The 57048-nt window shown below is 61.2% G+C and carries 53 protein-coding genes (1 of these 53 running past the window's edge); 20 read left to right on the top strand and 33 right to left on the bottom strand.

Annotation, left to right across the window (positions count from 1 at the left end; genetic code table 11):
• Positions 1 to 225 precede the first annotated feature (225 nt).
• The gene (locus tag AC3WVQ_RS14320) at positions 226 to 2193 is read left to right on the top strand and encodes a M23 family metallopeptidase (RefSeq protein WP_034797679.1); all 1968 of its coding nucleotides are present in this window, start codon (positions 226 to 228) and stop codon (positions 2191 to 2193) included.
• An 83-nt stretch (positions 2194 to 2276) separates the two neighbouring features.
• On the opposite strand, the gene clpB is transcribed toward AC3WVQ_RS14320, so the two are convergent.
• Both clpB and AC3WVQ_RS14330 read right to left on the bottom strand, forming a co-directional pair.
• Positions 2277 to 4883, bottom strand: a complete 2607-nt coding sequence (gene clpB, locus AC3WVQ_RS14325; RefSeq protein WP_492382806.1) for an ATP-dependent chaperone ClpB — start codon at positions 4881 to 4883, stop codon at positions 2277 to 2279.
• Between the two features lie 240 nt (positions 4884 to 5123).
• A complete protein-coding gene (locus AC3WVQ_RS14330; RefSeq protein WP_090299854.1) occupies positions 5124 to 6143 on the bottom strand; it encodes an SDR family oxidoreductase in 1020 nt (339 codons plus the stop codon).
• Between the two features lie 130 nt (positions 6144 to 6273).
• Between AC3WVQ_RS14330 and AC3WVQ_RS14335 the strand changes: the two genes are divergently transcribed.
• Positions 6274 to 6858 (top strand): TetR/AcrR family transcriptional regulator, encoded by a 585-nt coding sequence (locus tag AC3WVQ_RS14335; RefSeq protein ID WP_090299856.1) that lies wholly within the window; start codon positions 6274 to 6276, stop codon positions 6856 to 6858.
• A gap of 105 nt (positions 6859 to 6963) precedes the next feature.
• Here the strand turns inward: AC3WVQ_RS14335 and AC3WVQ_RS14340 are convergent, their stop codons facing one another.
• From AC3WVQ_RS14340 to AC3WVQ_RS14360, 5 genes are all read right to left on the bottom strand, one after another.
• Positions 6964 to 7626 (bottom strand): DUF4167 domain-containing protein, encoded by a 663-nt coding sequence (locus tag AC3WVQ_RS14340; protein WP_034797687.1) that lies wholly within the window; start codon positions 7624 to 7626, stop codon positions 6964 to 6966.
• Positions 7627 to 7953: 327 nt separating this feature from the next.
• On the bottom strand, positions 7954 to 8823 hold the full coding sequence (prmC, locus tag AC3WVQ_RS14345) for a peptide chain release factor N(5)-glutamine methyltransferase (protein ID WP_034797690.1): 870 nt from the start codon (positions 8821 to 8823) through the stop codon (positions 7954 to 7956).
• A 3-nt stretch (positions 8824 to 8826) separates the two neighbouring features.
• Complete coding sequence (prfA, locus tag AC3WVQ_RS14350) at positions 8827 to 9909, bottom strand: peptide chain release factor 1 (protein WP_060518361.1); 1083 nt, start codon at positions 9907 to 9909, stop codon at positions 8827 to 8829.
• A gap of 69 nt (positions 9910 to 9978) precedes the next feature.
• Positions 9979 to 12246, bottom strand: a complete 2268-nt coding sequence (gene ptsP / locus AC3WVQ_RS14355; protein ID WP_034797694.1) for a phosphoenolpyruvate--protein phosphotransferase — start codon at positions 12244 to 12246, stop codon at positions 9979 to 9981.
• Between the two features lie 87 nt (positions 12247 to 12333).
• Positions 12334 to 13608, bottom strand: a complete 1275-nt coding sequence (locus AC3WVQ_RS14360; RefSeq protein ID WP_034797696.1) for an aspartate kinase — start codon at positions 13606 to 13608, stop codon at positions 12334 to 12336.
• A 326-nt stretch (positions 13609 to 13934) separates the two neighbouring features.
• Between AC3WVQ_RS14360 and AC3WVQ_RS14365 the strand changes: the two genes are divergently transcribed.
• The 3 genes from AC3WVQ_RS14365 to AC3WVQ_RS14375 all read left to right on the top strand — a co-directional run bounded on the left by AC3WVQ_RS14365 (position 13935) and on the right by AC3WVQ_RS14375 (position 17810).
• Positions 13935 to 14735: a hypothetical protein gene (locus AC3WVQ_RS14365; protein WP_060584467.1), complete on the top strand. Its 801-nt coding sequence runs from the start codon at positions 13935 to 13937 to the stop codon at positions 14733 to 14735.
• A gap of 136 nt (positions 14736 to 14871) precedes the next feature.
• Entirely contained in the window at positions 14872 to 15888 is a 1017-nt protein-coding gene (locus AC3WVQ_RS14370; protein WP_371590114.1) for a linear amide C-N hydrolase, read from the top strand.
• Positions 15889 to 16277: 389 nt separating this feature from the next.
• Positions 16278 to 17810 (top strand): ABC-F family ATP-binding cassette domain-containing protein, encoded by a 1533-nt coding sequence (locus AC3WVQ_RS14375; protein WP_110819222.1) that lies wholly within the window; start codon positions 16278 to 16280, stop codon positions 17808 to 17810.
• A gap of 63 nt (positions 17811 to 17873) precedes the next feature.
• On the opposite strand, the gene AC3WVQ_RS14380 is transcribed toward AC3WVQ_RS14375, so the two are convergent.
• Entirely contained in the window at positions 17874 to 18536 is a 663-nt protein-coding gene (locus AC3WVQ_RS14380) for an SAM-dependent methyltransferase (protein WP_146243019.1), read from the bottom strand.
• Between AC3WVQ_RS14380 and AC3WVQ_RS14385 the strand changes: the two genes are divergently transcribed.
• Together AC3WVQ_RS14385 and ubiG are read left to right on the top strand one after the other, a co-directional pair.
• Entirely contained in the window at positions 18536 to 19084 is a 549-nt protein-coding gene (locus AC3WVQ_RS14385; RefSeq protein WP_060518369.1) for a dihydrofolate reductase family protein, read from the top strand. The two genes, AC3WVQ_RS14380 and AC3WVQ_RS14385, sit on opposite strands and share 1 nt — an antisense overlap.
• 211 nt (positions 19085 to 19295) lie before the next feature.
• Complete coding sequence (gene ubiG, locus AC3WVQ_RS14390) at positions 19296 to 20042, top strand: bifunctional 2-polyprenyl-6-hydroxyphenol methylase/3-demethylubiquinol 3-O-methyltransferase UbiG (RefSeq protein ID WP_090299864.1); 747 nt, start codon at positions 19296 to 19298, stop codon at positions 20040 to 20042.
• A gap of 16 nt (positions 20043 to 20058) precedes the next feature.
• On the opposite strand, the gene AC3WVQ_RS14395 is transcribed toward ubiG, so the two are convergent.
• The 5 genes from AC3WVQ_RS14395 to AC3WVQ_RS14415 all read right to left on the bottom strand — a co-directional run bounded on the left by AC3WVQ_RS14395 (position 20059) and on the right by AC3WVQ_RS14415 (position 23114).
• Positions 20059 to 20625, bottom strand: a complete 567-nt coding sequence (locus AC3WVQ_RS14395) for a GNAT family N-acetyltransferase (RefSeq protein ID WP_492382807.1) — start codon at positions 20623 to 20625, stop codon at positions 20059 to 20061.
• 103 nt (positions 20626 to 20728) lie between these two features.
• Complete coding sequence (locus AC3WVQ_RS14400; protein ID WP_034797716.1) at positions 20729 to 21157, bottom strand: DUF1178 family protein; 429 nt, start codon at positions 21155 to 21157, stop codon at positions 20729 to 20731.
• Positions 21154 to 22011: a carbon-nitrogen hydrolase family protein gene (locus AC3WVQ_RS14405; RefSeq protein ID WP_090299866.1), complete on the bottom strand. Its 858-nt coding sequence runs from the start codon at positions 22009 to 22011 to the stop codon at positions 21154 to 21156. Before AC3WVQ_RS14405 ends, AC3WVQ_RS14400 begins: the two co-directional genes overlap by 4 nt.
• Positions 22012 to 22077: 66 nt before the next feature.
• Positions 22078 to 22335 (bottom strand): glutaredoxin 3, encoded by a 258-nt coding sequence (gene grxC, locus AC3WVQ_RS14410; protein ID WP_034797718.1) that lies wholly within the window; start codon positions 22333 to 22335, stop codon positions 22078 to 22080.
• A 47-nt stretch (positions 22336 to 22382) separates the two neighbouring features.
• Positions 22383 to 23114, bottom strand: a complete 732-nt coding sequence (locus tag AC3WVQ_RS14415) for a ComF family protein (RefSeq protein WP_234824480.1) — start codon at positions 23112 to 23114, stop codon at positions 22383 to 22385.
• A gap of 101 nt (positions 23115 to 23215) precedes the next feature.
• Between AC3WVQ_RS14415 and AC3WVQ_RS14420 the strand changes: the two genes are divergently transcribed.
• Entirely contained in the window at positions 23216 to 24094 is an 879-nt protein-coding gene (locus AC3WVQ_RS14420; protein ID WP_090299873.1) for a methyltransferase domain-containing protein, read from the top strand.
• Between the two features lie 32 nt (positions 24095 to 24126).
• Here the strand turns inward: AC3WVQ_RS14420 and AC3WVQ_RS14425 are convergent, their stop codons facing one another.
• The 6 genes from AC3WVQ_RS14425 to AC3WVQ_RS14450 form a co-directional block, all read right to left on the bottom strand.
• The gene (locus tag AC3WVQ_RS14425) at positions 24127 to 24294 is read right to left on the bottom strand and encodes a Flp family type IVb pilin (protein ID WP_082566310.1); all 168 of its coding nucleotides are present in this window, start codon (positions 24292 to 24294) and stop codon (positions 24127 to 24129) included.
• A gap of 69 nt (positions 24295 to 24363) precedes the next feature.
• A complete protein-coding gene (locus AC3WVQ_RS14430; RefSeq protein WP_034797725.1) occupies positions 24364 to 24684 on the bottom strand; it encodes a hypothetical protein in 321 nt (106 codons plus the stop codon).
• Positions 24685 to 24863: 179 nt separating this feature from the next.
• Positions 24864 to 25277: an 8-oxo-dGTP diphosphatase MutT gene (gene mutT, locus AC3WVQ_RS14435; protein ID WP_060518377.1), complete on the bottom strand. Its 414-nt coding sequence runs from the start codon at positions 25275 to 25277 to the stop codon at positions 24864 to 24866.
• 4 nt (positions 25278 to 25281) lie between these two features.
• The gene (locus AC3WVQ_RS14440) at positions 25282 to 26100 is read right to left on the bottom strand and encodes a GNAT family N-acetyltransferase (protein ID WP_060518378.1); all 819 of its coding nucleotides are present in this window, start codon (positions 26098 to 26100) and stop codon (positions 25282 to 25284) included.
• A 56-nt stretch (positions 26101 to 26156) separates the two neighbouring features.
• Complete coding sequence (argJ, locus tag AC3WVQ_RS14445; protein ID WP_110819221.1) at positions 26157 to 27398, bottom strand: bifunctional glutamate N-acetyltransferase/amino-acid acetyltransferase ArgJ; 1242 nt, start codon at positions 27396 to 27398, stop codon at positions 26157 to 26159.
• A 211-nt stretch (positions 27399 to 27609) separates the two neighbouring features.
• A complete protein-coding gene (locus AC3WVQ_RS14450; RefSeq protein ID WP_034797733.1) occupies positions 27610 to 28476 on the bottom strand; it encodes a peptidylprolyl isomerase in 867 nt (288 codons plus the stop codon).
• A gap of 243 nt (positions 28477 to 28719) precedes the next feature.
• On the opposite strand from AC3WVQ_RS14450, the gene secA reads away from it, so the two are divergent.
• Positions 28720 to 31428, top strand: a complete 2709-nt coding sequence (secA, locus tag AC3WVQ_RS14455; RefSeq protein WP_060518382.1) for a preprotein translocase subunit SecA — start codon at positions 28720 to 28722, stop codon at positions 31426 to 31428.
• A gap of 41 nt (positions 31429 to 31469) precedes the next feature.
• Here the strand turns inward: secA and AC3WVQ_RS14460 are convergent, their stop codons facing one another.
• Complete coding sequence (locus AC3WVQ_RS14460; RefSeq protein ID WP_034797737.1) at positions 31470 to 31688, bottom strand: hypothetical protein; 219 nt, start codon at positions 31686 to 31688, stop codon at positions 31470 to 31472.
• 186 nt (positions 31689 to 31874) lie between these two features.
• On the opposite strand from AC3WVQ_RS14460, the gene AC3WVQ_RS14465 reads away from it, so the two are divergent.
• Both AC3WVQ_RS14465 and AC3WVQ_RS14470 read left to right on the top strand, forming a co-directional pair.
• A complete protein-coding gene (locus AC3WVQ_RS14465) occupies positions 31875 to 33266 on the top strand; it encodes a lipopolysaccharide biosynthesis protein (RefSeq protein ID WP_051659382.1) in 1392 nt (463 codons plus the stop codon).
• A complete protein-coding gene (locus AC3WVQ_RS14470; protein ID WP_034797746.1) occupies positions 33263 to 34537 on the top strand; it encodes a GNAT family N-acetyltransferase in 1275 nt (424 codons plus the stop codon). Before AC3WVQ_RS14465 ends, AC3WVQ_RS14470 begins: the two co-directional genes overlap by 4 nt.
• An 84-nt stretch (positions 34538 to 34621) precedes the next feature.
• Here AC3WVQ_RS14470 and AC3WVQ_RS14475 read toward each other — a convergent pair whose 3' ends face one another.
• Positions 34622 to 36283: an AMP-binding protein gene (locus AC3WVQ_RS14475; protein WP_090299920.1), complete on the bottom strand. Its 1662-nt coding sequence runs from the start codon at positions 36281 to 36283 to the stop codon at positions 34622 to 34624.
• A 1214-nt stretch (positions 36284 to 37497) separates the two neighbouring features.
• Between AC3WVQ_RS14475 and AC3WVQ_RS14480 the strand changes: the two genes are divergently transcribed.
• The 7 genes from AC3WVQ_RS14480 to AC3WVQ_RS14510 all read left to right on the top strand — a co-directional run bounded on the left by AC3WVQ_RS14480 (position 37498) and on the right by AC3WVQ_RS14510 (position 45462).
• Entirely contained in the window at positions 37498 to 37875 is a 378-nt protein-coding gene (locus tag AC3WVQ_RS14480; RefSeq protein WP_247960750.1) for a hypothetical protein, read from the top strand.
• Positions 37876 to 38320: 445 nt separating this feature from the next.
• Positions 38321 to 39319, top strand: coding sequence for a ParA family protein (locus tag AC3WVQ_RS14485; protein WP_247960749.1), 999 nt, complete (start codon positions 38321 to 38323; stop codon positions 39317 to 39319).
• A gap of 166 nt (positions 39320 to 39485) precedes the next feature.
• Positions 39486 to 39689, top strand: coding sequence for a hypothetical protein (locus tag AC3WVQ_RS14490; protein ID WP_492382808.1), 204 nt, complete (start codon positions 39486 to 39488; stop codon positions 39687 to 39689).
• A 163-nt stretch (positions 39690 to 39852) separates the two neighbouring features.
• Positions 39853 to 40347, top strand: coding sequence for a hypothetical protein (locus tag AC3WVQ_RS14495; RefSeq protein ID WP_492382809.1), 495 nt, complete (start codon positions 39853 to 39855; stop codon positions 40345 to 40347).
• A gap of 384 nt (positions 40348 to 40731) precedes the next feature.
• Positions 40732 to 42549, top strand: coding sequence for a site-specific DNA-methyltransferase (locus AC3WVQ_RS14500; RefSeq protein WP_492382810.1), 1818 nt, complete (start codon positions 40732 to 40734; stop codon positions 42547 to 42549).
• Positions 42546 to 45083: a DEAD/DEAH box helicase family protein gene (locus AC3WVQ_RS14505; RefSeq protein ID WP_492382811.1), complete on the top strand. Its 2538-nt coding sequence runs from the start codon at positions 42546 to 42548 to the stop codon at positions 45081 to 45083. Before AC3WVQ_RS14500 ends, AC3WVQ_RS14505 begins: the two co-directional genes overlap by 4 nt.
• 55 nt (positions 45084 to 45138) lie before the next feature.
• Positions 45139 to 45462 carry a YybH family protein gene (locus AC3WVQ_RS14510; protein ID WP_492382928.1) on the top strand — a complete coding sequence of 108 codons (324 nt, stop codon included), beginning with the start codon at positions 45139 to 45141 and terminating at the stop codon, positions 45460 to 45462.
• Positions 45463 to 45702: 240 nt separating this feature from the next.
• Here the strand turns inward: AC3WVQ_RS14510 and AC3WVQ_RS14515 are convergent, their stop codons facing one another.
• The 5 genes from AC3WVQ_RS14515 to AC3WVQ_RS14535 all read right to left on the bottom strand — a co-directional run bounded on the left by AC3WVQ_RS14515 (position 45703) and on the right by AC3WVQ_RS14535 (position 48092).
• Entirely contained in the window at positions 45703 to 46089 is a 387-nt protein-coding gene (locus AC3WVQ_RS14515; RefSeq protein ID WP_492382812.1) for a hypothetical protein, read from the bottom strand.
• A complete protein-coding gene (locus tag AC3WVQ_RS14520) occupies positions 46055 to 46570 on the bottom strand; it encodes a Panacea domain-containing protein (RefSeq protein ID WP_492382813.1) in 516 nt (171 codons plus the stop codon). Before AC3WVQ_RS14520 ends, AC3WVQ_RS14515 begins: the two co-directional genes overlap by 35 nt.
• Positions 46571 to 46700: 130 nt before the next feature.
• The gene (locus AC3WVQ_RS14525; RefSeq protein ID WP_492382814.1) at positions 46701 to 47075 is read right to left on the bottom strand and encodes a DUF1515 family protein; all 375 of its coding nucleotides are present in this window, start codon (positions 47073 to 47075) and stop codon (positions 46701 to 46703) included.
• 3 nt (positions 47076 to 47078) lie between these two features.
• Complete coding sequence (locus AC3WVQ_RS14530) at positions 47079 to 47318, bottom strand: hypothetical protein (RefSeq protein ID WP_492382815.1); 240 nt, start codon at positions 47316 to 47318, stop codon at positions 47079 to 47081.
• Positions 47319 to 47435: 117 nt separating this feature from the next.
• On the bottom strand, positions 47436 to 48092 hold the full coding sequence (locus AC3WVQ_RS14535) for a lysozyme (protein ID WP_492382816.1): 657 nt from the start codon (positions 48090 to 48092) through the stop codon (positions 47436 to 47438).
• 96 nt (positions 48093 to 48188) lie between these two features.
• Between AC3WVQ_RS14535 and AC3WVQ_RS14540 the strand changes: the two genes are divergently transcribed.
• A complete protein-coding gene (locus tag AC3WVQ_RS14540) occupies positions 48189 to 48668 on the top strand; it encodes a hypothetical protein (RefSeq protein WP_492382817.1) in 480 nt (159 codons plus the stop codon).
• A gap of 38 nt (positions 48669 to 48706) precedes the next feature.
• On the opposite strand, the gene AC3WVQ_RS14545 is transcribed toward AC3WVQ_RS14540, so the two are convergent.
• From AC3WVQ_RS14545 to AC3WVQ_RS14560, 4 genes are read right to left on the bottom strand one after another with little or no spacing between them, the layout of a single operon-like run.
• Positions 48707 to 50494 carry a pyocin knob domain-containing S74 family peptidase gene (locus tag AC3WVQ_RS14545; RefSeq protein WP_492382818.1) on the bottom strand — a complete coding sequence of 596 codons (1788 nt, stop codon included), beginning with the start codon at positions 50492 to 50494 and terminating at the stop codon, positions 48707 to 48709.
• 12 nt (positions 50495 to 50506) lie between these two features.
• Complete coding sequence (locus AC3WVQ_RS14550) at positions 50507 to 52045, bottom strand: hypothetical protein (protein WP_492382819.1); 1539 nt, start codon at positions 52043 to 52045, stop codon at positions 50507 to 50509.
• Positions 52045 to 54666 carry a phage tail tip fiber protein gene (locus tag AC3WVQ_RS14555; RefSeq protein WP_492382820.1) on the bottom strand — a complete coding sequence of 874 codons (2622 nt, stop codon included), beginning with the start codon at positions 54664 to 54666 and terminating at the stop codon, positions 52045 to 52047. The genes AC3WVQ_RS14550 and AC3WVQ_RS14555 overlap by 1 nt, the downstream gene beginning before the upstream one ends.
• Positions 54667 to 54675: 9 nt before the next feature.
• Positions 54676 to 55080 carry a DUF6950 family protein gene (locus AC3WVQ_RS14560; RefSeq protein WP_492382821.1) on the bottom strand — a complete coding sequence of 135 codons (405 nt, stop codon included), beginning with the start codon at positions 55078 to 55080 and terminating at the stop codon, positions 54676 to 54678.
• 81 nt (positions 55081 to 55161) lie between these two features.
• Here AC3WVQ_RS14560 and AC3WVQ_RS14565 point away from each other — a divergent pair, with 81 nt between their 5' ends.
• The gene (locus AC3WVQ_RS14565) at positions 55162 to 55599 is read left to right on the top strand and encodes a hypothetical protein (protein WP_492382822.1); all 438 of its coding nucleotides are present in this window, start codon (positions 55162 to 55164) and stop codon (positions 55597 to 55599) included.
• Positions 55600 to 55656: 57 nt separating this feature from the next.
• On the opposite strand, the gene AC3WVQ_RS14570 is transcribed toward AC3WVQ_RS14565, so the two are convergent.
• The 3 genes in view from AC3WVQ_RS14570 to AC3WVQ_RS14580 are tightly spaced (each overlapping or abutting the next) and all read right to left on the bottom strand, a layout consistent with a single transcriptional unit that may run on beyond the window.
• The gene (locus AC3WVQ_RS14570) at positions 55657 to 56250 is read right to left on the bottom strand and encodes a DUF2163 domain-containing protein (RefSeq protein WP_113294419.1); all 594 of its coding nucleotides are present in this window, start codon (positions 56248 to 56250) and stop codon (positions 55657 to 55659) included.
• Positions 56247 to 56900, bottom strand: a complete 654-nt coding sequence (locus AC3WVQ_RS14575; RefSeq protein WP_492382823.1) for a hypothetical protein — start codon at positions 56898 to 56900, stop codon at positions 56247 to 56249. The genes AC3WVQ_RS14570 and AC3WVQ_RS14575 overlap by 4 nt, the downstream gene beginning before the upstream one ends.
• On the bottom strand, positions 56900 to 57048 hold the final stretch of the coding sequence (locus AC3WVQ_RS14580; protein ID WP_492382824.1) for a phage tail tape measure protein. The gene runs 1702 nt beyond the window's last position; 149 of the gene's 1851 nt are visible here — the last part of the coding sequence; its start codon lies off the right edge, out of view; it ends in the stop codon at positions 56900 to 56902. The genes AC3WVQ_RS14575 and AC3WVQ_RS14580 overlap by 1 nt, the downstream gene beginning before the upstream one ends.

Here is a 57048-nt window from a genome sequence, read left to right on the forward strand (position 1 = left end):
CCTGTGGGGACACAATTTGGCCCTACCTTTTTCACAATCGGCCTATCTAAGCGAAAATGAAGATGCGTCGCGGATACGGGCGCGCGGACAAGCTTGGGATATATAGGATATCGCCCTTACAGCGCCGCGCGTGATTTGACTCCGCCGCGTGAAAGATGCACACCTTCGCGCAACGTATCGCAGGCAAGAATACGGTTTAGAGAAATCGGGGACCCTCAGTTCGGCATGATCACCGACAAGAACATGGTCAGGTCGCTTGGCGACCAGCCACCGATCCTGGCGCATGGCCGGCGCGCGCCCGACAGGCGCGAGATTTCGCTGCGCTGGCTGTCGGGCACCTTCCTGACGGGGATCACCTCGAGCCTCCTGATGGGTGTCGCGCTCTTTGCAGCGCTTGACGGACGCCAGCAGCTGGCAATCCCGGCCGAAGCCTATGCCGCACTCGATGCCGGTTCGAATGGCGACGAGCAAGCGATCGCCGTTCGCGGCGGCCGCATCCTGTCGCCGAAGCTCGTTGCCAAGCCGGCCGACAAGACGATCATGGAAGTCTCGACGATGACCCATGACGGCGAGAAGGAAGTGGTGCGCAAACAGCCCTTCGTTCACGTGAAGATGGCGCTCGCCGCCAATCATCAGGCCTCGGAAAGCTATCCGGACTTCGATCCTCTGGCGATCTTCTCGACGGAAGAGGCAGACGAGGAATCCCCCGTTTCGCGAACCGGGACGCTTTACGGCTCTAACGTCGATTCCGAAGTGGCGCTGAAAACCGTCGACTTCCCGCTGCGCGGCGGCCCCACCTTCGACAGTTCGATGTCGCTGGAAGAGGTCGAGGAAAATGTCCGCACCAACGGCTCTGTCCTGACCGAGGGCAGCACCCAGGTCGCCTCGCTCTACTATGTCGATCCGCAGCGCTTCGCCTCGGAGAGTGACGGGCTCGATCTTCTCCAGGGCCTGACCGCGCGCATCGTCGAGCAGAACAAGAGTGACGCCGCCTACGAGACGATCGACGAAGAAACCACCGAATACGCCGATGACATCATTCCGGTGCGGCGCCAGACCGACATCGCGACAGTCATGAGCAGTGCCGGCTACACCAAGGCGCAGGCCGAGGACGCCGCCAGCTATCTCGGCCAGGCGCTCGGCGCCAGCGAGCTTTCCGAAGGCGATGTCCTGCGCATCGGCATCATCCAGAACGGCGAGACGCAGAAGGGCCAGGACGCACGCATCGTGCGGGCCACGATCTATTCGCGCAACCGGCATGTGCTGACGATGGCGGTCGATGACAAGGGCCGCTTCGTCCCCGGCGCCGAGCCACCGAGGCTCGACGCGGTCGCCACCGCCTTCGACGACAACGGCGCGCCGGTCATGACCAGCAGCCACGACCTGCCGCGGGTCTATGACGGCATCTACCGGGCGGCACTTTCCTACGGCATGAACGCCGACATGGTCGGCCTCGTCGTCAAGCTGCTCGCCAGCAATGTCGATTTCCAGGCGCAGCTGAAGCCGACGGATTCGCTTGAAGCCTTCTTCTCCGTGACCGACGAACGCGGCATGGCGACGGAGGAATCCGAGCTCCTCTATGTTCGCGCCAAATTCGGCGATGCCGTTACCGCCTTCTACCGGTTCCAGGATCCGAGCGACAACACGATCGACTATTTCGACCAGGACGGCAAAAGCATCCGCCAGTTCCTGCTGCGCAATCCCGTGCCGAATGGCCATTTCCGTTCGGGCTTCGGCATGCGCCGGCACCCGATCCTCGGTTTCTCGCGCATGCACACCGGCGTCGACTGGGCAGCCCCGCGCGGCACACCGATCATCGCCGCCGGCGGCGGTGTCGTCGAAAAGGCCGGCTGGGATTCCGGCGGCTATGGCAATCAGACGCTGATCCGCCATGCCAACGGCTACGTGTCCTCCTACAACCACCAGAGCGCGATCGCCAAAAACGTCAAGGTGGGCAACAAGGTCGTCCAGGGCCAGGTGATCGGCTGGGTCGGAACGACCGGCCTTTCGACCGGACCGCACCTGCACTACGAGCTGATCGTCAACGGCAACAAGGTCGACCCCTTGCGCATCCGACTGCCCGGCGGCAAGTCGCTTTCGGGCGACGCGCTGGCGAAGTTCGAGAAGGAACGCGACCGCATCGACGAATTGCTGAACAAGGACGGCACGGGCGCAGAGGTCGCGAGCAACTAACCGCTCCCCTCCCCTGCTCGAAAATCAGCACAAACAGAAAGGCCGCCCCGAAGGGCGGCCTCTTGATTTGTGCGCTGCTGGACTTACGCGGCTTCCTTGTCCGGCCCCGCCCCGCGCTTGAAGTTGAGGCGGTCCGAGCCCGACAGCACCTTGACGGTCGAACCATCAGGGAACTCGCCCTGCAGGATCTTCTCGGCGAGCGGATCCTGCACGAACGTCTGGATCGCCCGCTTCAGCGGACGGGCACCATAGGCCGGGTCGTAGCCCTTGTCGGCCAGGAACGCGCGGGCATCGTCGTCGAGTTCCAGCGTGATCTTGCGCTCGGCAAGCAGCTTGCGCAGCCTTTCGAGCTGGATATCGACGATCGCCCCCATCTCCGACCGACGCAGCCGGTGGAACAGGATGATCTCGTCGACGCGGTTCAGGAACTCCGGCCGGAAGGCGGACTTCACCACCTCCATCACCTGGTCGCGAACCGCATCACTGTCCTCATTTTCGCCAAGCCCGACCAGATACTCCGCGCCGAGGTTCGAGGTCATGATGATCATCGTGTTGCGGAAGTCGACGGTGCGACCCTGACCATCGGTCAGGCGGCCGTCGTCGAGCACCTGCAGCAGCACGTTGAAGACATCCGGATGCGCCTTCTCGATCTCGTCGAACAGCACGACCTGATAGGGCCGGCGCCGAACAGCTTCGGTCAACGCACCGCCTTCCTCGTAGCCGACATAGCCCGGAGGCGCACCGATCAGCCGGGCGACGGAGTGCTTCTCCATGTATTCCGACATGTCGACACGCAGCAACGCGGTCTCGTCGTCGAAGAGGAACCGGGCAAGCGCCTTGGTCAGCTCCGTCTTGCCGACGCCGGTCGGGCCCAGGAAGATGAACGAGCCGATCGGCCGGTTCGGATCCTGGAGACCCGCACGGGCACGCCGGACGGCACGGGAAACTGCCTGCACGGCGTCACCCTGGCCGACGACCCACTTCGCCAATTCGTCTTCCATGCGAAGCAGCTTGTCGCGTTCGCCTTCCAGCATCTTGTCGACCGGAATGCCCGTCCAGCGAGACACCACATGCGCGATGTTGTCGGGGGTCACGACCTCCTGCACCATCGGGTTGGCATTGGCGTTCTCCTGGCTTTCGGCGTCCGAGAGCTCCTTTTCGAGCTTCGGAATGACACCGTAGGTCAGTTCGCCGGCTCGCTGGAACTCGCCCTTGCGCTGGACGATCGCCAGTTCGTTGCGGGCTTCGTCGAGCTGCTTCTTGAGATCGGCGGCACGCCCGAGCTTCTGCTTTTCCGCCTGCCAGCGAGCCGTCAGCGCGGATGCCTGCTCTTCGAGCGAAGCAAGATCAAGTTCGAGCTTCTCGAGCCGATCCTTCGACGAGACATCGGTTTCCTTCTTCAGGGCCTCGCGCTCGATCTTCAGCTGGATGATGCGACGATCGAGCTCGTCGAGCTCCTCGGGCTTGGAATCCACCTGCATGCGCAGCCGCGACGCGGCTTCGTCCATCAGGTCGATCGCCTTGTCCGGCAGGAACCGGTCGGTGATGTAGCGGTTCGAAAGGGTCGCGGCGGCAACCAGCGCCGAATCCGAAATCCGGACCTTGTGGTGCTGCTCGTACTTTTCCTTCAGACCGCGCAGGATCGAGATCGTGTCTTCGACCGTCGGCTCCTCGACCATGACCGGCTGGAAGCGACGGGCAAGGGCCGCGTCCTTTTCGACATGCTTGCGGTACTCGTCGAGCGTGGTCGCGCCAACGCAATGCAGTTCGCCGCGCGCAAGCGCCGGCTTCAACAGGTTGGAGGCGTCCATGGCGCCATCGGCCTTGCCGGCCCCGACCAGCGTGTGCATCTCGTCGATGAACAGGATGATCTCGCCGTTTTCGGCCTGCACCTCGTTGAGCACGGCCTTCAGCCGCTCCTCGAACTCGCCGCGGAACTTCGCACCGGCAATCAGCGCGCCCAGGTCGAGCGCCATCAGCCGCTTGTCCTTGAGGCTTTCCGGCACGTCGCCATTGACGATGCGCAGTGCCAGGCCCTCGGCGATCGCGGTCTTGCCGACGCCGGGCTCACCGATCAGAACCGGATTGTTCTTGGTGCGGCGCGACAGCACCTGGATGGTGCGGCGGATCTCGTCGTCGCGGCCGATGACCGGGTCGAGCTTGCCTTCTCGCGCGTCGGCCGTCAGGTCGCGCGCGTATTTCTTCAGGCTGTCGAAGCCCTGTTCGGCAGTGGCGCTGTCGGCGGTGCGGCCCTTGCGGATGTCGTTGATCACCTGGTTGAGCTTGGTCGGCGTGACGCCGGCCTTCTTCAGCACATCTGCGGTGGCAGCCGAGCTTTCGATCGCCAGCGCCAGCAACAGGCGCTCGACGGTGACGAAGCTGTCGCCGGCCTTCTTGGCTGCGTCTTCGGCGCTCGAAAACACCCGCGCAAGCGGCTGCGACAGATAGACGGAACCGTTGCCGCCGGAAACCTTCGGAAGCTTTGCAAGCGCTGCGTCATTGCCGGCGCGCGCTTCGCGGGCATCACCACCGGCCCGCTCGATCAGCGAGGCGGCCATGCCCTGGTCGTCATCGAGCAGTACCTTCAGCACATGCTCCGGCGTGAACTGCTGGTGTCCTTGCGCCAGCGCATAGGTCTGCGCCGACTGTAGAAAACCGCGCACGCGCTCGGAATATTTTTCGATGTTCATACTCTACCTCCATAGCCCGGCAGGCCCATCATGGCACCCGTCGGTGTTTCAGGATCAGGCTCCCGCATTCGGCAAGCCTGTCAGTGTGACGCGATCCCCGCTTTGCGTCGGATCAACGCGTCCGAAGCGAATATGGGGCAGCGATTTTGGAAATTAAAGAGCCTCCCGACGCTCCTGAGACGGAAATCTGCAACCGCGAGGCGGCCGCGCACCGAAAGGGTAACGCGGCCGCGGGATCGTCTATGCCGCGGGGGTCCGCTCGGCGAAGGACGCGCCGAATTCCTTCATCCGCCGCACATAGTAGGCCGGCTCGATCAGGACCTCCGGCAGATAGAGGCCCGGCGCCGGGGCGGCCCCTCCTTCAAGGCCGAGCATGCGCTCGACCGCAAGGGCGACGCCAAGCGCCGTCAGTGGGGCCTGGCCCTGAGGGTGCACGATCTCATAGCGACGGTCGACCAGTTCGCCGTGTTTGTCGCGGCCCTTGATATCGATGGCGATCTCCGTCGAGAACGGTTCGCCGCGCCGCCTGCTCGCGGACACGCTATAGGCAAGATCCAGGCGGATATTGCTGGCGTTGGTACGGGCCGAAAGCGCCATGACGTCGAAGGGCGAATAGGCGGTCGCTTCGAGTTCGACGCCGTCAACGCTTCTGAAGCGCGCCTTGGAATCCTCGCCGCCGGCCCAGTGGAACTTGCCATCCGCGACGGTCAAAGCGGCGGGCGCAAGGCCGGTGATGCGGTTGTAGTCCGCAAGTGCTGCCGGCCCACCCATGTCCTCTTCGTCGAGCAAGACGCCGATGCGGATCGTGTCGATCGCTTCATAGGCTTTGGCAAAGTCGAGGATTGGGAAGATCGCGGCGCCGGCGAGCCAGTGGCTGGCGAGCAGGATCGGCGCACTGTCCGGCGCGTGGATATACTGCGCCATCTCCGGACCGACCTCGAAGGTGCCGCTCGATAGGCTGATATAGGGAATGCCGTGGCGCTGGGCGTAACGCATCGAACTCAGCTTTTCGTCTTTCAGGAAGATGACGACGGCGCTGAAGCGGGGCGCATCGCCAAGGCCGAGATCCGGGCGACTGAGGTCGACGCTGACCCCGACCGCGCCGCCAACCTCACGTGCGACCGCCTCGGCCCTGCCAAGATCGCGGCCACCGATCGCGATCGGCAGCGTCGGGTGCAGACGACGAATGATCCTTGCGGCCTGCGACCCGACGACACCGGAACCACCGACAATCAAAACGGGCTGAAACTTGCTCGACATCTTCCTATCTCCTAAACGAGAGGTAAGCGGCACCTACCGAACTTACCATTAGTAACTTACTATTGGTAAGTAGGATGCCGAATACCACTTTCAAGAGGCATGAGCCGACGCGAAAAGAGGATTGTGATCGATGAGCCGGACGAAAGGCCGAAAGCTTGCGAAGCCCGAGCGGCGCGCCCAGCTGCTCGAGACCGCCAGGGAGATCCTGCGCGAACGGGGCGCCGACGCCCTGACGCTTGGCCATCTCGCCGAAAGCGCTGGCGTCAGCAAGCCGATCGCCTATGAACATTTCGGCACGCGCGAGGGGCTCTTGATCGCGCTCTCCCAGGAAATCGAAGACCGGCACACGGAAAAACTGAAGGTCGCGCTGAAGGGTGCATTAAATCGGCTCGAAGCGGTCGCCGATATCATCAGTTCCGTCTACATCAACTGTGCTGTCGAAAGCGGCGAGGAATGGCAGGCGATCTCCGGCGCGCTGCGCGGCAATGCGGACATGATCGCCACGCAACAACAGCAGGCTGACGATTACGTCGCCATGATCAAGGCAGCCCTCTCCCCCTTCTCGGAAGTCCCCGAGGACGATCTGAGGCTTCGATGCACGGGTATCGCCGGCGCGGCCGAGGCGATCGGCCGCGAACTGATCCGCGGGCGCACAAACGAGGCCTCTGCGAGCAGCAACCTAACTGCGCTCATCATCGACAGTGCCAAAAGCTAACCAGTGAAACTGGCTGATCAGCGTTTGCCGTACAAAGAAAAACCCGGCCGCGATGGGCCGGGTTTTTGATGCCTGCACCGGGCAGGCTGACTATTGCGACTTCGCTTACTCGGAAGCAGCCAGAGCCGGCGCTTCCGGAGCGTCATCACCCGACGGCTGAGCTTCGTCGGCAGCACCTTCCTGGGCGCTGCGGCGCGGACGGCGCGGACGCGGCGCGTTGCGGCGGCGCGTTGCGGCACGGCCGGAAGCGGCAGGAGCTTCTTCTTCCATCGCAACTTCGGCCGGCGTGCCTTCGATCACCGGCTGCGGGCCGGTACCATCGATGACAACGGGCTGCGGCTCGGCAACAGGCGTTACGGCTGCGGCACCCGAAGCCGGCATGTCGTCGGCGTAGCCCTGATCCAGATCGTCCTGGTCCTGGTCGGCTGCGTCGTGGCCGCGGAAGTCCTGACGGTCGTCACGCTGGAAACGATCCTGCATCTGCGCCTGCGCGGCAGCAATGATGCGGTTGTAGTGTTCGGCGTGCTGCAGGTAATTTTCCGCCATGACCCGGTCGCCGGAGCTCTGGGCGTCGCGAGCAAGTGCAGAGTACTTCTCGGCGATGTGCTGGGCCGTACCGCGAATCTTCACATCCGGGCCGGAGCTGTCGTAGGTCCGCGTCAGCGGATTCGAGCCCTTGCGGTTGTGATTGTTGTTGCTTCCATTGTTGTTGTTATTGTTGTTGTTATTTCGCCCGCGGCCGCGCTTGTTTTGCTGTCCTGGCCTCATAGTACATTCACCCGAATTCTCTTGATAATGATGATCATGTGGTTTCGTCTTCCGGCCGGATCCGCCCGACAGAGCACGCACCGTTGCGCTCGCACAATGGCGGCTTCGGCGCCGACTGACGTCAAATTAACAGGTACCCGCACAAGGCACGTGTTGAACCCTAGCAACTCTTTCTTGAGAGCAATCCCCGTGGCCAGGTCATACCGGAACGAATCTTAGGTCCATGACCTTCTGCCCAGTGCGCGGGCAAACTAGCCCGCTTCCTCTGGGATTCCAAGCCCTTTCTTTGCCTCTGCAAGAAAGAAGATGCGCCAGTGCAGCATTTTTTCAACGGTTTGTGTCGCGTTCGAAGATCAGGACGCGGTCATTGCCGCCGAGATCCTTCGCCTCTTCACGCAGACGGAATTTTTCGGCGTAAAACAACGCCGTTACCGCCTCTTTCTGGTCGAAACCGATTTCCAAGCCTATCACGCCGTTTGTCTCAAGATGATGACCCGCTTGAGAAGCGATGGCGCGATAGGCATCTAGCCCATCTTCTCCGCCATCAAGCGCTGCGGCCGGGTCGTGAAGTCTCACCTCCGGCTCAAGCTCTTCGACCACACTGGACCGGATATACGGCGGATTTGAGACGATAACGTCGTAACGACCGTCCACCTTTTCGTACCAGTTGCTGAGCAACGGCCGAAAGCGATCCGCAAGTCCGAGAGCGACGGCATTTGCCGTCGCCGTTGCCAGCGCGTCTCCGGATATATCGGTAGCCGTGCCTCTGGCTTCAAGAACCTCAGACAGAAGCGCGAGACAAATCGCGCCCGTGCCGGTCCCGAGATCCATGATCTCGCAACCTCCCTTTCGCGCGACCACCGCGCGCAGATAGGGGATCATGCGGTCGACCAAGGTCTCGGTGTCCGGGCGCGGCTCCAGGGTTTCCTTCGACAGCCTCAGCGGCAGACCGAAAAACTCGCGTTCACCGAGGATGCGATAGACCGGCTCGCGCGCCAGCCGGCGCGCAACCGCCGCCCGGATCCGCTGGGCATCCTCATCCGAAACCGGGTCCCTGCCCCGCGACACGACCGCGCTCAGCGACAGGTCGAGCAGGCCCGAGATCAGGTGCCGGACGTCGAGCGCCGCATGCTCGATGCCGCCCGCCTGCAGGCGATCGCGACTTTCGGCAACCAGGCTCGCGAGCGTCTCGGCCATCTCTTAGCCCCGCTGCTCGCCGAGCTGCGCCAGCTGGCTCGCCTGGTAGTCGGCAAGCAGCGCATCGACGACTTCGTCGATCTCGCCCATCATCATCCGGTCGAGCTTGTAGAGCGTCAGGTTGATGCGGTGGTCGGTAAGGCGTCCCTGCGGGAAATTGTAGGTGCGGATGCGTTCGGAGCGGTCGCCCGATCCCACCTGGCTCTTGCGGTCGGCCGAGCGTTCGCTGTCGGCGCGCTGGCGCTCCATGTCGTAGAGGCGCGAGCGCAGCACCTGCATCGCTTTCGCACGATTCTGGTGCTGCGACTTTTCCGAGCTGGTGACGACGAGCCCGGTCGGCAGGTGGGTGATGCGCACGGCCGAGTCCGTCGTGTTGACGTGCTGTCCGCCGGCGCCCGACGAGCGCATCGTGTCGATGCGGATATCCTCGGGCCGGATCTCGATATCGATGTCTTCGGCCTCGGGCAGCACTGCGACGGTTGCCGCCGAGGTGTGAATGCGACCGCTCGCCTCCGTCTCCGGCACGCGCTGTACGCGGTGCACACCAGATTCGAACTTCAGCCGCGCGAACACGCCGCGCCCGGAAACTGTAGCGATGATTTCCTTGAAACCGCCGGCTTCGCCTTCGCTCGACGACAGCACTTCGACCTTCCACCCCTTGCCCGCCGCATAACGCTCGTACATCCGGAACAGGTCGCCGGCAAACAGCGCCGCCTCGGAACCACCGGTTCCGGCGCGGATTTCAAGGATCGCGCTCTTTTCGTCGGCCGCATCCTTCGGCAGGAGCAGGATCTGGATCTCCTGTTCCAGCTGTTCGATCGCGTCGACGACCTCGGGCTTTTCCATTTCGGCGAGATCACGCATCTCGCGGTCGGTCGATTTGTCGGCGAGCATGGCGGTGATGTCGGCAAGCTCCGCCGTCGCCTTTTCGTAGGCGCGGATCTTCGTCACCACCGGCTGCAGTTCGGAATACTCCGAGGCGAGCTTGACGTAGACGTCCGCGGCCGGGCCGGCGGACATGCGCGCCTCGATTTCACCGAACCGCCGTTCCAGTTCGCGCATCTTTTCAACGGGAAGCTTTGCCAAGTCTCACTCCAATGCGTCTCGCCCCGGCCGGATCAGCTCCGGACGAGGGTTGCGACGCGTCACTTCAATCTAAACCGGAATGCCGTTTTCCGCGGCGAAATCCACCAGCATCTGGCGAACGGGCGTCTGATCTCGCGTGTCGTCCAGTGCAGCGTTGAGCAGTGCGCCGAGCTTGGACGCGTCAAGCGCCAGAAGCATCGCCTTGATCGGTCCGACGGCCGTCGGCGACATCGACACCGAACGGAAGCCAAGACCCAGCAGCGCCATGGCCGAGAGCGGCTTGCTCGCCATCTCGCCGCAGAGCGTCACCGGCGTATCGTGCCGGTCGCCGGCGCGCACGATATCACGCAGGATCCTGAGGAACGGGCGCCCGAGCACGTCGAAACGATCGGACACGCGGGCATTGCCGCGGTCGACGGCCATCGCGAACTGGAAGAGGTCGTTGGAGCCGACCGAGACGAAGTCCACCTCGGTCATCAGCTCGTCGAGCTGCCAGAGCAGCGCCGGCACTTCCAGCATGGCGCCGAATTGCAGCTTGCGCGGCAACTGTTCGCCGAGCTTCGACTGCCGCTCGATTTCCTTCTGCAGGAGGTCGCGCGCGATCCTGAGTTCGGAAACCTCGGTGACCATCGGCAGCATCAGCTTCAGCTCGGCACCGGCCGCCGCCCGCAGCATCGCGCGGAGCTGGGTGCGCAGCAGACCCGGCCGGTCGAGCGAAAGCCGGATGGCGCGCCAGCCGAGCGCCGGGTTTTCCTCTTCCGCAGCGCGGAAATAGGGAACCACCTTGTCGCCGCCAATATCGAGTGTGCGGAAGGTTACGGGCTTGCCGCCCGTCTGCTTCAGCACGCTGCGGTAGAAGGCTTCCTGTTCCTCCGCCTTCGGCATGGTCGAGGCGATCATGAACTGGAGTTCGGTGCGGAAGAGGCCGATACCTTCGGCACCCGCCTCGTTCAGATGCGGAAGGTCGACCAATAGGCCGGCATTCATCTGCAACGTGATACGCGTGCCGTCCCGGGTCAGCGGTTCGACGTCCTTCAGCGCGCGGAACTGTGCCTGACGCCGCGCCCGGAAGCGAACCTTTTCCTCATAGGCACGCTGCAGGTCGGCGAGCGGCCGCAGATGCACCTTGGCGTCATCGCCATCGATGATGATCGCGTCGCGGTTTTCCGCAAGCGCCACGGCACCGGTCGCCTGGCCGATCACAGGAATGCCCATGGCGCGGGCAACGATCACCACGTGGCTGGTGACGGCACCCTCTTCGAGCACCAGGCCGCGCACATTTTCGCGCGGATAGTCGAGCAGCTCGGCAGCGCCCATGGCGCGCGCGACGATCACCGCATCGTTCGGGAAGTCGCTCGCCGAAAGCTTGGCGCCGTAGCCCGAGAGCTGGCGCAGCAAGCGGTTGGCGAGATCGTCAAAATCATGCATGCGCTCGCGCAGATAAGGGTCCGTCAGGCGGATCATGCGCGCTTTGGTTTCGCTCTGCACACGCTCGACGGCGGCTTCCGCCGTCAGGCCGTTGCGGATCGCTTCTTCGAGCTTGCGCACCCAGCCGCGGTCATGCGCGAACATGCGGTAGGTCTCGAGCACTGCCCGATGCTCGCCCTCCATCGACACCTCGCGGCGCGACAACATGTCGTCGATCGAGATCCGCAGCGACCCGAGCGCCTCTGCAAGCCGCTGCAACTCCTGGTCGGTATCCTCGTTGAGAAGATTGGTGACGACGATCCTTGGTTCGTGCAGGACGACATAGCCAAGGCCGATGCCTTCGCCGTAGCTGTTGCCGTCGATCGAGACGGGACGCGAGAGATCGAGTTCGAGCCCTGGCTTGGTGATCTTCTTGAGCTCGCCGGTTGCCACCATCTCGGCGAGAACCATGGCGGTCGTCTCGAGCGCCTCGACCTCGTCCTCGCGATAGTTGCGCATCGCCTTGTTCTGGACGACGAGAACGCCGAGCGCGCGCCCTGTGCGCAGGATCGGCACGCCGAGGAAGGAATGATAGATCTCTTCGCCGGTCTCCGGCAGGTAGGTAAAGGCCGGGTGAGACTGGGCGTCGGACAGATTGAGCGGCCGGGCCGAAGCGGCGATGGTACCGACGAGGCCCTGCCCCATCTTCAACTGCGCCAGGTGAACGGCGGCCTTGTTCAGACCTTCGGTCGCATAGAGTTCGAGCACGCCGTCGGAGCGCAGCACGTAGACCGAACACACTTCCGCGACCATATTCTGCGCGATCTGGCGCACGATACGGTCAAGGCGCTCCTGCGGCTCCAGCGGTTCCGCCATCAACTCGCGCAACCGCTTGAGGAGAACGCGCGGACCTGCGGAAAGGTCTCTCATCGCGTGGGGTCTCCCGAAATAGAGGGGACGGCAGCAAAGGGGATGCGCGGCCAAGTCGCCGCGAATCCCAAATCGGTCGTCTGTCGATTAACTCTTATCGAGACCGTAAGCGGAATGCAAAGTGCGAACCGCCAATTCCGCATAGGGTCCATCGATCAGGATCGAAATCTTGATCTCGGAAGTGGTGATCGCCTTGATGTTGATGCCCTTGTCGGCAAGCGCACGGAAGGCCGACGCTGCAACACCGGCGTGGCTGCGCATGCCGATACCGATGACCGATACCTTGACGAGGCCGGCTTCGGACTGGACAACGTCGTAACCGATCTTGTCCTTGTTGTCGCCGAGCACCTTCAGTGCCTTGTCGACATCGCCGGAGGGAACCGTGAAGGTCATGTCGGTTTTCGAACCGTCCTCGGAGATGTTCTGGACAATCATATCGACGTTGATATGGGCTTCAGCCAGCGGGCCGAAAATCGCGGCGGAGACGCCCGGCCGGTCGGCGAGACGGCGCAGCGAAATCTGGGCTTCATCCTTGGCATAGGCAATGCCGGTTACGACTTCCTGTTCCACGATCTCATCCTCATCACAAATCAGCGTACCGGGCGGATTGAGAAGGTCACCCATGCCCGGCGCATCGGGATCTTCGAAAGACGAACGCACGAAGGTGCGGACCTTGTGCACCATGGCAAGCTCCACCGAGCGCACCTGCAGCACCTTGGCGCCGAGCGATGCCATTTCCAGCATTTCCTCGAACGCGATCTTCTTCAGACGCCGCGCCTTCGGCTCGATGCGCGGGTCGGTGGTGTAGACGCCATCGACGTCGGTGTAGATGTCGCAGCGATCAGCCTTGACGCCGGCGGCAATCGCAACGGCCGAGGTGTCGGAGCCGCCGCGGCCGAGGGTGGCGACGCGGTTGTCAGGCCCAAGTCCCTGGAAGCCGGCGATGACGGCGACCTGGCCCTCGCCCATGCGGCGGATGAGCTCGGCACCGTCGATGTCGAGAATGCGGGCAGCGCCGTGGGCGTTGTCGGTACGGATCGGGACCTGCCAGCCCTGCCACGAGCGGGCGTTGATGCCCATCGACTGCAGCGCGATGGCGAGAAGACCGGAGGTCACCTGTTCGCCGGACGCGACGATCGCGTCGTATTCGCGCGCATCGTAGAAGGGCGAGTTGGCGCCGGTTGCCTTCGGCATGTTCTGCACCCAGCCGACCAGCTCATTGGTCTTGCCGGACATCGCGGAAACGACGACGGCAACTTCGTGGCCGGCATCGACCTCGCGTTTCACATGGCGGGCAACATTGTGGATGCGTTCCAAATCAGCGACGGACGTCCCGCCGAATTTCATCACGATGCGTGCCATGTGCCTCTACCGGTACCCAAATTGCGCGCGCTTGCGCGCGTGACAGGAAAGCCCCCGCCGGCGCCCGACGGTCAAAAAGCTTGGGAGACTTCTCGCACATCGGCAGTCACCGCTTCGGGGAGCGGAAAGTCGCGGCGTCTCTTAGCGGATCAGGGGCCTGCGCGCAATGGCAGGGCGGCAGGAATAAGGCTCCATACGCACGGTGGGGAAACGTGCGCGGTCGCGGTTTGCGCCACTTGAAATTGCGGCAGCGCCGGCTAGGCTGCCAACGGACGCTTGAGGGGGCAGACATGCAAGCACATCGCATACCCGCAACCGCACGAATGATGGCCCGCTGTGCCGTCGCGCTTTCCGTGACGCTCTTGTGTTCGACACTGTCGAACGCCGCCGATTTCGACCAGGCGCGCATGGCGCCGCAAGGCGACTGGACGGTGATCGTCAGCCCCTATGTCTGGGCGGCGAGCCTCAAGGGGGACGCATCGCTTGCCGGCTTCGACACCGACGTCGACGTGCCCTTCAAAGACACGCTCGACCATCTCGACTTGGCGCTGATGGGCAACATCGAGCTGACCAACGGCCAATGGGGTGTCTATTTCGACGGCCAATACGTCCGTACCAGCCAGGATGAGGAGCTGCTCAGCCATGAGATCGGCCTCGACATCAAGATGACGACGCTGGCCTTCGGCGCGTTCTATCAGGTCTATGAGCAGGAACTCGGCGGCAACACCGTCTTCGGCAAGCCCCGGACGCTGTCGATCGAGCCGACGATCGGTCTGCGCTGGACGAAGCTCGAGGCGGACGTGTCCGTGGCCGGTTTCAACACGAGCAAGAGCGCCGACTGGACCGACCCCTTCGTCGGCCTGCGGCTCAACGCCGATCTCAGCGAGCGCTGGAACCTCGTCGCCGAGGCCGATGTCGGCGGCTTCGATGTCGGCTCAAAGCTCAGCGTCAACGCCCAGGCCTATCTCGGATACCGGACCGAAATGCTTGGCCAGCCGACAATTTTGCGCGCCGGGTACCGGTTGCTCTATCAGGATTACGAAAGCGACGACTTCACGGGCGCGAACAAGTTCCGCTGGGACGTGAACCAGCACGGCCCGGTGATCGGCTTTTCCATGTTGTTTTAGAACCTGGGCCTGCTTCAACGCTCAAGGACCGTCTGGCGGATACCCAGCATACGCTTTGCCCGCGAAGGAGAATGGTATGACGTTCATCGTAAAGCCGGCCGTCCGATCGGTCACATCCGCACTTGCCGCCCTTCTCATGCTCGGTCAGACGACGGCGGAAGCCTGCACCCGCCTCGTCTATCTCGGCCCCGATGACAATATCATCACTGCCCGATCGATGGACTGGAAGAGCGACGTCGCGACCAACCTCTGGGTCCTGCCGCGCGGCATCGAGCGCAACGGTCAGGCAGGGCCGAACTCATTCAAATGGACGGCGAAGTATGGAAGCGTCGTGGCCACCGGCTATGATGTCTCGACCACCGACGGCGTCAACGAGGCCGGCCTCAATGCCAATCTCCTGTGGCTGGTCGAATCCGAGTACCCTGACTTCAATGACAAATCGAAACCGGGCCTGACGATCGCCGCCTGGGCGCAATATGTGCTCGACAGCTTCGCCACTGTCGAGGACGCGGTGAAGGCGCTTGAGAAAGAACCGTTCACGATCGTCACCGACAACGTACCGGGTGAGAACCGGCTGACGACGCTGCACCTTTCGATCTCGGACAAGACCGGCGACAGCGCAATCGTCGAGTATATCGCCGGCAAGCAGGTGATCCATCACGGTCGCCCGTATCAGGTGATGACCAATTCGCCTGTCTTCGACCAGCAACTGGCCCTGAACGCCTACTGGAAGCAGATCGGCGGCACCGTGATGCTGCCGGGCACGAACCGCGCGGCCGATCGTTTCGCGCGCGCCTCGTTCTACGTCAACGCCATTCCGAAGGACGAGAACCCCGACCGTGCGCTGGCCAGCGTCTTCAGCGTCATTCGCAATGTCTCGGTTCCCTATGGGCTCAACACGCCGGAGGAACCGAACATTTCCTCGACCCGCTGGCGCACCGTGGTCGATCACAAGCGCAAGCTCTATTTCTTCGAGTCGGCGCTGACCCCGAACACCTTCTGGGTCGACCTGAAGAAGATCGATTTTACTAAGGAGACCGGCAAGGTGATGAAGCTCGATCTCGGCGAAAACCAGGATCACACCTATTCGGGCGACGCGACCGGCGACTTCAAGCAGGCCGAACCGTTCAAGTTCCTCGGGTTGCAGATATGAGCACACCGGCTCGGGGCCGGCGCGAAGCCATTGAAAATTGCGCGCGACGGTGTTATTGACGCTGCCGCAAGTTCAAATTCGAGAAAGGGGGGCTGCACGTGATGACATTTTTCCGGCACCACCGCCAGCGTGGCCCCGTCCAAGCCCTGCAGATGCGTTTGCAGGGCTGACCAGACATCCTTCCGCGAAGATCGCGAGCCTATTCCTGGTCTGCCCAGAGTGATGCAGTGCGGAACCGTTTCGGTTTGAACGACTGCATCGTCTTCCAATACCGAGCCGATGCGGCCCGAGCACAGCATGTCTGTGTTGCGGGCTCGACCATCCGAAACCCCGGCCTGAAGTGCCGCCCCGGATGATCCGCCGTCGCTCGTGCAGTCCAGAGAACGACCATGGCCTTGATCAATATCCGCAACCTCGGCGTCAGCCTGAGCGCACCGCTTTTCTCCAGTCTTAGCCTGTCCGTCGCATCCGGTGATCGTATCGGCATCGTCGCTGCCAACGGCCGCGGCAAGTCGACCCTGCTGAGATCAATCGCCGGCAACTTTGATCCGACCGCCGGTGAAATTACCCGCTCGCGCGGGCTGACGGTCGGTCACGTCGAGCAGAACGTGCCTGCGTCGCTTTTACCTCTCTCCTTCCACGACGCCGTTCTTTCGGCCCTCCCGGCCGACCAGGCGGAAAACGAAAGCTGGCGCGTCGATATCGTGCTCGATGCCCTCGATGTGCCGGAGGTTCTGCGGGCTCGCGCCGTGTCGGAGTTGAGCGGCGGCTGGCAGCGGCTGATGCTGCTTGCCCGCGTCTGGGTCAGCGAGCCAGACGCGCTGCTGCTGGACGAGCCGACCAACCATCTCGATCTCGCCAAGATCGGCCGGCTGGAGGCCTGGCTGAATGCGCTGCCACGCGACGTGCCGGTGCTGGTTGCCAGCCACGACCGCGCCTTCCTGGACGCAACCACCAACCGCACGCTGTTCCTGAGGCCAGAGCAATCGCCGATCTTCGCGCTCCCCTATTCGCGGGCGCGCGCCGCTCTCGATGAGGTGGACGCATCGGAGGAGCGGCGTTACCAGCGCGACATGAAGGTGGCGCAGCAACTGCGTCGGCAGGCCGCCAAGCTCAACAATATCGGCATCAACTCCGGAAGCGACCTGCTCACGATAAAAACGAAGCAACTGAAGCAGCGCGCGGAACGGCTGGAGGATGCGGCAAAGCCCGCGCATCAGGAACGTTCCGCCGGCGCGATCCGGCTCGCCAATCGAGGCACCCATGCCAAGATCCTGGTGACGCTCGACGACGTCCAGGTCGAAACGCCCGACGGCACCCCGCTTTTCCGCACCGGCAAGCGCTGGATCTGCCAGGGCGACCGCATCGTGCTGCTTGGCGAAAACGGCGCCGGCAAGACCCGGCTCGTCAACCTGATCCGCACGGCGATCGAGGAGCCCTCCCGCGCGCCGGAGACGCTGAGGGCAACACCCTCGCTGGTGCTCGGCTACAGCGACCAGGCGCTTGCCGGCCTGTCGGACGAGGAGACGCCGCTTGCCGCGCTGTCCCGCCGCTTCTCGCTCGGCGACCAGCGCGCCCGTAGCCTGCTCGTCGGTGTCGGCGTCGGCATCGACATGCAGGAAAAGGCGATCGGCCGGCTGTCGGGCGGCCAGAAGGCGCGTCTTGCCATGCTGGTGCTGCGCTTGAAGGAGCCCAATTTCTACCTGCTCGACGAACCGACCAACCACCTGGACATCGAGGGCCAGGAAGCGCTCGAAACGGAGTTGTTGAGAAACGAGACGAGCTGCCTGCTCGTCTCCCACGACCGCAGCTTCGTGCGCAATGTCGGCGACCGCTTCTGGCTGATCGAGAAGCGCCGCCTCGTCGAAGTCGAGGACCCGGAGGACTTCTTCGCCTCGGCGGCGGCAGGCGACGTCGGCTGACATAAAGCGCAATCATCGCATTTGTGACGCCCGCAACAAGCGGCGTCACAAATGCCAACATCATCAGGCGGGCGGCCGCGCAATCAGGCATGCGACTTCGCCGCTGTCAAATATCTGCGCCGACAGTGCCTCGACCAGCAAGCGGTGGCGAAGGGCCGCCGCCGCGAGCCGCGCGCCAACGTCGTCCGCCCCCGTGGACGGCTCGTCATGAAAAAGAAAAAGACGTCCCTCAGGCTTCAACAGCTGCGCCAGCGCCGCAAACTCTCGAGCGGGATCGCCCCGCGTGAACACGCCGACGCGCATGGCGAACGCCTTGTCGAAGCGACGGCCACCGAGATCGAACGAGCGAAGCTCCGCAACCCGCAAGGTCGCCCGGCCTGCAGCAACATGTTCAGCATTTCTGCGTGCTGCCGCCGCGATCATCACAGCCGAGCGATCGATGGCGACAATCTCCCCTTCGTCGAGCCGATCGCAAACCTTCGTCACGGCAATGCCATGGCCGCATCCGACTTCGAGCAGATGATCGGACGGCTGCGGCGCGATGACGCCGACCGCCCAGTCGATCCTGTTCAAGCCCATGTGGATTCCCCCCTCGCCGGCGCAGAAACTAGCACGCGGAAGAGCCATAGCGCCAACCAATCCGATGCAAAAATAAAACCACTTGCAAAACAATATCAGATTTGCCACCCTTTCCGTGACAGGCATGCCGCAACGGGAGAGATACAATGCGCAAGGTCATCATGTGGGACATGGTTAGCGTCGACGGATTCTTCGAAGCACCGGGGCACGACATCGAGTGGTTCGTCTTCGAGGACGAACTCGCCGCCTATATCGGCGAAACGCAGCTCGAGGCCGACACCCTGCTTTTCGGTCGCGTGACCTATGAAATGATGGCGGGCTACTGGCCATCTGCCGAAGGCGACATCGCGACCTTCATGAACGGCGTCGAGAAATTCGTCTTCTCGCGCACGCTGACCTCCGCCGATTGGGCCGGCACGACGCTCGTGACCGGCGATGCTGCAAGCGAAGTCGAACGACTGAAGGCGCTGGATGGCGGCACGATCTTCGTTTTCGGCAGCGCCGACTTCGCGAGCGAACTGATCGAGAAGGGCCTCGTCGACGAATACCGCCTCGGCATCAATCCGGTGCTTCTCGGCGAGGGTGTGCCGCTGTTCAAACCAGGGCTGAAGCGGACGAAACTCAAACTGACCCACACACGCCCTCTGACATCCGGCGTGGTTATCCTGCACTACCAGCCAGAAGCGGACGCGTAGCAGGACGGGCGCCACGCACGCGTGTGCGCCGATCTGGCCCAGCGCCGCCTCTTGACTTCCTTGTCCGATCGTCCGACTTCACTGCTGCACAAGTCCCTAAATCGGGATCGATTTAAGGATAGAATTGTGCAGCACTTTAAAGTGCTACAGCGTCCTTAGCGCGCCTTGAAAGACGCGCGGCGCTGTCGGGACGATGCAAGGAGACGGCGACATGAGCGAGACCGCACGCACGACGATTGACCAGAGCGAGGTTGACCGCTTTTCCGCCATGGCCGCGGAGTGGTGGGATCCGACCGGCAAGTTCCGGCCACTGCACAAGTTCAATCCCGTTCGCCTCGCCTATATCCGCGACAAGGTGGCCGAGCATTTCGGCCGTGATCCAAGGAGCCCGCAGCCGCTCAAAGGTCTGCGGCTGCTCGATATCGGTTGCGGCGGCGGCCTCCTGTCGGAGCCGATGGCACGCATGGGCGCCGATGTTCTCGGCGCCGACGCCTCCGAAAAGAACATCGGCATCGCCAAGACGCACGCGGCCGGAAGCGGTGTGGCGGTCGACTATCGCGCCGTGACCGCCGAAGCCCTTGCCGAAGCCGGCGAGAGCTTCGACATCGTGCTCAACATGGAAGTGGTCGAGCATGTCGCCGATGTCGATTTCTTCATGACCACCTGCGCCCATATGGTTCGCCCCGGCGGTCTGATGTTCGTCGCCACCATCAACCGCACCATGAAGGCAGCGGCGCTTGCCATCTTCGCAGCCGAGAACGTCTTGCGCTGGCTGCCGCGCGGTACGCACCAGTATGAAAAACTGGTGCGCCCGGAGGAACTGGAAAAGCCGCTCGTGGCCAACGGCCTCGAAGTGACCGAGCGGACCGGCGTCTTCTTCAATCCGCTTTCCAATCAGTGGAACCTGTCCAAGGACATGGACGTCAACTACATGATCGTCGCCAAGCGGCCGCTATGAGCAGCTGTCGGCGGCCTCAGCCAGCCTGCCGACGCTCCTGCCACTCGCGCTTCAGCAGCGCATAGACGTATTCGTCGCCCCAGACATCGTTGAAACGGTCGTTCTCGATCAGATGCGCTTCGCGGCGCATGCCGAGACGCTCGACGACGCCGACGGACCCCTTGTTGAGGGCATCAAGCCGGGCAAAGATCCGGTGAAACTTCAGCGTCGAAAAGCCGAGATCAAGCAACGCCCGCATCGCTTCCGTAGCGTAGCCCTTGCCGGCAAAGTCGGGATTGAAGATGTAGCCGGTCTCCGCCTGTTCCGCCGCACTGCTTGCGAGCTTCAGCAGGACTTCGCCGATCAGTACACCATCCTCGCGGCGCTCGACGGCAAACACCGCGACGTCCCCATCGTCAACGAGCTTTGGCGCCGAAGCCTTGGCGAATTTTGTCCGCGCTGCCGTTTCGTCGAGCGGGTCCTGATAGAGATAATGGTAGACCTTCGGCAGGCGGTGATAGGCAAAGAATGCCGGAAAATCGCCAGGCGCGAAGGGCCGGATAACGAGGCGATCAGTGGAAATGTGAACATCGGACAATGCCATTGGCTGGAAAACTCCCATTGCAAAGCTGCGAGATGGGAGCCAAGGCATTGTATTTAAAGGGCGGGAACCAAAGTTTAGACGGCAGATGCGAAAGTGCCCCGCGTCAGTTGACCTCGTCGGGCAAGATCGGCAGCGGCGCGACCGCGATCCCTTCTTCGAGCAACGCCACGGCCTCTTCCGCCGTCGCCTTGCCGATCAGCCCGCGCTCTTCCGCCTCGCCGTAGTGGATCTTGCGGGCTTCCTCGGGAAAGCGCTCGCCGACATCCTCGGCGTTCTCGCGTACGGACTTCACCAGCTCGCGGATCTTGGCGACCGTTTCCTTCTGCGCCTGGTCCATGATCACCGCCCGCGTCGCCTCCTTCTTGCGCGCGGTCGCAACCGAGGGCGCCATCAGTTGCTTGGCAACGGAGGTCGAGTTGCAGCTCGGACAGGAGACCAGTTTGCGCTCGACCTGGCGGTCGAAATCGTCACTCGACGAGAACCAGCCCTCGAAATCGTGGCCGTTGTCGCAGGAAAGGGTGTAGCGGATCAAGCGGCAACGCCTCCCTTCCCGGTCGGCGCCACTTCATCGAGCACGAAGCTACGGGCATTCTTCAAGTTCGGTATCTTGGCGCGCGCCGCGTGCACGGCCGCGACATCGATGTCGGCAAGCACAACCGCCTCGCCCGTAGGGCCAGCCGAAGCGAGCACGCGCCCCCAGGGATCGACGATCATAGAATGGCCGAACGTCTCACGCCCATCCTCATGCGTGCCCCCTTGCGCGGCGGCAATGACGAAGAGGCCGTTCTCGATCGCGCGGGCGCGAAGCAGGATTTCCCAGTGCGCCTCGCCCGTCTGCCGCGTGAAGGCGGCGGGCACCGACATGACCTCGGCGCCGGCAACGGCCTGTTGCCGGAAAAGCTCCGGGAAGCGCACGTCGTAGCAAATGGAAAAGCCAAGTTTGCCGAAGTCGAGTTCGGCCAGGCGCGCAATGCTGCCCGGCTGATAGGCGGCACTTTCCCGCCAGCTCTCGCCGTTCTCGAGATCGACGTCGAACATATGGATCTTGTCATAGTCACAGATCTTTTGGCCATTCGGGCCAAACAGCAGGCCGCGATTGGCGATCTTACCGTCGGCAAGCGCGATCGGCGTCGAGCCGACATGGAGGTAGACGCCAAGTTCGCCGGCAAGCTGAGCTGCCGACGCGGCAATAAGATCGTTGGCCTCGTCCTTCAGGATCGCGCGCAGAGCCGCCCGGTCCCGCTGCAGCGCCCCGGTCATTTCCGGAGTCTGGATATAGGTCGCGCCGTGGGCTGCCGCTTCGCGCGCGAGCCGCACCATCGTCTCCGCATTCTTGCGCGGATCGACGCCGGAACACATCTGAATGGCTGCGGCCTTGAAAGTCATTACGTCCAACTCCTAAGCGCTCACCGCTGATAAACGGGACGTCGCCTCATGCAAGGGTACGGTGCCTCAGGCAGCCAGCATCGCGTCGAGTTTGCCGGCGCGTTCCAGCGCGTGCAGGTCGTCGCAGCCACCGACATGAATGTCATTGATGAAGATCTGCGGGAACGTCGTCCCGCCGTGCGACTTGTCGATCATCACCTGCCGAACGTTCGGATCATAGGTGGCATCGTGCTCGAGGAAGGAAACGCCCTTGGTTTCCAGGAGTTTCTTTGCGGCCGAGCAATAGCCGCAGAACTGACGCGTATAAATGACCACCGAAGCCATGATCCTGAACCGCTCCTTTGCCGGCGACCGTGCCGGACATCTGATTGTCATATAAGACCGGATACGGCTCTTGCAAAGGTCAAAACCGTGACCGACCCGGCCCCCGCCCGCTTCAGCGCACGGGTCGCTGCGGCAACGGTTGCGCCGGTCGTATATACATCGTCGACGAGAACCACGCTTTTCCCACTGAGACCCGCCCTGCCGCTTTCCGAGACGGCGAAGGCGCCGCGGACGTTCTCCTCGCGGGCGCGCAACCCCAGGCGAACCTGCGGGCTCGTGCGCCGGACGCGCTTCAAGATGTCGGGCTGATACGGACGACCGGAGAGCTGCGCAATGGCTCGCGCCAACTCCGCCGACTGGTTGAACCGCCGCTTCCACAGCCGGAAGGCGTGCAGCGGCACGGGGATGATCGCGTCGGCGGAAGCGACGGCACCGTCGCTCGCCCGGATCATCCATGTCGCCATCATCGGCGCGAGATCCGTGCGGTCGCGATATTTCAGCCCGTGGACCAGATCGCGGGCAACACCTTCATGGATCGCCACCGACCTTAACCGATCGAATGCAGGCGGGTTGGCGATCGCCTCCGGTGACACCGCTCCGGCGCCGTGATCGACCGAAAACGGCATGCCGAGAATATCGCAATAGGGCCGTTCGATCAGCGGCAGTGTCGCCCAGCAGGAGGCGCAGACCGCGCGATGATCGCCGACCAGCCGGCCGCAACCGCAACAGACAGGCGGAAAGACGAGATCGACGAGCCCCAGTCCGAATCGTTTCAGCATGCCCGCGCGCCACGCCTGCGGAATACGCAACCTCTCCCATGCCATGCGGTTGACTTTGTGCCTCCGAAGGTCTCTTTGCTGCCCATCGCGGAGAGACTATCGTGGAAAAAATCTTTGACCAGAGCCTCGTCGAGGCGCACCGGGCAAGGGCGCTCAGAAACGCCGATCCGAAGGCCGGTTTCCTTCTCGACATCGTTGCCGAAGAGCTCGCCGAGCGTGTCGGCGTGGTCGAGCGTCATTTTGATCGCGCACTCGAACTGCACGGCTATACCGGAGAAACGGCCCGCCAACTGATGGCGACCGGCAAGATCGACGCCATCGAGCGCGTCGAGACCGACGCCCGCTTCAGCTCGACCGAGGCGCCGGTGACGATCGCCTCGCTCGAGGAAGTTCCGGTCGAACCGGAAAGCGTCAACCTGATCGTCTCGCCGCTGTCCCTGCATCTGACCAACGATACACCGGGCGCCTTCATCCAGGTGCGGCGGGCGCTAAAGCCCGATGGGTTGTTCCTCGCCGCCATCCCGGGCAGCGGCACGCTGCAGGAGCTGCGCGAAGCGCTTCTGGCTGCAGAGGCCGAGCTGACCGGCGGCGCCAGCCCGCGCGTCATTCCCTTCGCCGATGTCCGTGACGTCGGCGCTCTGCTCCAACGCGCCGGCTTCGCACTGCCGGTCACCGACACTGAAACCTACACGGTGCGCTACGATTCGCTGTTCGCGCTGATCCGCGACCTGCGCGCCATGGGTATGACCAGCCCGCTTTCGGCGCGCAGCCGCACGCCCGTTTCCAGGCGGTTCTTCCTCAGGGCTGCGGAAATTTACGCGGAGCGCTTCTCCGATCCGGACGGCCGCGTTCGCGCTACCTTCTCCATCATCTATCTGTCCGGCTGGGCGCCGCACGAAAGCCAGCAGAAGCCGCTGAAGCCGGGTTCAGCAAAGCAACGGCTTTCGGTAGCGCTTGGCACGAAGGAGCAGCCGCTCTAAGGCGGCATCCACCCCAGATCCGGTTTTAGTGCTTATGCGCTCGGGAACGCTGCGGCGAGCGAGTCGTAGACGTAGGTCAGGGCGTTGCCGATCTGGTTGGCCCCGAAGATTAAGCTGAGGGAGACGAGGGCGGCGATCAGCGCATACTCGATGGCGATGCCGCCGTCCGTGCCACCAAACAAGCGTCTAAGCGTTTCCATGCGTCCCCAGCCAGATTTGTGTTCAATCCGAATCGGACGCCAGCGCCAAACGGGCCGATGGCGTTCGCCTCAGCAGCCGCTCTTGCGGCCGTCGGCATCGATAATGCAAACCGCTCCGGGCATTTCCTGAAGGACGCTGCGCCGAACCGTGTAGCGCTTGGTGGTCCCCTTCGAAGGGATGGAGCCGGTGGAAATGTTGTCGTAATCGACGGGCGTGTTCGCCATGATGCGCTTGTCGGTCTTGGATGACAGCATGGGCGTCAGGATCAGCGTCAGCGCGATCACCGCCGTTCCGAACAACAGCGACAGATTGAGCACACCTGTCCGGCGGGACTGATTATTCATCAGATCCTTTTCCTGAACCGTGTTCCAGAAATCGTCGTCCACCATCCCAGCCTCACAAACGCGCAAAATACGGCGAACGCAAGCGCCCTTCCCAAGCTTGGTTCCACCGCACTGCCTGAAATCGATACGCCGTTGCCAACGATACGTACCAAAACTGAATTGGAGCTATCTTTGCGCCAGGGAGATAAACGATCGATTAATAATCAATCAGATTTCGGGTAGGTTCAGAGCAAATCCATAAGAAACGGGATAAGCGGTTCGTCTGCCGGCGGCATCGGAAAATCGCGCAGGGCCTTTGGCCGGACCCACTTGATCGCCTGGCCTTCCCGCCCGATCGCAACCCCTTCATAGCGGCGGCAGACATAGAGCGGCATCAGCAGATGGAAGTCGTCATAGGTGTGGCTGGCGAAGGTGAGCGGCGCCAGGCATGCGACCTTGGTGCGGATGCCGAGTTCTTCCTCAAGCTCGCGGATCAGGGTTTCCTCCGGCGTCTCGCCGGCTTCAACCTTGCCGCCCGGAAACTCCCATAGGCCGGCAAGCGATTTTCCTTCCGGCCGCTGCGCGAGCAGGATGCGACCATCGGAATCGACAAGCGCGCAGGCCGCGACAAGCACGATCTTCTTTCCGTTGGCATCCATGGCCTCAAGCTCCCGGCGTTCGATAGATGTAGCTGTAAACCTCGGAGAAACCGGCGCCGCGATAAAGCGCCATAGCCGCGCTGTTATCCGCTTCCACCTGCAGCCAGGCCTTCTTGGCTCCGCGCAGACGCGCCCAGCGCAGGCAGACGTCGAGCATCGCCTTGCCGACGCCCCGGCCACGGACCCGCTCGTCCACGGCAAACTGCATGATGCCGGCAAGATCGTTGTCCTGGACGACGAGCGCCACGGCCGTCGGCCCCATCTCGGCATCCTCGAACAGGAAGAGGCCACTCTCCGGCTTGATCGCGTTGATGATTTCGGCCAGCGCCGCCTTGCGCTTCGGATCGCTCTTCGCAATCCCGATGCACGCATCGACGAACCGGCCGACATCCTTGATCGGCAGATGATCGATGCCGTCACCGAACTCGCGCTCGACCAGGTCGACGCTCATGACCAGGCTGCGGCTGAACGCATTCCAGCCCTCGGCATCCATATGGGCGACAAGCTGCGGCGGCGTCAGCGGCGTCTGGCGCACAGTCAGCGGCCGGCCGTAGTCGGCAAAGCGCCGGGCAGCCTTTTCGAGACGGACCGGGATGTCGCGATAGTCGGACGGATCAAGCGGATTGACGGAATTCAGCCGCTTGGAATCATGGCCTGCATTGAGCCGGATCAGCCAGCTGCCATCATATTGCACGGACGCTGCCGGCCAGGCGCGGAAACCCACGGCCTCGAGACGGCGCACGTTTGGAAGATCCACCATTGCCACTTCCCCAGCTTCGGCCTGTGCCTTGCCCGCCACGGGCCGAATATCATTCGATGTCATCTTGCTACCTCTACGGCCTGGCGCGCTAGGCCGCTCACCATCACATAACCGGCGCCTCAGCTCCGGTAATCGCCGTTGATCTCGACATATTCCTTCGTCAGGTCGCAGGTATAGACAGTGGCCCGACCGGAACCGAGGCCGATTTCGACGCGGATCGTGATGTCCTCTTCCTTCATCACGGCCGTGGCCGCAGCTTCAGAATAGGTGGGATCGCGCTCCCCCTCGACGGCGACGCGCACGTCGCCGAACCAGATCGCCAGCCGGTCGCGCTCGGCCATTTCTCCGGACTTGCCGACGGCCATGACCACGCGGCCCCAGTTGGCGTCTTCACCGGCGACCGCCGTCTTGACGAGCGGCGAATTGGCGATCGAAAGCGCGATGCGCTTGGCGGCCGCATCATTCTCGGCGCCTTCGACAGTCACCTCGACCATCTTGCGAGCGCCTTCGCCGTCGCGCACGACCTGGAGCGCGAGATCGCGCAAAAGGTCGTTCAGTGCGGCGCGGAAGGCATTAAGACGCGGGTCGGTCGCATCGGAGATTGCCGGCTGGCCGTCGGCCGATGCCGCGCCCGTAGCGAACAGCATCAGCGTATCGGACGTCGAAGTGTCGCTGTCGACCGTGACCGAGTTGAAGGTCGGGCCGACGCCGGCCGAAAGCAGGGCCTGCAGCGCCGAAGGCGCAATGTCGGCATCTGTGACCACGAAGGAGAGCATCGTCGCCATGTCGGGCGCGATCATGCCGGCGCCCTTGGAGATGCCGTTGATCGTCACCTTGACGCCGTCGATTTCGGCGCTGCGTGTCGCTACCTTCGGATAGGTATCCGTCGTCATGATCGCCTTGGCGGCTTCGAACCAGAAGTCCTCCTTGCCGGCAACAGCCAGATCGTCGAGCACGCCGGCAAACTTGGTCGCGTCCAAAGGCTCGCCGATGACGCCGGTCGACGCCAGGAAGACTTCGCTCTCCGCGCAGCCGACAGCCTTTGCCGCCGACTTTGCCGTCAGTTCCGTCGCCTCGCGGCCCTTCTTGCCGGTGAAGGCATTGGCGTTGCCGGAGTTGACGACGACAGCGCGCGCAACACCGCCGGCAAGGTTCTTGCGGCAGAAATCGACAGGGGCCGAAGAGCACTTGGAACGGGTGAAGACACCGGCCACGACGGCCGGCCGGTCGAACACCATCATCAGCACGTCGGTGCGGTTCTTGTACTTGATGCCGGCGGCTGCGGTCGCCATGCGGACGCCGCGCACGGAGGGCATTTCGGCAAAGGTTTTCGGAGCGAGCGGAGAAACGGAGCCGGACATGGGAAACCTGCTGTGACGTGTTGGAGCCAAAGCACTTCCAAAAGAGCCTGGCGGCCTTCAGGAAATGCCTAAGAACAAGGATCCGGAGCGGTCTACAACCGAAACGGCTCCAGATCCATCTTGCGACAAATGCCCGAACGGTTTTCACCGCCGGGCATCGACAAAAAGCGGTGACGACAGGCCCCGCCAGTGGCAGGGCCCGCCGATCGAATTACTTGGCTTGTTGCGCTTCCTGCGCCTTGTTGGCCTCGTCATAGGCCTGCTTCAGCGCCGGGTCGGAAATTTCGACGCCTGCATCCTTCTTGGCGGCGGCAAGCAGCTCGACATACTTGTCACGCATGACAAGCTGACGAACCTGCTGCTCGACCTGCTCGAGCGGCGGCGGGGCCTGCGGGCGCTTGTCTTCGACCAGGATTACGTGGAAGCCGAACTGCGTCTTGACCGGGGTCTTGGTGTAGGCGCCCTTCTCGAGAGCGAAGGCAGCCGTTTCGAATTCCGGCACCATGCGGCCCTTGGTGAAGTAACCGAGGTCGCCGCCGTCGTTCTTGTTCGGATCGGTGGACTTCGCCTTGGCAAGCTCGACGAAGCTCTTGCCAGCGTCGAGTTCCTTGATGATTTCCTTGGCTTCGTCTTCCGTCTTGACCAGGATATGGCGGGCCTTCACTTCATCCTGAACCGGAATGGCCGCGACTTCCTTGTCGTAGCGTGCCTTCACCTCTTCCTTGGTGATGGCGTCGACGACATGCTTCTTGAAGTAGGCGTTGTGAAGTTCGCGCTCGGTGAGGTACGCGACGCGCTGCTTGAAAGTGGCGTCGTCCTGCAGGCCTTCCTTCTCGGCCGTGGCGGAAAGAAGCTTAACGTCGATGATCGCCGACAGTGCTGCGGCGCGCTTCTGTTCTTCCGGCATCTGCTGCAGCTGCGGGTCGAGACCACCCAGAGCAAGATTGAGTTCGGACTGACGCACGTCCTCGCCGCCAACCTTGGCGACCACCGGATCGGCGTCTTCCGCCCGCGCGCCACCATGTACGGCCATCGCCGCAACCAGTGCCACGGCGGCCAGGGTTTTCAACTTGGTCATGCTCACTAACCTTTCACATTGGCCTTCGGCGCAATTGCCTGCAGCTTGTAGCGGCTGCACAACACCAGAATGTGGCGGTTCTGTAGCCGTCCGGCAGTGCAATTGCGTTGACATAATTCGACCCCCCTCTTATCTGTCACGCAACCTCGCGTCCAGAACAGTTTCCGGGCGTTTCACGGCATTGCGCGGTTTTCGCGGCGCGGCCATGAGACCCAAGGCAACAAAAATGAAAGGACCATTCGTATGGTCAGTCTCGGCGGCCTAGCCCGCAAGTTGTTTGGCTCCTCCAACGATCGCCGCGTGCGTGGCTACAAGGCACGGGTGGACGCCATCAACGCACTTGAAGCCGACATGAAGGCTTTGTCGGATGAGGCGCTCGCCGGCAAGACGGTGGAATTCCGCAAGCAGCTGGAAGAAGGCAAGACGCTCGACGACCTTCTGGTTCCGGCCTTTGCGGTCGCCCGCGAGGCCGCCCGCCGCGTGCTCGGCCTGCGCCCGTTCGACGTCCAGCTCATCGGCGGCATGATCCTGCACGAACGCGCCATCGCCGAAATGAAGACCGGTGAAGGCAAGACCCTCGTCGCGACGCTTCCGGTCTACCTCAACGCGCTTGCGAGCAAGGGCGTGCACGTCGTTACCGTCAACGACTACCTCGCCCAGCGCGACGCCGGCACCATGGACCGCATCTATAGCTTCCTCGGCATGACCACGGGCGTCATCGTCCACGGCCTGACCGACGAGCAGCGCAAAGCCGCCTATGCCTGCGACATCACTTATGCCACCAACAACGAGCTCGGCTTCGACTATCTGCGCGACAACATGAAGTACGAGCGCGGACAGATGGTCCAGCGCGGCCACTTCTTCGCCATCGTCGACGAAGTGGACTCGATCCTCGTCGACGAAGCGCGCACGCCGCTGATCATCTCCGGCCCGCTCGACGACCGCTCGGATCTCTACAACACAATCAACGAATTCATTCCGCTGCTTTCGGCTGAGGACTACGAGATCGACGAGAAGCAGCGCTCGGCCAACTTCTCCGAAGAAGGCACCGAGAAGCTCGAAAACCTGCTGCGCGAGGCGGGCCTGCTCAAGGGTGAATCGCTCTACGACATCGAAAACGTCGCGATCGTCCACCACGTCAACAATGCGCTCAAGGCCCACAAGCTGTTCCAGCGCGACAAGGACTACATCGTTCGCAACGGCGAGATCGTCATCATCGACGAATTCACCGGCCGCATGATGCCGGGCCGCCGTTATTCGGAAGGCCAGCACCAGGCGCTCGAAGCCAAGGAAAAGGTGCAGATCCAGCCAGAGAACCAGACGCTCGCATCGATCACCTTCCAGAACTACTTCCGCATGTACTCCAAGCTCGGCGGCATGACCGGTACGGCCTCCACCGAAGCGGAAGAATTCGGCAACATCTACGGCCTGGAAGTCGTTGAAGTTCCGACCAATCTGCCGATCAAGCGTATCGACGAGGATGACGAGGTCTACCGTACGCAGGGCGAAAAGCTGAACGCCATCATCGACGAGATCAAGTCGGCACACGAGCGCGGCCAGCCGATGCTGGTCGGCACGACGTCGATCGAAAAGTCCGAGCAGTTGGCCGACCTTCTAAAGAAGTCCGGCTTTGCCAACTTCCAGGTTCTCAACGCCCGCTACCACGAGCAGGAAGCCTTCATCGTCGCCCAGGCCGGCGTGCCCGGCGCCGTCACGATCGCCACCAACATGGCCGGTCGCGGCACCGACATCCAGCTCGGCGGCAACGTCGACATGCGCATCCAGCAGGAGCTCTCGGAAGTCGAGCCCGGCCCCGAGCGCGAACAGCGCGAACAGGCGATCCGCGCCGAAGTGCAGCAGCTGAAGGAAAAAGCGCTGGCCGCCGGCGGGCTTTACGTTCTCGCTACCGAGCGCCACGAAAGCCGCCGCATCGACAACCAGCTTCGCGGCCGTTCCGGCCGTCAGGGCGACCCGGGTCGATCGAAGTTCTACCTGTCGCTCCAGGACGACCTGATGCGCATCTTCGGCTCCGACCGCATGGACGGTATGCTGCAGAAGCTGGGCCTCAAGGAAGGTGAGTCGATCATCCATCCGTGGATCAACAAGGCTCTCGAACGCGCCCAGAAGAAGGTTGAAGCCCGCAACTTCGACATCCGCAAGAACCTTCTGAAGTACGACGACGTTCTCAACGATCAGCGCAAGGTGATCTTCGAGCAGCGCATCGAGCTGATGGATGCCGAAAGCGTCACCGAAACCGTGACCGACATGCGCACCGAAGTCGTCGAAGACATGGTCAGCAAGCGCATTCCCGAGAAGGCCTATGCCGAGCAGTGGGACGTCGCCGGTCTCAAGGCCGACGTGCAGCAATACCTCAATCTCGACCTGCCGATCACCGAATGGGCTGCCGAGGAAGGCATCGACGAAGCCGATATTCTCGAGCGCGTCATGACCGCTGCCGAAAAGGAAGCCGCCGACCGTGCCGAACGCTTCGGTCCGGAGATCATGCAGTATGTCGAACGCTCGGTCGTGCTGCAGACACTCGACCATCTGTGGCGCGAGCACATCGTCAACCTCGATCACCTGCGCTCGGTCATCGGCTTCCGCGGCTACGCCCAGCGCGATCCGCTGCAGGAATACAAGTCCGAAGCCTTCGAGCTGTTCCAGGCCCTGCTCGGCAACCTGCGCCAGGCCGTGACCGCACAGCTCATGCGCGTCGAGCTGGTGCGCGAAGCAGCCGAAGCGCCGCAGCCGGCTCCGCCTGTCATGCATGGCCACCATATCGATCCGCTCACCGGCGAGGACGATTTCGGCGACGGCACGCTGCTGGCCGCCCCGCCAGTGCAGCGAGACGCAACCAACCCATTGTCCTGGGGCAAGGTCTCGCGTAACGAGCTCTGCCCCTGCGGTTCGGGCAAGAAGTACAAACACTGCCACGGCATCTACGAGGCATAAGCCAGCCGCGGAATGCAGGTACTGTCTGCGCCCCCTGCCCTTCAGAAATGCCGCCCCCCGGGCGGCATTTTCGTTTCCTGGAGCCAGTTTGCTAGCGATGGCACGCCCTGGGCGATCAGGTTTTCGAGCGCGCGAATGCCGGTGCTGTTGATATGGCGGCGGCCGAGCGTGGCGTTGATACGGAGTGCGAGGTCTTCCGCGTTGGCGACCGTCAGGTCCTCCAGCCGCTCGATGCCGATCTTCTGGAGATCGCCGACCATGTGCGGCCAATCGATTTCGCCTGCATAATCCGCTGCCGCTCGCTGTCCACAATCGGCATGGTTGCCCCCATTCCTTACAACCGCGCTGCACCCTTTGTTAACGCTGTTCTGGCAGTACTGAACCCCTGTATTGCGTAATCTCAGGGTGTTCTCGTGTTCATGGCGGTATGTCAAACGGCCGGACGAATGCTGCCGTCGGCACTGAGACACCGCCTGTCCGCAATTATCGCCCGGCTTCTCCCCATCCTGACAAGTTCCGACGCCACGAACGCTGCGCGCCGCATGGCGCTCGTCGCCTTCACGGTTCGCATCGTCAGCGCCGCCATCGCCTTCCTGTCGCAGATCATCCTCGCGCGGCTGATGGGCGAGTTCGAATACGGCATCTTCGTCTTCGTCTGGGTGCTGGTCATCCTGTTCGGCAGCCTCTCCTGCGTCGGCTTTCACTCCGTCGTCATCCGCTTCCTGCCGGAATACCAGGCGTCGGCCGCCATGGACGAAATCCGCGGCGTGACGACGACGGTGCGCATCTTCGCGCTTTCCTCCGCCACCACGGTCGCCGTCCTCGGCCTTGCCGGCCTCTGGTTCTTTTCCGGGCACATCGAGGCCTATTACCTTGTGCCCCTCTATCTCGGCCTCTTCACCCTGCCGATGATCTCGCTGGGCGACGTCATGGACGGAACGGCGCGTGCCCATGGCTGGCCGATTGCCGCGATGAGCCCCACCTTCATCATCCGGCCGCTGCTCGTGCTCGTTTTCATGGTGCTCGCCGTCACCGCCGGCGCGCCCCACACCGCGCAAACCGCCATGATGGCAGCCATGGCCGCGGCCTATGTCACCAGTGTCTCGCAGTTTCTCGCGCTCACCTACCGTCTTCGCTCGCGCTATGTTCCGGGACCGCGACGCATCGAGCTTCGCCGTTGGCTCAAGGTCTCGATCCCCGTCTTCCTGGTCGATGGCTTCGGCTTCCTGCTGACCAATTCCGATGTGGTGATCGTCGGCCTCTACCTGGAGCCGGACGACGTCGCGATCTATTTCGCTGCCGCCAAGACCATGGCGCTTGTGCATTTCGTCATGTTCGCGGTCAAGGCAGCCGCGGGCCCGCGCGTCTCCAACGCGATGGCCCGCGATCCCGGCCAGATCCCCGGCATCGCGGTCGAAAGCGCCCGCTGGGCCTTCTGGCCGTCGCTTCTGGTCGGCGCGCTGGTGCTACTGGCAGGGCCGTTCCTGCTTTCGCTCTTCGGCCCGGCCTTCGTCACCGGGCTGCCGCTGATGATGGTGCTTTTCGCGGGTATCCTCGCCAAGGCTTTCATCGGCCCGGCCGAAACGCTGCTGACGATGGCCGGCCAGCAGACGCTGTGCGTGATCCTCTACGCCGGCGCGCTGGTGGTCAACATCGCACTCAACCTCAGCCTCATCCCTCTTTTCGGACTGAACGGTGCTGCTTTTGCAACCGCTGGTGCTATGTTCGTCGAGGCGATGCTGCTGCACCTCGCCGTCCGGCGTACCTTCGGCTTTGCGCTCTTTGCCTTCGCAAGAGCGCGGGCCGGCAATGAAAACAACGGGGCTGTCCATCCATGATCGGCAATACCAATCTTCCGAGCGATGCAAACAGCCGGGCCGCACGGGTTCTCGGCGGTCTGGCGCAGGACGGCGAAAGCGGACCGACCGCAGAGCATCTGATCGAGGTCGGACGTCCCGGACGGCATCTTGCCATCTATCCGGCAAGGGCCGGCTACGAGTTGCAGCGCGAACTCGACTTTCTGTCGAACCGGGCGCTGGAGCCGAACGTCTTCTTCACCGGACGCTTCCTGGCGCCGGCCATGCCACGCCTGGAAGAGCGAGTCATCCGGCTCGCGATCATGCGCGACAACGACGAGCGCCGCAGCCGGCTGCGTTTCCTGATGCCGTTCTCGATCGAAAAGCCCGGCTTCTCGATCGGCGCGCCGATCATTCGCGCCTGGTCGAACCCGTTCGGGCCACTGGGCGTGCCACTGCTCGACGCCGAGGATGCGGCCGAGACCATCGACAACCTGTTCGAAGCCTTTGCCGCGCCGGCAACCGGGCTGCCCTCGATCCTGGTGCTGCCCGACATGCGGCTCAACGGCAAGGTCGCCCGCCTCACCCGCGCCGTCGCCATCGGCCGCAACCTGCCTCTGACGGTGACCGACACCTTCAGCCGGCCGATGCTCGAAAGCCTGCTCGACGGCCCGACCTATCTGCGCAAGGCCATTAGCCCGGCGCATTTCCGCGAGCTGCGGCGGCAGTGGAACAATCTCGAAAAAGAGGGCGAGCTCGTCTATTCGGTCGCCCGTCAGCCCGCCGACGTCCGCCTGCGCATGGAGGAATTCCTGGCGCTGGAAGCATCCGGCTGGAAGGGCAAGGCGCGCAGCGCCATGGTGCTCGACCGCTTTCGGGCCGCCTTTGCCCGCGAGGCGATCACCAATCTGGCCGACGGCGACAGCGTGCGCATCCACACGCTCGATCTCGACGGCAAGGCGATCGCCTCGATGGTCGTCTTCCTGATGTCGGGCGAGGCCTATACCTGGAAGACCGCCTATGACGAGCGCTATGCCAGGTTCTCGCCGGGCAAACTGCTTCTCGCCGAACTGACGGAATGGCATCTCGACGACGCCAACATCGCCCGCTCCGATTCCTGCGCGGTGCCGGACCACCCGATCATGAGCCGTTTCTGGCAGGAGCGCGAAGACATGGGCACGATGGTGATCGGCCTGCAGCAGACCCGAGACCGCGAAGTGCGCCAGGTGGCAGCCCAGCTCCACCTCTATCGCAACACCCGCAACATGGCGCGGATCCTGCGCGACAAGATCAAGGCGCTTGCCGGACGCTAGAGCGGGATGAGGAAAAAGCGTGCGCCGTTTTCCGCCCGCATCCCGCTCCAGCCAATTCAAATCAATCGCGCGGCGGTCAAGGGACTACGACGCTTCGGAAACCTGAATCGCCCCGCGCGCTTCCGCCGCCGCCTGCTCGCGCAGGAACCGTCTGATCACCTTGCCCGAGGTCGTCAGCGGCAGGCTGTCGACGAAGGCGATCTCGCGCGGATACTCGTGCATCGAGAGCCGGGTCTTCACCCACTCGCGGATGGAGGTTGCCACACGCGCGTCGCCAACAACGCCCGGCCGTAGCACGACATAGGCCTTGACGATCTCGGTGCGCACCGGATCGGGCTTGCCGACAGCGGCGGCCAATTGCACGTCCGGATGGCCGGCGAGGCAATCCTCGATCTCGCCCGGGCCGATGCGATAGCCCGACGAGGTGATGACGTCGTCGTCACGCCCGAAGAAGGTGAAATAGCCCTCCTCGTCCATCACGCCCTGATCGCCTGTCGTCATCCAGTCGCCGATGAACTTCTTCTCCGCCGCCGCCGCGTTGCCCCAGTAGCCGAGGAACATCACCGGGTCCGGCCGCTTCACCGCCACCTGCCCGACGCTGCCGGCCGGCAGTTCGCGGCCTTCGCCGTCGATGATCGCCACCCGGTGGCCGGGTGCGGCCTTCCCCATCGACCCCGGCTTGACGACGCCGAGATCGGCGGCTGACGAGATGACGATGTTGCACTCGGTCTGGCCGTAGAACTCGCTGACCTCGAGACCGAGCGCCGCCTTTGCCCATTCATAGGTCTCGCGGCCGAGGGACTCGCCAGCCGAGCCGATGGTTCGGAGATTAAGCCGATAGCGCTCGCGCGGATTCTCGACCGCCTTCATCAGCCTGAGCGCCGTCGGCGGAATGAAGGCGTTGCGCACGTCCATTTCTTCCAGGATGCGAAAGGCAGTATGCGGGTCGAACTTCTGCGCCGGCGACGACACGACGGGTACGCCGTGCAGCAGCGACGGTAACAGCGCGTTGAGCAGCCCGCCCGCCCAGGCCCAGTCGGCCGGCGTCCACATGCGGTCACCCGGCTGCGGCAGGAAGTGATGGTGAAACTCGAAGCCCGGCAGATGCCCGAGCAGCACCCGGTGCCCGTGCAGTGCCCCCTTCGGCGGCCCCGTCGTGCCTGACGTGTAGATCATCAAGGCCGGATCGTCGGGGCCGGTATCGGCCGCAACAAAGCCAGAGGGATCACCCGACGCCAAGTCAGAGAAGACAATCGTGCCCGGACGCGGCTGATCATCCGCCAGCACCACCAGCCGCAAGTCAGGCAGCCGCTCACGGATCGCCGCGATGCGTTCATAGCCAAAGCCGTTGGTGATGACAGCCGCCACGCCGGCGTCGCGCAGCCGGTATTCGAGCGCCTCGACGCCGAAGAGCAGCGCCAGCGGCAGCGCGATGGCACCGTGCTTGTAGATCGCTGCATGGGCAATCGCCGTCTCGAACCCCTGCGGCAACAGGATCGCCACCCGTTCGCCGGGCATGATACCCTCCCCCGTCAGCCCCTTGGCAAAGGCCGAGGATTGCCGGGCGAATTGACGATAGGTCAGCGATTGATGCGCACCGCCAGGATCGAAATGCTGGAGACAGACACGCTCCGGCGCCCGCTCAGCCCAGGCGTCGCAGACGGCAACGCCGATATTGAACTTTTCCGGAATCGGCCAGCGGAAGGCGCGGTAGAGTTCGTCGTAGGTCTCTATTCTCGGTAACATGACGCTGCCATGACAGTTTTTTTGCTGCAGCGCACCTAACACCTTCGCAAGCGACAGTTCAATGACTGCGGCGGCGTTCAGGCATGTCGGACGATGGATGTGAAGAAAGTGTACGTGGTGGTGCCCCATGCCGGAGCGACGCAACTCAACAAAAACAGCTTCTTAAGCTGGTGTGGGACACGCTTGCTAGGCACGTTTTCGTTATGCTTTCTCACTCGCCTGTCTCACTTTTCGCGGAAACATCCTCGCCGTATAGCTCGAACCGCCTCAGGCTCTATTTGCTTTTCAACCTTCAATTGGATGGGTAAGTAGCCAGCTGCATCTTTCATTGGATGCCTTCGAGCGCGCCCTGGCAATGCAAATGCCGACTTTTCCTATGCTTTCCTCCCACATCCTTCGATAGCGACGGAAATTTTTGGGCACTGCCGCTGTGAAAGATGTGGCAGGATTCCGCCATTAGCAGTCATTGACAGAGGACTCGCCACCGTATCGTAACCAGCAGTTGGAACGGAATGACCGCCGTGTCTGTGATAACAGAGCAAGCCGCTTCTCGATTGACAGAGGCAGAGCGTCGAATTGGTTTGCCATTAAGCTAGCGTCTGGAATGCCTCCTGAGGAGCTACACACCCTTCTCAATCGCGCTGAAATAGAATATCAACCGCGGGGGGTGGTTGAATGTTGATTTTCTGGCTCGCGGTTGTCTGCTCACCGCTCATTTTCTTGTTTACTTATTGGCACTTCGGAGATCCCGTAGGCGAGATTGCCACCTATGGCTCCGCAGAATGGCTGACGCTAATTGGGACACTGCTCAGCTACGTTGGCATTGTCACATCTGCTTATGCTGTGATCAGGATTGGCGAGTTAACGCGGCGTCATTACGCAAGAACCCGACTTCCACAGTTGCAAATTCTACTAATCAAGACGTGTGACCAGATGTCCACATTTTCGGGGACAGCGAGCGATCTGATGTCAGAGAAGTTTGTTGCTAGTGTGCCCGCTCTTTCCAGGTCACTTCGGCGGGTCAAAGACGAGGACATCGCAAAGTTAGCCCGAGCGGCGGTAAAGGCTCAAGCTAAGCTAGTGAAGTGGGCTGCCGATAGTCGCAATGGAGGACTTCTTACGGCTGCCGAACCGAGGTACTGGGCCGTACTAGGGATACTAAACGAGCTTTCCGTCGAGGTAAGTGAGCGGATAAAAGAGGAGAAGGCGGCACGATGAGCTACACAACAAAAGATTGGTCGCAAGCTATCACGAAGTTAATCCAGCTTACGTCGAATGGAACCCTCACCTGGCAGTTCACTACTGACTACACAGAGGATACCTGGGAGGTCGTGGATCGCGCATTTTCGGCCGCCTATAACAATAGTCGGTACGTCGTTAAGGCAATTCGAAAAAAAAATTATATTGATGAAGATGAGTTCTATTGGGTCTCGGACGCAAAACTCGAGATATATAAAAGTCCTTCGATCATGCAGGGAGAGGTACTCATATCATCCTCTCCCGAGACGCCAGTTACTGGACGCCTTTTGAGCGCCGTCGAAGCCAGCTTCGCCTATCAGCAAGGTGCCCTCAGTGGTCTATTGGATGACTGATAATCCGTGCATATCGGCGGTGTCGAACACGTTAACCGAAACTCGTCATATGACCGGTTTGGGCCGAAAGCGGCCTTCAGCCGCGTCGTGTGGGCCCGGCTGCTGCCCTCGGTGATAACGCGGGGCAAAATCAGCAAAATAAACAACAAAAACAATATCTTAAAGGCGGTAGCGGCGCCCGATGGCGGCGCAAGGTAACAGCCTAACAGCTACATGCCCGTTCAGTGGGACATCATATTTAGCAAATTTTCGTTATACTTTTTTGACGAATGTCTCACGCAAACTGCTGCTTCCTCTCCTATCACCGCGTCGAACGCCTGGCCGGCATTGTTCGGTGCGCCGCAGGCACTGCTTGAATCTTTAAGTTAAGTGAAAATTCCGATTGAAACGCCTGCGTGCATGGCGCAATAGTCCCGACATTTATAGGGGCGAGGAAGGTTCCATTGTGACTAAGAAGATCAGCATATTCAACAACAAGGGTGGCGTCGGAAAAACTACCTACATGTATCACGTCGCTCACCTGCTAGCTCGCGGTGGCCTCACTGTCCTAATGGTAGATTGCGACAGCCAATGCAATCTCACCTCTTATTCGCTCACTGATGGCGTAATCAGGCGATCTTGGCACGACGACGGGAACAGCATCTATCAGAACATTCTGCCCGTTTATCGGACCACTGGCGATATTCGAAGCCGGATGCCCAGCCGCGTAAGCGCCGACTACGATCTCTTCTTGATCCCCGGCGATCTTAGGTTGAGCAATTTTGAGGATCTGTTGGGCGACACATGGAGCGCGGCGCGGGGCGGGTCCGAGCCTGCACTTCGAGCTCAGTCCGCTATGCATAGATACATAGAATTTGCTGCGGACAGGGTGGGCGCCGATCTGGTTCTTATCGACCTAGGCCCAAACCTCGGCGCCCTTAACCGGGCAGTATTGGCGTCAAGCGACTACTTCATTATGCCTGTCGCTCCAGACTTGTTCTCGATCCAGGGGACAGAAAACCTAGGCAACAAGCTAGTCGCATGGCGGCGCGAATGGGAGCAATGCAATAACGCATGGGAGGGCGAAGACCTATCCATCCCTTCGGGCAGCCCGTCCTATCTTGGATACGTGGTGCAGATGCACAATCAACGCGCCAACGCCGTTAACAACATGACCGCTGGTTGGCGAATCTACGGAGGGCGTCTTGAGCCTGCAATCCGTAGAAATATTGTGGATAAACTGGATCCGCTGCAACAGGTTGTTCGGTGGCACGACGAGGTTTATCGCTTAGGGCAAATTCCGAACCTGCATAGCCTCATCCCGTACTCTCTAAAGGCTAGAAAGCCGGTGTTCGACTGCACGTATCGCGATGGCCTCAGGGGCGAACACATCGCTCGCGCGGTAGATTCCGCCGACCACTTCCGAGAAATTGTTGCAACGTTGCAAGAGGTTGCAACGTGGTGAGCCTCACTCAAATAGCTCGCCTGCAGGGGGAGGATGGCTACCAGAGGCGGGCCACCTGAAATGGGCGAAATCAATGGCTTACGGAAAGGCTGGACGCTCACCTGTCCAGCCCTTTCATTATGTTTTTTTCCGATAGTGTCCAGACACGAATAGAGGTGGAGAGCGCGTGAAGAAGATCGTTTCGAAGGTCGCCGGCGCCGTGTTTATCGCTGCAGCCGTGCTGAAGTGGGCAACCTTTGAATATCCAGACGCAATTCCGTCGGTGTTCGCACCTGGTCCCGCGATTGGTCAGGTAGGAAATTGGCTCATCGTCTGCGTTCTGGGCGCGATCGGATTGGCTCTTTGGAACTTTGACAGATCGCGTGAGTAGCCCGCTGCCTCGCGCCGACTACGTGAATAAGCGCTGGACCGTGTCTTGCCATCCCCCCGTTTCTCGATCCGCCGGAAAGGTGCGTGAGAACTCCACATCCGTTGACTTCTGATTAAGAACTCATGATCTCATGTGCTCTGCAGCCTTGCCTGAGGAAACATCAATGGACATGACGCAAATTCAGAGCGCGATAGCGCTGGTCACTACTGCTATAGGCATGACCAGCCAGGCCGCTTCGACTGCCGACCTCATTAAGAAACTCTTTTCCTCCGGCAACGGGGCTGGTGACGGGGAAGCGACCAAGCTTCTCAATGCGCTTGCAACCGAGTTGACCACAGCGAATGTGATGAACATGCAACTTAGTGAAGCACTGAAGACACTAAGCCGGGAACTGCAACGGCAGGACGAATTTGAACGCGAGAAATCCAGATACGAGATGTTTGCGACCGCAACTGGGGACATCGTGTTCAGCCTCAAGGGGGGAATGGCAAGCGGACAACCTACCCACTTTATCTGCCCCGTATGCTTGAACCGGGACAAGTTGATCACCTACGTGACTGGAGAAGGTGATTTCAAACGGTGCCAAACGGACAACAACCATTTGTATCGCTTCCGAAACAGTCGCCCGCCTGAAAGGCGTGGTTCCGGCTGGGTTTGACGGACAGCACTCAAAAATGTTGCGCCATGGCGGTGTGAGGTAACAGCCTGAAATCGGTTGCTTGCGGTTCCGTGAGACACGTCGGCGAAGCGTCCGCTCGTGCGCCTAATTGTAGGGGCGGACCGTCTGACGAAATCTCCTTTTGCAAAACCAAAGCGCGCGACGAGTGTCTCAGCGGTTAAACAGCCCGCGCAGATGGGTTAAAAAAGTACCATTGAGACCTCCAAATTTAAACAAACTGCAAGGGCTGCTTGGCAGAGAATTGGCCGCCACCCGTCTGTCAATCACTTTTTCACAATTGCCTCAGCGTATCCTTGCCATCCTTCCGTTAAGGAGAAGAAACGGCTAAAGGAGGGCTACACCACAAGATGCAGAAAGACAGACATGCCCGGCAAGTACGATGCCCTCTCCAAGGAACAGTTAATCGAACTCCTCGAAAAGCGGGATCGCACCAAGAAGCTCGGCCTTGTCTGGGAGCGCGACGAGCTAGAGGCGGATGTGGCGGTAGACGAGAATTTCGTCGCCTGCCAGATCGTAGCTGAGCTTTCCGATAAGCGTGCCCCCTGGCGCAATCTCGTCATCGAGGGTGATAATTTCGATGCGCTGCGCTGGCTGCGCATGACCCATTCCGGCAAGGTCAAGTGCATCTATATCGACCCGCCCTACAATACCGGCAACAAGGATTGGGTCTATAATGACCGCTATATGGATGCAGATAACCGATTTCGGCAATCCACGTGGCTGGAATTCCTTTATCGACGCATGACGCTCGCGCGTGATCTTTTGACCGAGGACGGGGTACTGCTGGTGTCGATTAACGACGACCAGAGGGCACTGTTGGAGATGCTCATGGATGAGGCCCTGCCCGGAATGAAGGTGGGGTCATTGGTTTGGCGCACTCGAAGTGGCGGCAACGAAGGTGGGCAGCATTTTTTCACAGACAATCATGAACATGTGCTGGTTTTCGCCAAAGACGGGTTTCGCTTTGGCGGAACTGAGAAGACTTTCGAGATGTACAGATACTGGGATGAGGCGCGCAAAGATTGGTACCGTCTCAGCGACATGACGGTTAGCGTCGGCTATCGCGACCCACGCGCAGGCAAAGGGTACTATCCTATTCAAGATCCGCAGACGCAAATCTGGTACCCCTGCAACCCCGATGCGGTCTGGCGTTATGCATCGAAGGAGCTTTCCGGCTCTTCTGCTAGAATAAAGACACGGTTCATCGAGGATTGGATTGAGCGGAACCAAATCAAGTTTCCCGAGAACCCAGAGGTGCGGGTATGGCACACCAGAGACCAGCTTTTTCAGGCGATTGAGGCAGGGGACGTCCCCTCAAGTGGGCGCTCGCCACTGTTGAGGAAAGATTTGCCTGACATCGACTTCTGGATCGGGAGACCGGTCGGGTTTGGAACGCCCGCTTTTAAACGATACAAGTCTGATTTGAAGAATGCCACTCAGCCGCTCTCTTCTTGGATCACTCCGCGGAGTGAAGCGAAGGCTGCAAGCTTGAATGACATGAACATAATCTCAGGGACAAACGACGAAGGAGCGAAAACAGTAAAGGAGCTTTTCGGAGAAAAGGCCTTCAATTACGCGAAGCCCGTGTCGCTGATCCGAGAACTCGTGCGCCAGTCGACCAGCCCCGGCGATTTGATACTAGATTTCTTCGCCGGTTCGGCGACAACGGCACAGGCGGCGATGGAGCTGAATGCGGAAGATGCTGGTGATCGGCGTTTCATTCTGGTGTCCTCCACCGAAAAGACCGAGGATGAGCCCGACAAGAACCTCTGCCGCGATGTGACTGCGGAGCGCATTCGGCGGCTAAATGCCAGCGAAGACCCAAAGCATGCCGAGCTTACCGCTGGCTTTGCGTATCTGCGCACACGAGAAATCCTGTTCGAGGATCTGGACTACGATCTAAACCCTGCCGATGCTTGGACGGCACTGGAGGCGCTGCACAACCTGCCGCTGACGGTCTATGACGCCTCGCAGCCCCACCAGATGCACGAAGGTGAGGAGGTGACGCTGGTGCTGGTTGATCGCTTAGACGCCTCACTGATCGATTGGTTGAAAGGGCGCGAATTGACGAACCTCTTCGTCTATGCCTTTGCACCCGGCCAGATCGCTCAACATCTGGACAGCGGGGCCTTCGACATTCGCTCGGTGCGAGACACCTTGGTCAAAGGGTTTCAGCAATGAGCACAAGGCATTCGCTCGCACAGTTCCAGCTCAGCGCCGTTGAGGGCATCAAGGGCGTGATTTCCCGCGTGGCTGCCATGCATGACCGGGCGCCGGAAAACCGGACGCAAATTGCGCTCAAAAGCGGTGTAACCCTCCTGCAAAGCCCAACCGGCTCTGGCAAGACGCTGATGCTGGGCCGCATTCTGGAAGATACAAAGGGAGCGCTTTCTCGGCCCACCGTCTGGTTCTGGTTTGCGCCCTATTCCGGCCTCGTTGCCCAGACGCGGGATGCGCTGGCCGAACAATGTTCGGGCCTGCGCCTGCGCGATCTGACCAAGGACCGGGCATCGATCGGTAGCCGCGATGGTGATGTCTTTGTGCAGACCTGGGCGACGGTCGCTACAAACAACAAGGATGCCCGAAAGGTTCGTCGCAGTGCAGAAGCTGCGCTGTCGCTGGACGACATGATCGCCAATCTGAGAGCAAGCGGCTATTTCATTGGCGTGGTGATCGATGAGGCGCATTTGAACTTCGGCGCGTCTGCCGCCGTGGCTGGGGATTTCTATCTTGAACATCTGCGCCCGGATTTCACCATTCTCGCGACCGCGACGCCGAATGACGACAAGCTAATTTCCTTTGAGAAAAAGGCGAAGATTGAAGTCGCGAGCCGCTATGCCGTGCCGCGTCAAGACGTAGTTATTGCAGGCCTCAACAAGGTTGGCCTCAAACTCGGCGTCATCCGGTTTCGTGCTGGTGACGAGAAGCTGATCGATCATGAACAGGCAACGTTGCAGGCTGCCTGGACGCAGCATCTGCGGGTGAAGGCACGTCTGGAAGAACGCGGCATTAATCTGTCGCCGTTGATGCTGGTACAGGTGGAGGATCACGAAAAGGGTGGCGACGACCCGGTTAAGCGCGTGCGCGACAAGCTGATCGAGATCGGAGTGGGCGAAGATGCGATTGCTACGCACACATCCGGCGAGCCGGACCCGGATTTTCACACACTGGCTTATGACCCCGACAAGCATGTGCTGATCTTCAAGGTCGCGGTGGCCACCGGTTTCGATGCGCCTCGCGCCTGGACGCTGGTTTCTGTTCGCCCTAACCGGGGCAAGGAGTTTGGGCTTCAGATCGTCGGGCGCATCATGCGCGTGCATCCTCTGGTTCGTCCGTTCCACGACACGGATCCGATTCTCGATAACGGCTATGTGCTCTTGACCGATCCGGGGATGCAGATCGGGTTGGAGGCCGCTGTCGATGAGTTGAAGGCCGTAAAAGCTAGCGTCGAATTGCTGACCGACCGGCTAGACATGTATGAGATGGAAGGCGTGACGCCGCCGCCTGGAGCGCGGGACGGCGACAGTCAAGCGGCCTACAGCGTAGCCAAGCCAACAACACAGGCGGAACGGAATGATCGCCTCACCCTTCTGATCGACCACGGCATTGTTCGTGGGCAGGTGCGGGAGCTTTCCGAAGGTGAGCAGGACGATGCCATCGTTAAAGGAGAAATCTGGCAGGCCATGGTGCAAACGCCGCTTTTTGCCGATCTGCCGGAGGTGGAAAAGCCCGGCGGGACAGCGTCACCTGCGCCTACGATGCAGACTGGGCGCTACGCTCTTCGCGTGGACATCGATTTGCCCAAAGCCTTGATGCGGGAATTGCCGCCCGATCCTTCGCGTCTCAACGATCTTGTCGATGACATCGCGAGAGACTTCTGCCGCAGGACTGACATCATCGGCATGCTGCAACGTAAGTTGACCAAGGCCCACATGGACCTCCGAAGCCTGTTCTCGGCAGAGGGTCTGGAAACGATTGACCTTCGCCTGCGGTTATCGAATGCGCGGATTGCCGAGCAGGCGCAACTCGCCTTCAAGTTCAATGACAGTATCGACCCCCGTCATTTAAAACCTGCACTGGTTAGAGAACTGAGACGAGTGCTGGATGATCTTGGTCACGAAATTCCGCAGGAGCGAGAACTTCGGCGGGCAATTGATCTAGCCGTGATGATGGAGCCTGAGGCTCTGAAGGACGCGATCAAAACAGCGCAGGCCCGCCATGTGCGGATCGGGACTGGCGACCCTATTCCAGACGCCTACTACGGCCCCGACGGGCTGACGAAGGCGCAGAAGGCGGCCTATGGCATCTTTCCTGACCGAATGAACAAGGAAGAAGGCGATTTCGCCCGTTTCCTCGACGCTGACGAGACGGGTACCGTCAAATGGTGGCTCCGAAATCCGGAAAACACCCGTTGGGCCACGCAACTGCTGCTACCTTCCGGGCATCGCTTTTTCCCAGATTTCGTCGTCGGAGTGAGTGGCCGCGCTACGCCAGATGGCATCGCTCTTATCGAAATCAAGGATGACGGCGAGACGGGGCGATTGAATTCCGACAACAACATCGAAAAAGCACGCGTTCAGCATCGAGAATATCGAAACGTCTTCTGGACGTTCCGTTCTGATGGAACGTGGGTCCGAGGACGGTATTCGGAGAGCCTTCATAAGATCGTCGAGCAGGATCGGTTCGAGATCAAAGAGCTGGTGTTTTTAGCGTAGGGAAGCCATCCCCATCCGCTCGTACACCGCTTCAGGCAGAAGCAGCATTTGCAATCTGCGGCGCTTCGATGAGGTCGCCCCGCTTATATCAGCAGAGGCAGTCTTCTGGTTTGCCGACGGTACCTATCGCGGCATCGACGCAATCAAGTCTGCGTTTGAACAGACGTGGCGCAAGCTTCATAACGAGGTGTACCGGCTGGAGGATGTCGACTGGATTGCGGTGGGCGATACCGTCGCAAACTGCTTATTCCGCTTCCGATGGAAGGCCGACATTGATGGGAAAACCTACGAAGGCGACGGTCGCGGCTCCACCGTATTGCGAAAGAAAGAAACGCAGTGGAAGATCGTCCACGAGCACCTCAGCCGCTTTCCAAAATAATCAAGCTACTTTTGACACGGTCTGCCTGGTTCGGCGTTGGCGGCGTGCCCCGGAAGGTTTGCGGGACGGACCCGGCCCAATGCCACCGGCCAGCCGACGGGCCACCGGTCTCCTTTCGGATGCGACCTATGTAGCCGACGCCGTCTAGGCCGAGCCAATCGAAGTCAGTCGGCGTGTCGTTCTTGTCCAGCTCGGTGCGCCGCCAATAATAACGGGGCTGATAGGGTTCGACGATGACACTCAGCCGGGGTCACGTTTGAAAAAAAGGTGGTTCGTTACGATGACCAGAAACCCGAACACTGCGGCCGTGGTCGTGGTAACCACCGCTATGAAGTCCGCCGATTCCAAGTGAAATGGCCGCACCAGATAGAAGCTGATCTTGTATCCTTTAATCTCGCAATCAATCTGCCAGCCGTTCGTTAACCCCTGGGCTAGGATGAGGTAGATTAGAAACACCGACCACACGATTGCGAGCCGTCGCGCAATCGAGTCGATGCGCCCTTTCGCTACATTCTCGTCAAATGGCTTGGCGCCCTTGTACGCGTCTTCAGATACGAAGTCGCGTACCTCTTCCTCATAGGTTGGCGTACGATCAAGCTTGAGTAAGGGGGGCGGTTGGGTAGCCACGCTGTCTCGCTAATCCGTTGAAGTATTGATAATCGAGTTCCCGCGGAATTTCTGTGTATTCCGGAACCGCATAGCGGTTCTGCTCGGCAATCATCTGCCAAGGCGTTCCAACCTTGTGCGTTTCATCAGAGAGCGAGGGCCCGTCCATGTGCCCGTATTCCGTCCAGATCCAGGGGAGGAAATTTACCAAACTCTGATCAGGGTTTTGAACAAAGTCAGGCTGGCCGCCAAAAGGCGTGCTGGGCTCGGGTTCAATGATCGGTTGACGGCCATACCTGCTGAAGCTTCGGTACGCAGACCTGAATACTGGACCGTATCGCCACACTTGAGGGCGCTCGGTCAGCAGATCGGCCCCCATCACCCCTAGATACCAACCATTGGCAAAATAGAGGAGCTTTTGCAGCTTCATAGGGTCGATTTGCCCCGTCGGGCCAAACCGCCGGATCAATTCGTTAGCTATTTGCATCGGCCGATATGGCATGAAAATTCTCCGTTCGAATCGCTTCGAACACCACCCCCGAGAATGCGACGGACGTTACATACGAAAACTTTTGAGGGCAACGTTGTCCCATATGTGGAGTGCCGTTGCGCCGATGTCAAACCAAGCCCCCTCACCCTTTTCCCCCGATGACAAACACGACCCTTCGGATCGCCTCGGCGAAGCTCACGCCGAGCGCCATAGCTGCTATGCCGGTGACCCCGAGCGCGCCTATGCCCATCAACTTCCAGCGTTTTACATCGTCGGTGACAGGCTTCATCTCCGCTACGTCGGCCACAATCGTAGCAGTTGAGGTTTCGAGGTGCCCAACTCGACCTACCAGCTCATCCATACGGCGATGCACAGCAGCTCGGCTTTCCGCCGCCTTGTCTTCTGCGCGATCAGCACCCTCCTCTATGCGGCGCATCGCATCCTGCAAAGCCCGCATTCCTGCCCCCAGTTCGCCAAGCTGGCGGTGAACCGCCGCATCAATTGCCGTAGGTGCCATCCCTCAGCGTCCTTCCCCATGTCTCGCGCATTCCGCATTGGTCCAGACGCCGCCGGCGCAGAGGCCGACGACTGTCCGGTCGATCTTCCGCTGATCTGCCGGCGTCGCCCCTCGCGCGCCGACCAGATCAGCGCCCACGACCCGCCGCAGGCCCTCTACACTTGCCGGCGCCGAAGTCCCACAACCCGTCAGGGCAAGCGTCAAAGTCAGAGCGAGCATCGCTCGCGGAATGTGCCGCCGCATTATTCTGCCTCTCGAATGCGTTGGTGATTGAACGGGCGCCGTCTGCGCGAATGGCAAGAACGAGCCCGACGACGCCAACGAGCAGAAGCCCGCCCGCAATGATCTTCGGCCAGGCAATCATGCCGGGTCGAGCCGGTTGCGGATGAAGAGGAAGGCGCCGATCGCGAACGCAGCGACGAGGACACCCGCCAGTGCCCATTGCAGCGGCCCGTTGCCGGTGAAGGCAAAGGCGATCGTCGACAGGATACCGGCCGCCCAGCTGACATTTTCCTTCGTCACAAACTCCGGCGCCTGCGCTACGGCCGGCACGGTGTTGCTCGATACGAACTCGCCCTTGGCCCAGAGGCCAGCTTCGGCCGCCCGCCGGTTGACGAGGCCCTTTACCCGTTTGCCGCCGGCGTTGACCCATTTCATAAGCTCGGCCGGCACGGCGTCATAGTCGCCCTTGTTCAGCTTTTTCAGCAGCGTCGATTTGCCGAGGCCGCCGGTGTTGAAGTCGAAAGAAACCAACGTGGCGAACTGGTTGTCGGTGAGCGGCACCTTGACCAGGCGCGACACCCGATCCTCGAATTTGGCGAGATCGGTCAGAAGTATCTGTTCGGCCATTGCCTCAGTGATCACCATGGTCGGCGCCACCTCCGGAGCACCGGCTGCGCTGGTGTGGCCGTAGCCGACGGTCAGCACGCCACCGACATCCCGATAGGCCCTCGTCTTCAGGCTTTCCCATTGTTTGACGAGCGCAAGGCCCGCCGGGTTGATGCGTCGGTTGTTCATGGGTTCTTCCTCAGCTGATAAGATTTGTGAGCCAACCACTGGCTCGACTTTTGGTTGTCGGAATGGTCCATTGATCGAACCAACCGGAGCCGACTTATGGAACTTCTTCAACGCGACCTGCAAAGAGTGCTCTTGACAGGGCTATCCGAGATTTATCCCCGCAGTGCTGACCTAAACCGTTCGTTCAAAGATATCGATCAGCGTCAGCTGGTCTACAATTTGCACTATCTTCAAGAGCACGGACTAATAAACCTCGTTTCCACAAAAATGATGGACGGTGGCGTCCATGTCCATTCTGCGGGAATTACTGCCGCCGGCATCGATTTTATTTCAGATGACGGTGGCCTCTCGGCAGTTCTGGGTGTCGTTACAGTTAAGCTGCACGAAGACACGATCAAGGAATTGCTGATCCGAAGGGTGCAAGCATCGGACACAGACGAAACAACGAAAAAACGGTTGGTTGACAAGATCAAGTCCCTTCCGGCTAGCGCACTTGAACACGTCTCGATGGAGGCCATGCAAAAGGGAATAGATAGCCTGCCGAACGCGATTGAATGGTTGGCGACATTGATCTAACCCGACACCGGAGGGGTTCGAGGGTTATGTGACATCTTTCAGGGCTGGCCCGCATCTGGTGCCATACCAACCTCAAGCGCATCGATCCGAGCAACAAGCGCCGCCGTCTGTGCAGCGAGCGTTTCGATCCTCTCATGCTGACGCTGCGCATGCGCGATCAGATGGACCACGAGACGCTCGTACATGATGCCTTCAGCGACAGGCGCCGGCAGAGGTACGGACCGGTGCTCGGTTTCCGTGATCGTCTGCACCTCTTCGACGGTCACCATGTCGATTTCGACGATGGTTTCGGTGCGCTCAACCGCCTTGAAATGCGGTTTCCCCTCATCGTCGGCCAAGCCCGTGTCGACGTACTCGGTGCGCGTGACCTGGACTTCTCGTTCGACCGGCCGCTCCACGGAAACCGTAACTTGCTTTTCGACCGTTTCGGTGACGATCTTCTCGGTGCGCCAATGCACGAGCCTCGGCTCGATCGCGCCGACTTCCTCGGCGATCAGGCCGATGTACGACCAATCGGGATTGTCGATGGGGCATAGCGACCGATACCAGACCGGCCGCATTTCCAGAATGGTATCGGCATAGTTTGGCCAGAGGTCCTCGACCTGCGTCTTGTACTGCCCGGATGATGTTGACCTGACAAACGTGCCGTTCGTTGCGACGAACATGTTAGCAGCGCTGGCGGTTGTGTTGTTGTAGGTGGGTAGGGATCGGAACGTCCCATCCTGATGAATTGTAACCGCCGAAACACCTGCTGTGGCGAAGCCTAGCCCATCAGAACCGATGGAGTACATGCCCGTATTGGTGTCGCCTATGAAGGAATAGGACGGTGCTAGCGCAGAACCAGTGGTTCTGCCCACTTGGATTTGGGGGAAGGCTGCGCCGTCGTTAGATGGAAAGATTTTAACGTTCGGGCCCGAATAGGCAGCGTCGCTTGAAAACTCAACCGATTTTCCCGAGGTGTTCTCAATGGAGAGCATTGCTTGGGTACTAACGCCCCGCTGACGAACCCACCACTCTCGCTCGATCGCAAATATCATGGCGACCTGGCCGTCAGCATAGCCCGCCCCACCCCTCAACTGTGGGGGTGCCCTCCATATCTGAGATGCATCAAGTGAAGCTGATTGCTGCCATGCTGTCCACGCACCGCTGCTCTTGGTGCGGGTCCAGAAGTTGCCGTTCGATGCTCGATGGTAAAACTGCGTCGCGGTGTTGACGCTCGACTGCATGTGAAGGACCAGCCCGATCGCCCCTTCAGGTATGTTTGCCGAGGCGGCGTTGACCGAGTAGAAGCCATCGCCGTCTGCATCATTGGCGTCCGTCAGGGTGATGGCGATGGTGCTTCTAAGACGTGCAGGCAATTGCGCGTTCGGGATCTCGCCAAGGGTCGCATAGACGGCAGCCGCATTCGGATCGTCGAGCAGCGTTCGAGCGAAGGCCGTTAGCGTGGTCAGCGCAGCTTCCGCATTGCCGCTGAAGAACGGCAACCGATCAGCGGCAGGAACAAGCGACGCCAGCGCCGCCAGCGATGCGTTGTCCAGCCGCTGCAGGTAGGTCGAAAGGGCCTGCGCGTTGGCGACGGTCTGCTGCCCATAGGCCGTATCCCGCATGATCGCGTAGGGATAGGTGCCGCTGGCGCCCTTCCATTTGATCGCGGCCGTGATCTGCGTGTTGCTGCCAACGGCCAGGATCGGCAGCGGGTTGCTGTCCGCCTCGACATAGATCGTGCCGCCGGCAATCAGTGCCGTCTGCCAGGCCGTGCCGACGCCGGTCACCACGGCGCTGCCGTTCGTCAGGGTGATCGACCCTGTCGTATAAGGAGTGGTCATGTTGGGAGCTTCCTAAGCTGGGATGCCGAAGATGTAGTAGCGGATGCCGGTCGGCGGGTAAGCGCCTTCGGTGCGCCAGGTGCCGGGGCTGTCGCCGCGATTATAATAATCGCCGACATTGCCCCTGAAGGTGTGGAAACGGGCGTTGTTTGCCGTCAGCTCACAGTAGGTGCTTTCGCCGGCATGAGCCTGGCCGTTGTAGATGTATTTCAGCCGCTTGATGAACGGCAGCCGATACATCGCCTGCCAGCTCCCGAAGACGGTAAAGCCAAGCGTCTGATTGCCGCCGGACCCGTGAGCGGTGATGTACTTGACGAGCGGGAACATGCCGTTGCCATCGAACGGGACATCAACGACGACATCGTTCCCGGCCGCCACATTGAAATACCCCTCCGCCAGGATCTGAACCTGCGGCCATCGGCTGTCGATGATGATGTCGGCCCAGGACGGCGGATTGGCCGAACCAGGTCGGAGGAACTGCACGACATCGACGCCGGCCTCGGTGAACTGCCGAAGCACTTTGTTGCTGCCACCGGTCGGCGCGCTGTTATCCTCAAGGTAAAGCATGAAGCGCGCCCGCATCGCCTGCGTCGCATCGAAGTAGATCTTCGTGCCGTCGAACCAGTATTCCGCCCCGAAATCGAGATTGACCGGCGACGAGGGGTAATTGATCACCGAGCCGGTATAGAAGTGCACGTCGAGCGCGACCATGTCCGGAAGCGCGATGCCGGTTTCGTAGAAGCTGACGCCGGCAGGAAGCGCGATGTCTCCTGCGGCTATCACCTTGACCGGCAACCTGGTGCTGTCGAAGGCGAGCTGCTGCACGGTCGCCGTGTCGACGTTGTATCCCGGCTTGGCGATTTTCATCGCCTGCGCGCTGATTTTGATCGTCTTGGTGCCGTTCGGCGCCAGCGGCGGCGCCTCATCGAGCGCGTCACTGTTGCCCGGCAGGTTCCACACCACCAGCCGCTTATCCCGCGACTGAAACTTGTTGAAGTCGTCGATCGTGTCGAAGCGGGTGATCTGCGCAACTGTGCCATAGGCCATCGTGCCGTATTGACTGACCGACCCGGTGAAGCCCTGCATCCAGCCGATCTGGCGCGCATTGCCCACTTCATAGAAGCCGCCTTGGCCGTGGTAATAGGCGCCGCTGTCGGTCCAGGCGACCATTTGCTGATTGAAGCGGTTGCTGCCGTTGCCCTTCTTCGCCTTCCAGTCAAACAGCGGCACGTTGTATCGCAACGTCGGGAACGCCGAGTTGCGATAGTGCCAATCGCTCTTGCCACTGCCCGAGCCCTCGCATTTTTGGTAGTTGCCCGAGTTCGCGCCCGCCGGATGATAGTAGTACTGCGCGCTGTCGTTCAGACCAGGTCGTGAGATCTGGTTGCAAAGCTCCATGTCGGCGATGTTCGCCTGCACCGCGAATTTGCTGTTGTAGAGGAACTTCCGACGGTCGCTGTCCGGCGTGGTGCGCGGATTGTCGGCGTCGTTCTTCATGATCTTGATGCAGGCGGCACCCGTACTGTCGATGCCAATCATAGTGCGAACCATCAGCTGTAAAACTCCAGCGTGCCGGCGTTGAGATTGAAGTCGACTTTGCCGTTTTGAGACTGCATGCGGCCCGTACGGACAAGACCGATATTGCCGACGTTTAGCTTCAACTCCCCGTTCTCGATGACGATCGGCAGGAAGGCATTGCTGCCGCCGTTCCAGACGACGAACTGATCGGCCTTCACAGCGAACCGGGATTTGAGCACCCCGCCCTCGGTGTAGATCTCGATGTAAAAGCCACTGTCCTTGAACGCGTCGTTGAGCGTCGCCCGAAGCATGACAGAAAACCGAGCATTCACGCCCGACTGATCGGCAGCCGCTTCGAACTTCACCAGGCCGCCGGCAAACCGGCCATTCAGGTCTGCTGAGACGCCGGTGATGCTCGAGGAGAGCGCGCTGTCGGCCGTTGCCCGCGCCTGCTCTTCCGAGATCAGCCGGGCAAGGTTTCCGTCAACTTCGGCATCAAGCGACGTGATGCTGCTCGCCATGGCACTGTCGGCCGTGGCGCGCGCGGTCTCTTCGGTGATGAGCCGCGCCAGGTTGCTGCCAACGGTCGCCGTCAGCGCCGTGTAGAGCTGCGCGATCGCCTCATCGTCGGAAGCCCGAACCCGTCGCTCTTCAATGATTTGCGCCAGCGCATCGCCGACCGAAGCCTTTAGCTCCTGCCGCTTGATTTCGCCGACGGCCCCATTGAGTGAGAAGGCGGCGGACAATTCTTCGACGCGGTTCCAGACGTTGTCGAACTCGCCCTGCAGCTCCTCGAAACGATCCTTCACGTCCTCGCGGACCTGGCCGAGGCCAATCTGGACATTCAGCGAACCGGTGATCGTCGATGTTGTCCGCCAGGGCGTATAGTTCCGCAGCCGGTCGGGGTTCGTCTTGATCGTCGCCCGGGCGACATAGACCTTTTCCGACAAGATATTCTTCGTGGTCCGGTACCGGCCAAGCTCCGGATCGGCGCACTGGTCGGTAAAGTCCTCGGTCGTGCCGTCGACACGGTACACGAAGAGCACATCGGTGATCGTTGGATCATCCGGAGGATCCCAAACGAACTCAAGCGCTGGCACATCGAAGCCGTTGCCGCCCTGGATCATGCCGGCGAAGACATTGAAGTTCGACACGGTGAACAGCTGCGACGGATTGATCGGCGGCGGCGGCGGGATAACGATCGGGCCCGGCTCGATATCGTCATCATCATATATGTCAGGCCCGGCCTCGGTCAGCACGAAGGTGAAGCGCAGATCTTCGTCGCACCGCCATTCGGAGATCATCCAGACTTTGCCGAGATAGCTGACCCACTCGCCTTCCATCGCCTTCAGGCCGACGCGACGGCTCACCGGTACCGTTGCCGTGCCGCCCTTGCGGTTTTGGCGGTACCGGACGTTCAGCAGATACTGCGCGATATCGGCGTCGGACACCTGCAGGAAGTCGATCGAGGTCTGGCGCGCACGCTTGTCGGCGGCGACGTCGGCATTGACGACGATCGGCTTCAGGCTTTCCGGGTTCCACATCGCCTCGGGCGAGGTGAACTGGCCGGACAGATGGTTGAACAGATCGAACGCCGACTTGCGCGGCTGGCGCGGCTTAGGCCGGTCGGCCGGAATATCCCCCTCTGTGATCGTCAGCACCGGGATCTGCGGCGCACCGACGACGACGCCCGACAGGCCGCGGCGGTTGAGCCCGTAACCGGCCATGGCATCGTCGAAGGCTGAAAGCGCCTCGGTGTGATCGGTCTCGGAGTTGATCCAAAGCGAGCACTGATAGATCGGCTTTCCCTTGCGGAGCGTCCGGCAATAGTTGATCGCGACGAAATAGGACGACAGGTCCAACTGGCCAAGCGACTTGCCTTCGCCGATTAGCGTGCGGCCCGAGCGCAAGCCCTTGAGACCAAGCTGATAGTTGAGCCTATGGATCGCCGGGTTGAGCGTGTGCGTCCAGGTCGAGGGATCGTTGAGCCGCTGCGGGCCGTTGCCGCCGGCGACCGTCGAATCCTTCGTCGGGTCATACTCGCGCAGACCGCGCAGCACCCATTCGAACTCCGGCCGGCCCTTGTCGAACTTCGAGCTATCGAACTTGCGCTCGACAACGACATAGGCCAGACCGCTCAGGCGGCTGGTCGCCTTCCAGATCTTGCCGAGGCCCGCCGTGTCGTTGACCAGCTTCTGGTCGACGGGCTGTCCCGGGCGGCCGTCATAGAAGCGGATCGAGATGAGGTCGCCGAACCCGTCGACGCCGAAATGCGCAGCCTCACCGCCGATCGCCGGCCGCGCGACCAGGTTCTTTTTCTCGCCATAGAAATACGTGTAGGTTTCGAGGCCATCATTCCAGCCGTTCGCCAGCACGAAGACGTCGGCGTTGTACTTATTGCCCTTGCCCCACTTCGCGTAGAACACGCGCTGCCCGCGGGTCTTGCCGGTCCCGAGTAGGGCGTCGACGGGCACATCGCCGCCCATCTGCACCTCGCCTTGGACCGCCGTGAACTTCTGTTTCTTCTGCTTGTTGGTGAGCTTGCTCAGCCCGATCTGCGCGCCAAACGCCAGCGCACCACCAACCAGATTGCCAATGATGGCCGAGCCGAACAGGGCGGTGAACCCTGCGGTGATCAGCGAGAAAATTGCCATGGAAAGGGATCACCCGAGATGGAAAGCCGCGATGACGTCGGAAAGGCCGTGATCACTACGGCCCCTCTCGGTTTTGGTGGTGAAGCGGTTGCCGAGGCACACGCCGACATGCTCGGCGCCATCGGCGAGCCGAAGGATGACCAGGTCGAAGTAGCGTGCCGAGGCGGCACCCTCCGGTTCCTGTCCCAGCTCGGCCGACCAGAAATCGACAAGGCTCGAAAACCCGCGCCGACGGAGCGCAAGGTGCGCGCCCTTCAAGGTGCGATAGGCGCCGCGGTACTTGTCGACGAGCGAGGTGCCATGCAGGGCGTCCGACATGGCGCAGCCGAGGTAAAAGCAATCGGCAGGGCCATAGGCATAGGGGGTCGACAGCTCACGCTCGAGCGTGGCTGATCCGATGCGAAACCGTTTCACAGGAGTAGCTTTCAAGTTCGACTATGGATTGCACGTCTGCTCTGGTAGTGAACTTGGAGTTCACAGCCTTGGGGGTAGAGCTTGCGCACGTTTGGACTGCTTGCATGCATTGTGTGGGGCGCGCTCTGCGCCAGCCAATCTTTTGCCTGCCAGAGGCAACAGGATTTCGGAACGTCTGATTTTGTCTTTGCCGACGTCGTCGTTGAAGCAAGAGTGATAGGGTATCGGACCCATCCGAAAAAAAACGTTGCGTATGTGGACTTGGAGACGATCAGGACTCTTCAAGGCTTTGAAAAGAAACGGTGGACGGCCGATCTTCGTCCGTTCACCTCAAGCTTTCCTGAAACCAATATCTGGGGCGACTCTCCGGTGTTGGTCGCCTTGCGGGGTCGCATTACCGAAACTGGAGAATTCACAGCCACAGTGATCGATAAATTCTGCGCACCTTTGGCAATTTTTCCGACTGACCGAGAACCTGGCATGTCTTGGAAGGCCCACCTGGAATCATTTCTGAAGTGAAGACGGCGCTGTGACGGTCCGGGCTCGTTTGAACCGAACTTGGTCTGCGAGCGCCGATCACCTGGAGACCTGTCCCCATTCCTCGGGAACCGTGCCAATCGTCGCGACATATTCGAGGCCGGTATCAGTCTCATCATTGTCGAACTGCTGTTCCGCGGTGCTGCGCTTTATCAGCGTTTGCCCCCGGGCAGAGCGGCCGGGTGGCTGAAGCTCGATCGTCAGCGTCAGCATCCCGGAACCGTTGGCATCGAGCGCATCATCATTGAAGCTGACGCGGTCGATCTCATAGATGTTCGAAACGAGGATGCCGACGACCTCGTTTGTGTCGGGCACGCCGGCGAGATGGGTGATGATAACCGGCGCGTTCGGGTAATCGTACTGCTCGATCTTGGCGACCGCGTCGTCCGGGTCGTCGACCGGGATGTTCGAAAACACGATCGTCCGCGTCGTCACCGCCACGCCGACGGCGCTATTAATGTCGCCGCCCTGCAGGAATCTGTTCGGCAGATACTTGAGGCCGTTGTAGGTAAAGGGCCGACCGCCACGGTGATAACCGACAGTCTTGCCTGGCAGGTCGAAGCGGATCAGATCGAGACCTGCAAACTCCCCACTCTCGACGATCGCCTCGACTTCAGGTGAAAGCACGCTCATGAGAAAAACAGCTCCGTAGCTGTGAACTGGACATTGTAGTTCGGCCAGGACTTCGGAAGGCTGTAGCTGCCTTCGTCCATCTCCATGATGCAGGCCGGTTTCTCGAAATGGACCGTGTTGCCGGCGGCAAAGGTCTGGGTATCGAGCGCGAAGCGGATTGACAGCGTCACGACACCCCCCGCGTTCGCCGTTGCCGGCGCCATGATCCGGTGCAGTGAGCGCACCAGCGGCGCTTTACGGACCTCGACATAGTCGCCAGGCGAAACCTTGAAACCGATGGGCAGCCCGTTGACGACAATCGCCAGCGGGTTCGTGATCGACTGGAGCACTGCGTCGCCGTTGAACGCCCCTCCACCGGCCTTGACGCCGGCAAGCGGTGTGCTGCCCTGGTAGGCGATCGGCCGAGGCCTGTGCGGGTCGTAGCCGGCGAAGACGCCGCCATTGCTGGCGAGCATGTTAAAGGCGTCGAAGAGTGCTGCTTCCGCCGTCGTCAGCTTGCCCGCGGCATAGGTCGCCACCCAGTAGGGCGTGCCGCGAAGCAGTGTTTCGGTGCGCCGGCCGAGCATGCGTGACGTGCTGCGGGTGCGGATCGGGTCGAACGAGATCGACGGGCCGTAGATGACAGCGGGTAGCGCGATCAGATCCGGCATCAGAAGTCCCCGCCATTCTGGCGGATATTGGCCCGCGCCGCCTCGTTCCGCTTCATCAACTGCACGGTCTGGCCGCTCGCCTGTTGCAGGATCTTGGCAACCAGGTCCTCGCTCAGTTCTAGCTGGATAACCGTGCGATTATCGCCGC

It is taken from the genome of Ensifer sp. EB106-05-01-XG146, assembly GCF_058791875.1.

Coding starts and splice junctions, on each gene's coding strand:
- AC3WVQ_RS14320 (WP_034797679.1), top strand. CDS start 226: ATGATCACCGACAAGAACATGGTCAGGTCGCTTGGCGACCAGCCACCG.
- clpB (WP_492382806.1), bottom strand. CDS start 4,883: ATGAACATCGAAAAATATTCCGAGCGCGTGCGCGGTTTTCTACAGTCG.
- AC3WVQ_RS14330 (WP_090299854.1), bottom strand. CDS start 6,143: ATGTCGAGCAAGTTTCAGCCCGTTTTGATTGTCGGTGGTTCCGGTGTC.
- AC3WVQ_RS14335 (WP_090299856.1), top strand. CDS start 6,274: ATGAGCCGGACGAAAGGCCGAAAGCTTGCGAAGCCCGAGCGGCGCGCC.
- AC3WVQ_RS14340 (WP_034797687.1), bottom strand. CDS start 7,626: ATGAGGCCAGGACAGCAAAACAAGCGCGGCCGCGGGCGAAATAACAAC.
- prmC (WP_034797690.1), bottom strand. CDS start 8,823: ATGGCCGAGACGCTCGCGAGCCTGGTTGCCGAAAGTCGCGATCGCCTG.
- ptsP (WP_034797694.1), bottom strand. CDS start 12,246: ATGAGAGACCTTTCCGCAGGTCCGCGCGTTCTCCTCAAGCGGTTGCGC.
- AC3WVQ_RS14360 (WP_034797696.1), bottom strand. CDS start 13,608: ATGGCACGCATCGTGATGAAATTCGGCGGGACGTCCGTCGCTGATTTG.
- AC3WVQ_RS14365 (WP_060584467.1), top strand. CDS start 13,935: ATGGCCCGCTGTGCCGTCGCGCTTTCCGTGACGCTCTTGTGTTCGACA.
- AC3WVQ_RS14370 (WP_371590114.1), top strand. CDS start 14,872: ATGCTCGGTCAGACGACGGCGGAAGCCTGCACCCGCCTCGTCTATCTC.
- AC3WVQ_RS14375 (WP_110819222.1), top strand. CDS start 16,278: ATGGCCTTGATCAATATCCGCAACCTCGGCGTCAGCCTGAGCGCACCG.
- AC3WVQ_RS14385 (WP_060518369.1), top strand. CDS start 18,536: ATGCGCAAGGTCATCATGTGGGACATGGTTAGCGTCGACGGATTCTTC.
- ubiG (WP_090299864.1), top strand. CDS start 19,296: ATGAGCGAGACCGCACGCACGACGATTGACCAGAGCGAGGTTGACCGC.
- AC3WVQ_RS14395 (WP_492382807.1), bottom strand. CDS start 20,625: ATGGCATTGTCCGATGTTCACATTTCCACTGATCGCCTCGTTATCCGG.
- AC3WVQ_RS14405 (WP_090299866.1), bottom strand. CDS start 22,011: ATGACTTTCAAGGCCGCAGCCATTCAGATGTGTTCCGGCGTCGATCCG.
- grxC (WP_034797718.1), bottom strand. CDS start 22,335: ATGGCTTCGGTGGTCATTTATACGCGTCAGTTCTGCGGCTATTGCTCG.
- AC3WVQ_RS14415 (WP_234824480.1), bottom strand. CDS start 23,114: ATGCTGAAACGATTCGGACTGGGGCTCGTCGATCTCGTCTTTCCGCCT.
- AC3WVQ_RS14425 (WP_082566310.1), bottom strand. CDS start 24,294: ATGGAAACGCTTAGACGCTTGTTTGGTGGCACGGACGGCGGCATCGCC.
- AC3WVQ_RS14430 (WP_034797725.1), bottom strand. CDS start 24,684: ATGGTGGACGACGATTTCTGGAACACGGTTCAGGAAAAGGATCTGATG.
- mutT (WP_060518377.1), bottom strand. CDS start 25,277: ATGGATGCCAACGGAAAGAAGATCGTGCTTGTCGCGGCCTGCGCGCTT.
- AC3WVQ_RS14440 (WP_060518378.1), bottom strand. CDS start 26,100: ATGACATCGAATGATATTCGGCCCGTGGCGGGCAAGGCACAGGCCGAA.
- argJ (WP_110819221.1), bottom strand. CDS start 27,398: ATGTCCGGCTCCGTTTCTCCGCTCGCTCCGAAAACCTTTGCCGAAATG.
- AC3WVQ_RS14450 (WP_034797733.1), bottom strand. CDS start 28,476: ATGACCAAGTTGAAAACCCTGGCCGCCGTGGCACTGGTTGCGGCGATG.
- secA (WP_060518382.1), top strand. CDS start 28,720: ATGGTCAGTCTCGGCGGCCTAGCCCGCAAGTTGTTTGGCTCCTCCAAC.
- AC3WVQ_RS14460 (WP_034797737.1), bottom strand. CDS start 31,688: ATGGTCGGCGATCTCCAGAAGATCGGCATCGAGCGGCTGGAGGACCTG.
- AC3WVQ_RS14465 (WP_051659382.1), top strand. CDS start 31,875: ATGCTGCCGTCGGCACTGAGACACCGCCTGTCCGCAATTATCGCCCGG.
- AC3WVQ_RS14470 (WP_034797746.1), top strand. CDS start 33,263: ATGATCGGCAATACCAATCTTCCGAGCGATGCAAACAGCCGGGCCGCA.
- AC3WVQ_RS14475 (WP_090299920.1), bottom strand. CDS start 36,283: ATGTTACCGAGAATAGAGACCTACGACGAACTCTACCGCGCCTTCCGC.
- AC3WVQ_RS14480 (WP_247960750.1), top strand. CDS start 37,498: ATGAGCTACACAACAAAAGATTGGTCGCAAGCTATCACGAAGTTAATC.
- AC3WVQ_RS14495 (WP_492382809.1), top strand. CDS start 39,853: ATGGACATGACGCAAATTCAGAGCGCGATAGCGCTGGTCACTACTGCT.
- AC3WVQ_RS14500 (WP_492382810.1), top strand. CDS start 40,732: ATGCCCGGCAAGTACGATGCCCTCTCCAAGGAACAGTTAATCGAACTC.
- AC3WVQ_RS14505 (WP_492382811.1), top strand. CDS start 42,546: ATGAGCACAAGGCATTCGCTCGCACAGTTCCAGCTCAGCGCCGTTGAG.
- AC3WVQ_RS14520 (WP_492382813.1), bottom strand. CDS start 46,570: ATGCCATATCGGCCGATGCAAATAGCTAACGAATTGATCCGGCGGTTT.
- AC3WVQ_RS14525 (WP_492382814.1), bottom strand. CDS start 47,075: ATGGCACCTACGGCAATTGATGCGGCGGTTCACCGCCAGCTTGGCGAA.
- AC3WVQ_RS14530 (WP_492382815.1), bottom strand. CDS start 47,318: ATGCGGCGGCACATTCCGCGAGCGATGCTCGCTCTGACTTTGACGCTT.
- AC3WVQ_RS14535 (WP_492382816.1), bottom strand. CDS start 48,092: ATGAACAACCGACGCATCAACCCGGCGGGCCTTGCGCTCGTCAAACAA.
- AC3WVQ_RS14540 (WP_492382817.1), top strand. CDS start 48,189: ATGGAACTTCTTCAACGCGACCTGCAAAGAGTGCTCTTGACAGGGCTA.
- AC3WVQ_RS14545 (WP_492382818.1), bottom strand. CDS start 50,494: ATGACCACTCCTTATACGACAGGGTCGATCACCCTGACGAACGGCAGC.
- AC3WVQ_RS14550 (WP_492382819.1), bottom strand. CDS start 52,045: ATGGTTCGCACTATGATTGGCATCGACAGTACGGGTGCCGCCTGCATC.
- AC3WVQ_RS14555 (WP_492382820.1), bottom strand. CDS start 54,666: ATGGCAATTTTCTCGCTGATCACCGCAGGGTTCACCGCCCTGTTCGGC.
- AC3WVQ_RS14570 (WP_113294419.1), bottom strand. CDS start 56,250: ATGAGCGTGCTTTCACCTGAAGTCGAGGCGATCGTCGAGAGTGGGGAG.
- AC3WVQ_RS14575 (WP_492382823.1), bottom strand. CDS start 56,900: ATGCCGGATCTGATCGCGCTACCCGCTGTCATCTACGGCCCGTCGATC.